Consider the following 53,801-nt stretch of genomic DNA (forward strand, 5'->3'; position numbering starts at 1 on the left):
CTCGATCCGCTCGACCCCGCTCATGAACTCGGGGAACGTCTCGAACTGCGTCCACTGGTTGTAGGCGGTCCGTACGGGGACCTCGACCTCGACGGACTCCTCGATCTGGGTCATCGGTCGCCTCCTCACATCGGTTTGCGTTGCCGTCGCGGCCGAGTCGCCCCGGCCGCGTCCCGGCGCGAGTACCCAGGACCCCGGCGGATCAACGTCCTCAGGCCGCGTCGAACGTGTAGTGCGGGGTGTGGTCCAGCAGCGCCGCCGGGGTCGTGTCGTCCCACGGCTTCATCGTCTCGTTCAGGTCCACCACGTTCGGCGTCCCGGCGGCCGGCAGGTACGCCGAGTTCGGGTGCAGCCGCTGCCAGTCGGCCCACAGCTTGTCGATGAACGCGTGGTGCAGCCAGAACACCGGGTCGTTGGGGGAGACCCCGGTGCCCATCTGGCCGCCCACCCAGACGTGCACCCGGTTGTGGAGGTTGACGCCCCGCCACCCCTCCAGGTGATTGCGGAACCCGTCCGAGGCGCTGTTCCAGGGCGCCATGTCGTACGTGGACATGGCGAGCACGGAGTCCACCTCGGCCCGGGTCGGCAGCTGCCGCACCGCGGTCCCGAGGGCGCGGCGCAGATAGGTGCGGCCGTCGATGCGCACGTTGATCGGCCAGTTCCCGGTGGACGCCGCGAACGGGCCGTCCATCACCCGTCCGTCGCGGCTGCGTCCGGTGCCGCCCAGGAAGTCGGGGGCCCAGAGGGAGGAGCGGGCCGTGCGGTCGGCCGTCCAGTCCCAGTAGGGCAGGGCGACGGTGGAGTCCACGGACTGCAGGGCCCGCTCGAACTCCAGCAGGAATCTGCGGTGCCAGGGCAGGAAGGACGGCGAACGGTGGCCGGTGCGTTCGCCGTTGTCCGTGTCGCCGAGGATGAACGCGTTGTGCGTCGTGACGAACTCGTCGTAGCGGCCGGACCGCTTCAGCGCGATCAGCGCGTCGACGAAGCGCCGCTTCTCGTCGGTGGTCAGGGTCGCCTGGTTCTTGCGGGTGGTCATGGTTCTGCGGCTCCTTGCGGTGTTTCCGATGGTGCGTGTGCGGCGGCGCGGGTCAGTTGAAGGGGACGAGGCGGGCGCCCTGGAGCTCGTCGACGGCCGCGCGGGCGGCCGCGCGCGGGGTCGGTACGGGGGAGTAGTGGCTGACGACGCTGATCCAGCTGCCGTCGGCGTTCCGCATCACGTGCAGCTCCGCCCCGTCGACGAACACCGCGTATCCGGTGCCGTGGTGGTGACCGCCGCCCTCGGTGGCGTGGCCCTGTATCCGGCGGCCCCGGTAGACCTCGTCGAAGGGCTGGAGCGGCTGATGGCCGTCGTGGTCCTCGTGGCCGCCATGCCCGCCGTGGTCCTCGTGGCCGGTGCGGTCGTCCGCGGCCGCCGCGGTGAGCGGGGCTCCCACGGTCACGGTGAGGGCGGCCGCGGCCCCGAGAGCGTGGCGCCGGGTGATGTCGGGCATGCGAAAACCTCCTGGGAAAGGGGGGATTGATGACCCGTCATACCTATCGACCCGCTGTGGGGCGGGAGAAATCCCAGGAAACCGGTTGGCTGCGATCAGGACAATCACGTATATGTCGTGCAAGGTTGAACAAAGATGATCTTGCTGTGCCGACCTCGCGGGCGAGGGTGGAGGGAGATATTCCGCCCGGCGGCGGCACCGGCGCCGATGATCTTGCGGTACGGGTGCGGAGCGCGTGGCCGGCGTCACGCGGGCAAAGTGGCGTGAATCCGGACCGCACGCGCACTGCTACTCTTCGTGGTCAATTGATCGCTTTGCGCAGCGAAATGGGAGTGTGCGTGAAGATCGCGTGCGTCGGCGGCGGACCCGCAAGCCTGTACTTCTCGATCCTGATGAAGCGGCAGGACCCGTCCCACGACATCACCGTCCATGAACGGAACCCGGCCGGGTCGACCTACGGCTGGGGCGTCACCTACTGGTCCGAACTGCTGGACAAGCTCCGCGAGAAGGACCCCGAGACGGCCCTCGCCATCAGCGAGAACTCCGTCACCTGGAACAGCGGGGTGGCGTACGTCCGCGACCGCAGCACCGTCCAGCCCGGCGACGACGGCTTCGGCATCGGCAGGCGCCGCCTGCTCGAACTGCTGGCCGACCGAGCCCGCGCCCTGGGCGTCCGGGTGGAGTACGAGGACGAGATCACGGCCGACGCCCTGCCGGACGCCGACCTCGTCGTCGCGGGCGACGGAGTCAACAGCACGGTGCGCGAGAGGCACGCGGACCGCTTCGGCAGCGACATCACGCTCGGTCGCAACGCCTACATCTGGCTGGGCACGACCAAGGTCCACGACGCCTTCACGTTCTCCTTCCAGGAGACCGACCACGGCTGGATCTGGGCCTACGCCTATCCGTTCAGCGACGAGCAGAGCACCTGTGTCATCGAGTGCTCCCCCGAGACGCTGAGCGGTCTGGGCCTGGACCGCCTGGGCGAGGCCGACGGCCTCGCCCTGCTGGAGAAGCTCTTCGCCGACATCCTCGACGGCCATCCGCTGCTGGGCCGGGACCAGGGCGACGGCACCGCCCGGTGGCTCGCCTTCCGCACCCTGACCAACCGCGTCTGGCACCACGGCAACCTGGTCCTGCTCGGCGACGCCGCCCACACCACGCACTACTCCATCGGGGCCGGCACCACCCTCGCCCTGGAGGACGCCATGTGCCTGGCCGAGTCCCTCGGCGCCCACCCGGACACGGAGAGCGCGCTCACCGCGTACGAGCGACGGCGCAAGTCCGACCTTCTGCGGCTGCAGAGCGCCGCCCGGTACAGCGCCCAGTGGTACGAGAACATCCAGCGGTACATCGAGCTGCCGCCGGAACAGATGTTCGCGCTCCTCGGCCAACGGCACTCCCCGCTGCTGCCGTACGTGCCGCCGCAGCTCTACTACCGCCTCGACCGCGCGGCCGGCCGTCTGGAGGCACTGCGCCGGCTCAAGCGCTGGCTCGGCCCGAAGCTGGCCCGGTCCTCGCAGTCGCGGGCCCTCGCCGGACGGAAGTAGCCGGGAGCGCGCCGCGCCGCCCCGCGGCTCGCCCGCGGGAGCGTGCGCGTCGTCTCAGTACCAGACGGAGAACGTGGCGTCGGCTCTGCCGGTGGCGGTGGAGATCGGGTCGATGCGCAGTTGGTAGGCGTAGTGGCGGATGTAGCGGTCCGGGTGGCTGTGGGAGCGGAACGACGACCAGGACGGGTCGGCGAGTCCTGCGGTCCTGTGGAAGGTGGCGTCCTGGGCGAACCTCGTGGTGCCGTCGTTGGCGTCCAGCCGCAGCTGGTAGAAGGAGTGCCGCAGATAGCGGGTCGGCTGGGTGACGGACTGGAAGGAGACGCCGGAGGGGTCGGCCAGCCCCGGCACCAGCTTCCATTGCGAGTCGGTGTAGGGGTCGAACGGGTACGGGTCGATGCGGCCGAGGGAGTCGACCTGCCGCCAGTATCTGTCCGGGAAGTTGTAGGACTTCAGCCGGTTCCAGGCAGGCTTTCCCCACTTGGCGATCATGTTGTCGTACACCGTCTGGGGGATCGGCTTGATGTCGGCGTGCTTGGAGTTCAGCGGCTGGGTGTAGAGGCGCCGGTCGGTGGCGGTCCAGGTGCCGGTGGAGAGGTCGTCGGTCTGGTAGGCGTAGAAGAGCGCGTTGGCGTCGCCCCACAGGTACCAGGTGCCGGAGGCCTCGGCGAGGATCGGGCCCTCGATGCCTCCCTGCGGCGCCAGGCCCGAGGTGAACTGGGTGAAGCTGCCGGGGGCGAGCGAGGTGGACCTCGCCCCCACCAGTCTGTTGCGGCCCTTGTAGTACAGGTAGTTGACGCCGTTCACGTCCTTGACCAGGGTGCCGTCGATGATGTCGTAGCCCGGGTCGAAGAAGACCTGAGGTGCCGTCACCGTCTGGAAGTCCGTGGTGTAGTTCACCATGATCACGTTGTGTCCGCTGCTGTTGACGGCCGAGTAGATGAGGGCGTACTGGCCGCGGGTGGGGTCCCAGAAGGCTTCGGGCGCCCAGGTGTGGGTGGCCATGTCGTGCAGTTTCAGCAGACGGTAGTTGTCGAAGGAGCGCAGGTCGGCGGAGTCCCAGACGTGGATGTACGGGGTCTTCTTGGTCCAGTCGGTGCCCTTCAGGTTGGTCGCCATGACGACGTAGGTGCCGTCCTGCTTGGGCAGGATGAAGGGGTCGCGCAGACCGCCGTCGCCCGCGGTCGGGGTCACGACGGGGTTGTTCTGGTTCAGCGGCATCCATTGCAGCGCGTCGGTGCTGACCGCTAGGTGCAGGCCGTAGTCCGTGCCGAGGTTTCTCGGTGACTGTGTGAAGTAGGCCATGACGAACGGGGAGGTCGTCGCGGCGCTCGCGGACCGGCTGCCGAGGGTCAGCACGCCGGTGGTGGACAGCGGCACGGCCGCGGCCATGCCGAGGAAGAGCCGGCGCGACGGGAGGGGTGTTGCACTCATCTGGTGCCTCCGGGGCGTAGGAAAGGTGCGGGCGGATCCAGAACCTGTGGGCGGCCCCGGCCTGGAGCCGCCCACAGGTTCGATCCGAGGCGCCGGCACCCCTGGCGATGCGGGTCAGTTCGTCACGCGGAAGGTGGCGTCACTGCGGGCCAGAGTGGTGGTGATGCGGTCGAGGCGGAGCTGGTAGGCGTAGTGGCGGATGTAGCGGTCGGGGTGGTTGTACGACTGGAAGGACGACCAGGTGGGGTCGGCGAGTCCGGCGACCTTGTTGAAGGTGGCGTCGGCGGCGAACTGGGCGGAGCCGTCGTTGCGGACGAGCTGGAAGTCGTAGTTCTGGTGGCGCAGGAAGTAGCCGGGGTGGTTCACCGACTCGAAGGAGACGGTGCCGGTGCCCACCAGGCCGGGCCGCGGCCGGAACTGGGAGTCCTCGACGGGGCTGACGTTGGGGTCGATGCGCACGTCGAAGTTGGTCTGGCGCACGTAGCGGTCCTGGAAGTTGTACGACTGGAGCCGCTGCGCCGGGGTGTTGGGCCAGCGTGCGAGGACGCGGCTCTCCTCGGCGGAGGTGAGGGGCATGATCGCGCCGTGGCGCTTGGCGGTGCCGCCCATGTCGTAGCTGGTCGTCGGCTGCAGCCGGTAGGTGCTGACGTCGAACGGGTTGGTCGTCAGGATCGGCCTGTACTCGCGTACGCCCTGCGCGTTGTTGTGGTCGATGTAGAGGGCCCACTCGTCGCGGTCCCTGAACTTCATCCAGACCGGGCCTTCGACCATGTTGCCGGTGAGGCCGATGCTGGAGAGGTTGCCGAGATTGGTCCAGGTTCCGAGGATCGAGTTGCTGCCCTCGATGTTGTTCTGGCCGTCGCCGGAGGCGCGCAGGTAGCGGTAGGGGCCGGTACCTGAGGGCACCTCGGTCATCTGGGTGTCGACGACCGGGGTGCTGCCGGGCGGGTCGATCCAGATCTGCGGGGTGGTGATGGTGCGGAAGTCCTTGGTGCGGGCGGCGTAGATGCGGTACTTGAAGATGCCGTTGACCGTGGCGTTCGTCGACCAGTACAGGACGTAGTCGTTGGTCTCGGGGTTCCAGATCGCCTCCGGCGCCCACGCGTTCTTTCCGCCGGGGACCAGTGAGGCGGCGGGGAGCAGCCACGGGTCCGACCAGTTCACCAGGTCGGTCGACTCCCACACCACGAAGTTGGGGCTGCCGTTGGCGTACGTCGAGCCGCAGCGGATGCACAGATCGGTCGCGATGATCCAGTACTTGCTGCCGTCCTGGGAGCGCACCAGTGCGGGGTCGCGCACGCCCTTCGTACCGATCTTCGAGTTGAGGACCGGCTGTCCGCCGTTGAGGTCGTTCCAGTGCAGGCCGTCCGCGCTGTGCGCGACGTACAGCATCTGACCGGTCGCGGAGTCGTTGAGGAAGTGCACCATCAGGTAGCCGGGTTCGGCGGCGGCCGCCCGCTGGGGTGTGGTGAGGGCTTGGCCCGTGAAGAGGAGGCAGACGGCGAGCAATATCACCGTCAGCCGGGCGCGGAGCGCAGACATCGGATCTCCTGTTCGTGTGCGGGTGCCGCCGCCGGGCGAAGGGGGGGAACTTGGTCTCGGAGCGGGCGGGACAGGACCCGGACACCGCGCGGGCCGGACGGGGGGACCGAACGTCGGTGTTTCACCGCTTCGCCCAGGGAGCCGTGGTGACGGCGGGTCAGGGCGCGTGAGCGCGTGCGCTCGCCCAGGTGGGGCGGTTGCTGGACGGGCCGGGTGTCTGCGCTTCCCAGTGCCCGTGGAGGCGTTTCGGGTGGGCGGCGCTTCGACCGGAAGCCTTCGTCGTCAACTCACTGTCCAATCAGGCACGTTGATCGGAATATCGAACACTGTTCGCGAAATCGGGCAGAGGCTAAATCCGGAAAAGAGAGCGCGTCAATACATCCGACCCATCCGGTCAGCCGAACGAACAAATGAGCGATCCGGCACCTTCCCGGCGACCACCGATGACCGTGCGCATCGAGAGACTCGTCCAGCCGCTCGACGACGCGACTCCCCGCAGTTCGAGCCGGTCCTGGAAGCCGTCCAGGTTTTCCACCTGGGCATCGGTAGCCCACGCAAGCGCCTGGATCGGGTCCGGGTCGACAGGGCGTGCGACTTGTCGTGGCGCGTGGCCTGGGCGTGTGTGTGGCGGTAGCGGGTGGTCGGCGGCGTTCGGGATGTCGGTTTCGTGCTACCCATTGACGGCGTCCCTGAGCCGCCTTTACGTTTCGTCCGCAGTTCCGCACGTTGTTCGCGTTTTCGAACGCGGCTCGGCGAGGTCCACCTCGGCGGCGACTCCCCCCCGTACCGTCAACGCCTCCACCGGCAAGGCCATGGACGTCGCCAACCGTGGCACGCCAACCGTGTCCGACGTGCGCCGGTGGAGCTGGCTCAGCACCGACTGTCGGCCGTGGCAGCTCGTCCCCACGACCGTCTGATCCCGAAGGGCCGCAACAGAAACATGAGACACCTCGCCAGGCGGGTCCTGGTGGCCGCGACGGCCGCGCTCGCCGTGCTCACCACCGTGACCAGCCCCGCCCAGGCCGCCGCGCCCGCGTCCCCGGCCGTCACCTTCACCAACCCGATAGCCGAGCAGCGGGCCGACCCGCACATCTTCAAGCACACCGACGGCTTCTATTACTTCACCGCCACGGTCCCCGCGTACGACAGGATCGTCATGCGCCGGTCCACCTCCCTCCAGGGTCTCGCCACGGCCCCGGAGACCACGATCTGGACCAAGCACGCCAGCGGTGAGATGGGCGCCCACATCTGGGCCCCGGAGATCCACTTCATCGACGGCAAGTGGTACATCTACTTCACGGCCGGCTGGTCCAACGACATCTGGCGGATCCGCCCGTACGTCCTGGAGACCAGTGCCGCCAACCCGATCACCGGTACCTGGACCGAGAAGGGCCGGATCGCGCTGCCGCTGGACACGTTCTCGCTGGACGCCACCACCTTCACGCACAACGGCACCCGCTACATGAGCTGGGCCCAGGAGGACCCGGCGCTCGGCCGCGGCACCAACCTGTACCTGGCGAAGATGGCCAACCCCTGGACCATCACCGGCAGCCCGGTCATGATCTCCAAGCCCGAGTACGCCTGGGAGATGGTCGGCCCCCGCGTGAACGAGGGCCCGGCCGTCATCCAGAAGAACGGCAAGGTCTTCATGACCTACTCGGCCAGCGCCACCGACGCCAACTACTGCCTCGGCCTGCTCACCGCCGACGCCGGCGCCGACCTGATGAACCCGGCCTCCTGGAGCAAGACCCCCACGCCGGTCTTCAAGAGCAACGACAAGACCAGCCAGTACGGCCCCGGCCACAACTCCTTCACGGTCTCCGAGGACGGCAAGTCGGACATCCTCGTCTACCACGACCGCAACTACAAGGACATCGTCGGCGACGCGCTCAAGGACCCCAACCGCCGCACCCGCTACCAGAAGATCTACTGGAACGCCGACGGCACCCCCAACTTCGGCATCCCCGTCGCCGACGGTGTCACCCCCGTCCGCTTCTCCTCGTACAACTACCCGGACCGGTTCATCCGGCACTGGGAGTTCCGGGCCAGGACCGAGGCCAACGTCACGGAACTCGCCGACTCGCAGTTCCGCGTCGTCCCCGGCCTGGCCGGCAACGGCACCGTCTCCCTCGAATCGGCCAACAACCCCGGCTACTACCTGCGCCACAAGAAGAACGAGGTGTGGGTGGAGAAGGACGACGGCACCACCCTGTTCGACAACGACGCCTCGTTCCACGAGCGGGCCGGTCTCGCCGACTCGGCGGCCGGTGTGTCGTACGAGTCGTTCAACTTCCCCGGCCGGTACATCCGGCACTACAACCACCTGCTCTACACCCAGCCGGTGACCACCACGCTCGGCCGACAGGACGCCACCTTCTACAAGGAGTAGGACCGGCCGGACGCAGCGCGCCGCGGTGCCTCGCGCGCCTGATCCGAGCCGAGCCACGACCCGGATTCGGCAAGGACTGCGGGTCGGCAGTTGTCGCTCTGCGGCTGGCTAGCCGACGCCGCGCGGCCGGAACTGGATGCTGATGCGCGGCCCCACCGCCCGCGTCGACTTGGGTACCGCGTGGTCCCAGGTGCGCTGGCAGGAGCCGCCCATCACGATCAGGTCGCCGTGCCCCTGCGGGAAGCGCAGGGTCGGCCCACCGCCGCCGTGCGGGCGCAGGGCCAGATCGCGGGGGTCGCCCACGGACAGGATGGCCACCATCGTGTTCTCCCGGGCGCCCCGGCCGATCCGGTCGCCGTGCCAGGCCACACTGTCCCGGCCGTCGCGGTAGAAGCAGAGCCCAGCCGTGGTGAACGGCTCGCCGAGCTCGGGGCCGTAGTGCGCGGACAGCGCCTCCCGGGCCTCGTCCAGGACGGGGTGGGGCAAGGTGTCCTCGGGGCCGTAGTAGGCGAGCAGGCGGGGTACGTCCACCACCTGCTCGTACATCTGCCGTCGCTCCGCCTTCCACGGCACCTCCTCGGCGAGCCGCGCGAACAGCGCGTCGGCGCCGGTCAGCCACCCGGGCAGCACGTCGACCCAGGCCCCGGCGCCCAGCTCCCGCCGACGCACCCCGTCGAGGGGGCCGAGGCGGACGTCGTCGGACTGGTCGAAGAGGGAGCCCTGGAGGTGCGCGGCCATACCTGCAGCGTACTCCCAGATTCGAAAATCTGTTCGCTCGGGCTCCCCGCCGTCCGCCGGCTCAGTGCTGCTGCGCCTGCGGAGTCACCTCGCTCGGCCGAACCACCACGAAGCCCTCGCCCTCCAGCTTCAGCTGCACGGCCTCCCCGGAACCGCCGCGGATCATCGAACCGAAGGACTGGGAGCGGTGCAGCGAGGTGGTGAGGTGGGCCGTCCAGCCCACCACCGCGTCCGTGTCGACGAACACGGGCAGCTGCGGCGAGACCGGGATGACCAGCGGATTGCCGTCACAGATGAGACCCAGCTTCCCCTGTCCCGTGAAGACGCTGTTGAACAGGCCGCCACCGGTCATGCCGGCGCCCTTCACCGTCTTGATCTCGTACGACAGCGACGCGTCGAAACAGAGCACGTTGCGGCCGTTGACGGTGAACACGTCGCCGGGCTCGATGTCGACGATGAAACAGTTCTGCGCCTCGTGCGCGAACCAGGCCTCGCCCTGACCGCGCACCGCCATCAGTGCCAGCCCCTCGCCGGTGACCGCGCGCTTGAGCATGCCGCCCACGCCCTGGCCCTTGCGTTCGAACTGCAGATTCCCCCGGAAGGCGATCATCGCGCCCTGCCGGGCGAGCATCTCGCCGTTCACCGCGTACTTGATCGACTTGGCGTTCTGGACGCTCATCCCCGGCGCGTAGGCCGGCTGCACCATGTTCTCGTTGGAGAAAAGATCGCTCTTCATACGGGCATGCTGTCCCGGACCGCCCGATTCCGCCAAGCGACGCGCGCGGCAAGCGAATTGAGGTGCCTGACAACATCTCGACCGGAATGGTAGAAGCGGACGCATGACCAACAAGACCGTCGGAGTAGACCTCCCGGACCGCCGGGGCCGCACCGGGCTCGACCGCACCGGCCGGGACCTGACCGGCAACCCGCGCGTCAAGGTGCGGGACGTGCGCCTGCTGTCCAGCCACTGGTACGTGGAGCGCACGACGACCTTCGACTTCCAGCACACCGACGGCACCTGGAGCACCCAGGAGCGCGAGACGCACGACCGGGGCAACGGCGCCACCGTCCTGCTCTACGACACCGAACGCGAAACCGTGCTGCTCACCCGGCAGTTCCGCTACCCGGTGTACGTCAACGGCCACCCCGACGGGATGCTCGTCGAGACGCCGGGCGGTCTGCTCGACGAGGAGGACGAGCACCCCGAGGTCGCCGTGCGGCGCGAGGTCGTCGAGGAGACCGGTCACACCATCGGCGAGATCCGGCACGTCTTCGACATCTACATGAGCCCCGGTTCCGTCACCGAACGCGTCAGCTTCTACGCCGCCCCCTACGGCCCGTCCACCCGTACCCACGAGGGCGGCGGCCTCGGTGAGGAGGGTGAGGACATCGAACTCGTCGAACTGCCCTTCCGCCGGGCGCTGGAGATGATCCGCAGCGGGGAGATCGCCGACGCCAAGACCATCATGCTGCTCCAGTGGGCGGCGCTGGACGGTCCGTTCGGTACCGGTCGCGACGCCTGAGGGGAGGAGCGCAGCCCGAGGGCGGGCGTGCCGCTCAGGGATCGAGCGTCTCGGCGGCCTCCGCGGCGACCGCCTCCGCCACCGCCGTCAGCGCGGGGGAGTCGAGCTTCCACTGCTGCCAGAACAGCGGGGCGTCCATGGTCCGTTCCGGAGCCAGGTCGACGAGCCGGCCGCTGTCGAGGAGTCGCTCGGCCTGGGCGGCGGGCACCATGCCCCAGCCCATGCCGGCGGCCACGGCGTCCACGAACCCCTCCGAGGTCGGTACGTAGTGCCGACGGGGACTGGCCGGGCGGCCCCGCGTCAGCCGTCGGACAAAGGCGTCCTGGAACTCGTCGCGCCGGTCGAAGAACACCACCGGCGCGTCGACGATCAGTTCCTTCAGCGGCGTGCCCGAACCGAGGCCCAGCCACCGCTCCGCGAAGGCGGGCGTGGCGCAGGGCCGGTAGCGCATCCGGCCGAGCGGCCGGACCGAGCAGCCGGCCACGGCGTCCGGTGCCGAGGTGACCGCGGCCATCACGAGCCCCTCGCGCAACAGCCGGGCCGTGTGCTGCTCGTCCTCCCGGAGCAGTTCGTAACAGGGGCGCAGCTCCTCGGGCACCCGGGTCAGGGCGGGCAGGAACCAGGTGGCCAGCGAGTCGGCGTTCACCGCGATCGACACCCGCGTGGTCTCCCCGGCGCCCGTCATCCCGAGTGCGGTGTGCGCGTCGTGTTCGAGACGGGCCAGCTGGCGCGCGAACCGGACGATCACCTCGCCGGACTCCGTCGGCCGCACCGGCTTCTCCCGGATCAGCAGGACCCGGCCGACCCGCTGCTCCAGCGCCTTGACCCGCTGGCTGACCGCCGACGGTGTCACGTGCAGGGCACCGGCCGCCGCGTCGAAGGTGCCCTCGTCCACCACGGCCAGCAGGGTGCGCACCAGGTCGAGGGGCAGCTGAGACATCACGAACGCTAATGATACGTAAGAATCTTTAGCTGTACGCAAGGCGGTGCGTTTCCTAACGTCGTGGCTGTGTTCAGTGAAATGACAGCTCTCGCGGCCGGATTCGGCACCGGCCTCTCCCTCATCGTCGCCATCGGAGCCCAGAACGCCTTCGTCCTCCGCCAGGGCCTGCACCGCGACTCCGTGCTCCCGGTCGTGGCCATCTGCGCCCTCTCCGACGCGCTGTTGATCGCCCTCGGCGTCGCCGGGGTCGGCGCGGTGGTCGTCGCCTGGCCCGGAGCGCTGACGGCGGTCGCCCTGATCGGTGGCGCGTTTCTCCTGGTCTACGGCGCCCTGGCCGCCCGCCGCGCCCTGCGGCCCGGCGACGACGCGCTGCGCGCGGAGAGCGGGTCGGCGGGCTCCCGGCGCCGGGCCGTCCTCACCTGTCTGGCGCTGACCTGGCTCAACCCGCACGTCTACCTGGACACCGTGTTCCTGCTCGGCTCCATCGCCTCCGACCGGGGCCCCCTGCGCTGGACCTTCGGCCTCGGCGCCGGCCTCGCCAGCCTGTGCTGGTTCGCCGCTCTGGGCTTCGGCGCCCGGCTGCTCAGCCGGTACCTGGCCCGCCCGTCCGCCTGGCGGGTCCTCGACGGCCTGGTCGCGGTCACGATGCTCGTCCTCGGCGGGATGCTGATCGCCGGAGCCTGAGCCATGCGGAGACAGCATGTGAGACGGCGGCGAAATCGCCTGTCCCGACGGTGGTGATCTCCGCGATAGTGGTGCCCGTATCGAAAGATGTATCGAGCATCAGGATGCCCGTGGACACCACCCAGAGCAGCGCCGACGACGACACCGCACCGGAGGACGACACCGCACCGCAGGACGATCCGGCGGCGCCACCCCGCGAGGGCTGGCGCCGCTGGGCGATGGACACCCGGCCGCTGCGCCGCCCCGCCTACCGGCGTCTGTGGTCCTCGACCATCGTCACCGCCGTCGGCAGCCAGCTGACCGCCGTCGCCGTCCCCAAACAGATCTACGACATCACCGGCTCCTCGGCCTGGGTCGGCTACGCCAGCCTCGCCGGCCTGCTGCCCCTGGTGGTCTTCGCGCTCTGGGGCGGCGCGGTCGCCGACAGCGTCGACCGCCGCACGCTGCTGCTCGTCACCAACACCGGCATCGCCGTCACCTCGGTGCTGTTCTGGGTGCAGGCCGTCACCGGCCTCGAATCCGTGTGGGCGCTGATGGCCCTGCTCGCCCTCCAACAGGCGTTCTTCGGCCTCAACTCGCCCGCCCGCAACGCCTCCGTGGCCCGGCTGGTCCCCGCCGAGGAACTGCCGGCGGCCGCCGCGCTCGGCTCGACCGTGATGCAACTCGGCCTGGTGGCCGGACCGTTGCTCGCGGGCGCCCTCATCCCGGTGATCGGCCTGGCCGAGCTGTACCTCATCGACGCACTGGCCCTCTGCATCACCCTCTGGGCCGTGTACCGGCTGCCCTCCCTGCCGCCCCTGGACAACACCACGGCGAAGCGGGCCGGCCTGCGGGAGGTGGTCGCGGGCTTCCGTTACATCGCCCTGCACAAGGTGCTCCTGCTGTCCTTCCTCGCCGACATCATCGCCATGGTCCTGGGCATGCCCCGCGCCCTCTTCCCACAGCTGGCCGCCACCACGTACGCCCCCTACGGCGAAGGATTCGCCCTCGGTCTGCTGTTCGCCGCGATCCCCATCGGGGCCGTCGTCGGTGGCCTGATGTCGGGCACCTTCTCCCGCTCCCACCGGCACGGACTCATGGTCCTCGCGGCCGTCATGGCCTGGGGAGCGGCCATCACGGGCTTCGGGCTGAGCACCAGCCTGTGGCTCGCCGTGGCGTTCCTCGTGGCCGCCGGAGTCGCCGACATGGTCTCGATGGTCTTCCGCGGCGCCATCCTGCTCTCCGCCGCGACCGACGAGATGCGCGGCCGGATGCAGGGCGTGTTCACCGTGGTCGTGGCCGGCGGCCCCCGTCTCGCCGACGTCCTGCACGGCACGGCGGGCGCCGCCTTCGGCACCCGCACGGCCGTCGCCGGCGGAGGCCTGCTGGTCATGATCGCCGTGCTGCTCCTGGCGACGGCCACACCGGCACTGCGGCGGTACCGGATCTGACTGATCGGCACACCACCTTTTTTCGTACGCTTGTCAGCCCACCCCTCACAGGCAGGAGTTGCAACGATGCAGTACGTGAAGCTCGGCTCGACGGGTCTGGACGTGTCCCGGATCTGTGTGGGATGCATGAGTTTCGGCCTCCCCGACCGAGGCACGCACGAATGGACCCTGGACGAGGAGGCGTCACGCCCGCTGATCCGGCAGGCGCTGGACGCGGGGATCAACTTCTTCGACACGGCGAACGTCTACTCCGACGGCACCAGCGAGGAGATCGTCGGCCGCGCGCTCGGCCAGTACGCGCGGCGGGAGGAGGTCGTCGTCGCGACCAAGGTCAACGGCGCCATGCACCAGGGCCCCAACGCCTGGGGCCTGTCCCGCAAGGCGATCATGACGGAGATCGACAACAGCCTGCGGCGCCTCGGCACCGACTACGTCGACCTCTACCAGATCCACCGCTTCGACCCCCACACCCCGGTCGAAGAGACGATGGAGGCCCTGCACGACGTGGTGAAGGCCGGCAAGGCCCGTTACCTCGGGGCGAGTTCGATGTACGCCTGGCAGTTCGCGAAGATGCAGCACACCGCCCGGCTGCACGGCTGGACCCGGTTCGTGTCCATGCAGAACCACTACAACCTCCTCTACCGCGAGGAGGAGCGCGAGATGCTCCCGCTGTGCGAGGACCAGAGCGTCGCCACGCTGCCCTGGAGCCCGCTCGCGCGCGGCCGCCTCACCCGGGACTGGGGCTCCGTGACCGCACGCACCGAGACCGACAACTTCGGCAGGACGCTCTACCAGGAGGGCGACCGGGAGATCGTCGACGCCGTCACCCGGATCGCCGGTGAGCGCGGGGTGCCGCGCGCTCAGGTCGCCCTGGCCTGGCTGCTGAGCCGGCCCACGGTCACCGCCCCCATCGTCGGCGCCACCAAGCCCCACCACCTCGCCGACGCCGTGGCCTCCCTCGACGTCACCCTGTCGGAGAAGGAGACCGAGGAACTGGAACGGCCCTACACCCCGCGCGCGATCAGCGGTCACTGAGCGGCCGCAGGCCTCACAGGCGGGAGTACTCCAGACGCACGGTCGTGGCGAGACGGGCCAGGGCCTCCTCGGCGCCCTCGCGGTCGGTCTTGTCGAGGAGCGCCAGCGCGTCCGCCGCGGCCAGGCGCACCCGCTGGGGTACCTCGTCGAGGGCGGCCATGCGGTAGGCGATGGTGCGGCGGGCCTCGCGCTCCTCGGCGCTGACGCCGCCCGGCCCGGTGCGGGGGAAGACGGCGGCCTCGTAGGCGGTCACGTGGATGAGCACGCCGTGCGCGATGCCCTCGGCGTAACCCCGCTGCCCGGCCTGCCGCTGGGCCATGGCGAAGTGCGCCATGGCCCGCCGCCGCACGATCAGCGAGCCCACCATGCCGACCAGACCGGCGCACACCGCCGCCCCCAGGGCGACGGGCCCGCCGCCGATCAGCGCGCCGATGAGGGCGCCGCCCGCCATCAGCAGACAGGTCAGCCCGGTGGTCAGCATCAGCAGGGCGCGCGCGGGAGTGAAGGAGGCCATGACGTGCAGTGTCTCAGCCTCGCCCGGGTGCCGGAGCGGTGGGCTGGTGGGGAGGGAGCGACCTGGCCCGTCCCGGACGGTCGGGCGGCGCCCTTGTCGGCGGGCCGCCCGCCCCCGAGGGGCGGGTCGATCGAGCCGGGAGCCGCACGCGGCGAGCACCGTTTCGAGTGACCCGCCCGCGGCCTGCGAACGGATATCGGGGACGGAGGGCCGACACCGCCCGCTGCCGTACTCGTCCTCCGGGGAAGCCCCCGTCGTGCCGTGCCCGAGGGGTTCCGGCCGGGGCAACTACCCACCCCGGTACGAAGATCAGGTGACTGCATAGGGTGGGGCCCGTGAGAAGCAGCGACACCGGTGCGGCAGTCGCGTGTCCGAACGCGACCGAGGGGGAGACCACCGTCCGATGAACCAGATCCTGTACGCCGGGGCCATCGGCCTGTTCCTGACGTTGATCGGCACACCGCTGCTGATCAAGCTGCTGGCCCGCAAGGGATACGGCCAGTTCATCCGCGACGACGGGCCGCGCGGCCACGCGGGCAAGCGCGGTACGCCCACCATGGGTGGCATCGCCTTCATCCTGGCCACCCTCGTCGCCTACCTCGCGACCAAGGTCATCACCGGTGAGAGCCCGACCTATCCCGGTTTCCTGGTGCTGTTCCTCATGGCGGGCATGGGCGTGGTCGGGTTCCTGGACGACTACATCAAGATCGTCAAGCGGCGGTCGCTGGGACTGCGGGCCGGGGCCAAGATGGCCGGCCAGCTGATCGTCGGCATCGTCTTCGCCCTGCTCGCCATCCGGTTCGCGGACGACCGGGGCCAGACACCGGCCTCCCTGAAGCTGTCGTTCGTCACCGACTTCGGCTGGACCATCGGTCCCGTGCTGTTCGTCGTCTGGGCCCTGTTCATGATCCTTGCCATGTCGAACGGGGTGAACCTCACCGACGGTCTGGACGGCCTCGCCACCGGCGCGTCGGTCATGGTCTTCGGCGGCTACACCTTCATCGGCCTGTGGCAGTTCCAGAACTCCTGCGCCAACGCCCTCGAACTCACCGACCCCGCCTCCTGCATAGAGGTGCGCGACCCGCTCGACCTCGCCGTGGTCGCGGCCGCGCTGATGGGTGCCTGCTTCGGGTTCCTCTGGTGGAACACCTCGCCGGCCAAGATCTTCATGGGCGACACCGGTTCGCTGGCGCTCGGCGGCGCGCTCGCGGGCCTGGCCATCTGCTCCCGCACCGAACTGCTCCTGGCCGTCCTCGGCGGGCTGTTCGTCCTCATCACCATGTCGGTGGTGATCCAGGTCGGGTCGTTCAAACTGACCGGCAAACGCGTCTTCCGGATGGCACCGCTCCAGCACCACTTCGAACTCAAGGGCTGGTCCGAGGTCCTGGTCGTGGTCCGCTTCTGGACCATCCAGGGCATCTGCGTGATCGCCGGCCTCGGCCTGTTCTACGCGGGGTGGGCCGCGAGCTGACCGCCGGCGCGCGACGCCCGACACGCGGTCCTCAGGCGGTGCCGGGCGTCAGCCGGAACACCACGCCGCGGCGCAGCGGGCCCTCCGGCATCGAGAGGTCGTCGAAGTCGTCGCTCGGGTCACGGGTCATGCCGAGGCGGCGCATCACGGCCTGGGAGCGGAGGTTGCCGGCGGTGGTCACCGCGAGAATCTCCGGGAGCCGGAGCTGCTCGAAGCCGAAGTCCAGGACCGCCCGCGCGGCCTCGGTGGCGTAGCCGTGGCCCCACGCCGTACGCGCGAGTCGCCAGCCGGCCTCCACTCCGCAGAACGGCATGTCCTCGTCCACCGGATCCAGCCCCGTGAAACCGATGAACCGCCCCGTGGACCGTACCTCCAGGGCCCACCACCCCCAGCCCCGCCGGCCGAGGTCGTCCTGGAAGCGGGCGGCGGACGCTTCGCTCTGCTCCCTCGTGAGGACACCCGGAAAGTACGCGCGCACCTCCGGGTCGGCGTTCATGGCCGCCCAGGGGGCCAGGTCGGACTCCCGCCAGTCGCGCAGGAGGAGGCGTCGGGTTCGCAGGTCGGGCATCGGGTGACGGTAGCGCGATCACGGGGCGGGGGCGATCGCGTTTCCGGGCCACGATCGCCGTCCGCCTCCGGCGAACACCGCGCGGGCCTCGATGGACACACGGGTGTTCACAGCCCCCCGCTCGCCCCCAGGTCGACGCGTACCGCCCGTAGATGGTCGGTCAGGGGGCCGAGGCCCACGTCCTGGCGGCGTTCGTCGACGGACTCGGGGTGGCGGATGGGGTACGGGAAGAGGGTGCCGGGGTCGATGCGGGTGCCGTAGAACTGGGGCTGGTTCAGGGCGACGGCGCAGTGGTCGGCGATGTACGCGTGGTGCACCGCGGGGCAGCGGCCGTCCGCGACCGCCTCGGCGATCAGGTCGCGGCACGTGAGCTGGAAGCCCAGGTCGGGGGAGTGCAGCAGGAGCATGAGGGCCGCCGTCGAGGCGGGTTCGCCGACCGACTCGGCGGTGGGCCACCCGTGCCGGGCGACGATCGCGCGCAGGGCCTCGCCGTTGCCGGTGTGGCACGCGGCGATGCGGTCCCGGGCCCGAGCGGTGGGCGCGGACCGGGCCTCCCGGGCCAGCCGCCGTTCGTCCTCGGCCCGGCGGATCAGCTCGGCGGCGAGCACCCGCCCAAGGGGCGGACCGGTGCCGGGCGCGGGTCGCGACGTGGGTTCCATGGCCGGGGCGCCCTTCACGCCGGCTCCCGCACGGCGAGCGAGAACCACACCCTCTTGCCCGCGTCCCCCGGCTCCGGCGGCTCGGTGCCCCAGTCGTCGGCCAGCGCGGACACGATGGACAGCCCCCGCCCGGACTCGGCGGACGCGGGCACGGTGCGAGGCCGGGGCGGCACGGGAGAGGGGTCGGCGAGGGTGACGCGCAGTTCGCGCCCGGAGCACTCGAGGACCACGGCGATGGTGTCGGCGGGATCGGCGCTCGCGTGCCGGACCGCGTTGGCGAAGAGTTCGTCGGTGGCGAGGACCGCGTCGTCGAGGATCGCGGACAGCTCCCAGCGGGCCAGCTGCGCCGCCACCGTGCGCCGTACTCCGGCGGCGCGCGAGGGGTGCGCGGGTACCGTCATCCGGACGAGGCGGGACCTCTCCAGGGAGATCAAGGCAGCCTCACCGCGCCCGGCGGTCGACCCACCCCGCCCGACGGGGCGTCATGGACGCTCCACCCGGGGTCGTGTGCTGCCACGGCAGGGATCCGTCGGCGGGACGTGCCGACACTGACCGCCGTCATCGAGTTCCTCCACATCCTCGAAGGTGGTTTCCGGGGGTGCTGTTTCTGGGGGTGCTGTTGTCGAAGACAACAGCACCCGGCACACAAAACGCCAGGTGGTGGAGGGGTTGTGCAGTTGCGGGCGGGTAGTGGCGCCCGCTGGATAGGTTCCCCACCATGGTGAACGTCGACGAGGGCCCGTCCCCGCGGGAGCGCTGCGTCCCCGCCGGGTGGCCCGGTATGCGGGGCAAGCGGGTGGTGGTCACCGGGGGCACCCGGGGCCTGGGCGAGGGCGTCGTACGCCTGCTGCTCGCCGAGGGCGCCCACGTGGCGACCTGTGCGCGCCGGACGGCCGGACTGACGGCGCTGGGTGACTCCCTGGCCGGGGAGGAGCGGGCCCGGCTGTTCACCGAGGCGCTCGACGTCACCGAGCCCGGACGCCTGGAGGACTTCGTCACGACTGCGGCGAAGGGTTTCGGCGTGCCAGGGGGCACCGCGAGGCCGGACGGCGGGGGCGGCTCCGACGGCATGGACGGTGCCGACGACTTCGACGGCATGGACAGGGCCCACGGCATCGACGGCCTCGTGGCCTGTGTCGGCGGTTCCCGGGGCGGCACGTTCGAGCAGGCGAGCGGCGCCGACTGGGTGGCCACCTGGGAACTGAACGTCGGACACGCCGCACGTCTCGTCCGCGCCGCGCTGCCGCACCTGCGCGCCGCCGGCGGCGGCTCGGTCGTGCTGATCGGCTCCGTCTCGGGCTGGAAGCCCGGGCCGCCCGCCCAGTACGGGGTGGCGAAGAGCGCCCTGATCCATCTGGCGGCCTCCCTGGCCCGGGAGTTGGGCCCGGACCGCATCCGCGTCAACGTCGTCTCGCCCGGTTCCATGCTGATCCCGGGCCGCCGCTGGGACCGGATGCGCCGGGAGGAGCCACGGGCGTACGAGGCGTTCGTCGACAGGGAGCTGCCGACCGGTGCGCCCGTCACCCCGCACGAGGTGGCACGCACGGTGGTGTTCCTGCTCTCCGACTGGGCGACGGGTGTCTCCGGCGCCCACCTGCCGGTGGACCGGGCCCAGAACGCGCCCTCGCCGGAGGGCTACTGAGGCGGGTGTCCGTGACGCGCCCACTCAGGCGGCCGCCCCCAGCACCACCCGCGACCGGCGTTCGAAGTCCTGGACGAGCGGCTCGTGGCGGCGGGACGCCAGGCGGCCCCGGAAGTCGCGGAGCGCCTGGATGGATCGCTCGCTGTGCACACCGCTGAGCGCTTCGAGCGCGTCCGTGGCCGTGGCGACGGCCTCGTCGAGACGGTTCTGCTGGAGATGGGCCGTGGCGAGCACGGAACGGCTGATGGCCTGGCGTCGGCGACGGTCGGCGTGGGCGCGCACCGACGCGCTCGCCGTGTGCTCGGCCTGCGCGGCCAGACCCAGGTCGCGGAAGCAGAGCGCGGACTCGGCCTGGAGGTAGTGGTGATCGAGGAAGCGCACCCAGGGCGACTCCTCGGCGGCACCCCGGCTCGCGTCGAGCTGCTTCTCGGCGGCCCGCAGCGCCTCGGCGGTCTCACGGGGCCGGCCCAGTGCCGCGTGGCCGCGCGCGGACATGGCGTGCAGCCGCATCAGGCCCAGCGGGCTGCCGGAGTCCTTGGCGGTGGCGACTCCGGCCCGGGCCAGGGCCACACCCTCGTCGGGGCGGCCCAGACTGGTCGCCAGATGGGACAGCCCCGCCAGGATCTGCCCGCCCAGCACATGGTCGCGGCCCTCCGCGCAGAGCCTGAGCCCCTGGGTCATGTATCGCTGGGCCAGGCCGTACTCCCCGGCGTCGTAGGAGCTCCAGCCCGCCATGGCGGCCAGCCGGGCGGCGGCCGCGAACAGCTCCCGGCGGTGGTGCGGGGTCACACCGCGCTGCTGGAGCAGGGGGATCACCTCGGTGGTCAGGTACTGCACGATGCTCGTGCGGATCCCGCCGCCCCCGTAGTGGTTGTCCATCTCGTCGAACATGCGGAGCATCGCGTGGACCTGCTCCACCGGCCCGCCACCCGACACCGGCGCGAGCCGGGGCGCGTCACGGCTCTCGACCAGCCAGAGCAGCCAGGCCCGCTGGGGGTTCGTCAGGGCACCCGGCACGAACGGCACCGCGCCGAGCAGGCTGCGCCGCGCGATGTCGGTGGTGCCCAGCTCGGCCAGGGTGTGCAGGGTCTCCGCCACGTTCTCGACGTACATCAGCGCCCGTCCCGTCACCGGTCGTCCGCGGTCCAGCGGAAAACCGAGGTCGGCCGGAGTGAGCGCGCGGCCCAGCCGTTCGCCGAGCACCGCGGCGATCAACTCCGGTGTGTTCCCCCGTGGTTGCTGGCCCTGGAGCCAGCGGGTGACGGAGGCCTTGTCGTAGTTGGTCTCCGCGCCCTGACAGCGGCCCAGTTCATTGACCCGCAGGGCGAGGGACGCGTACGAGCAGCCCGCCTCCTTCAGGGCTGTCGCCAGCGGCTTGTTGGGCCCGCCGGTCCCCTTGACCGGGCTCCTTGGTAATCCGTTCGTCACGGCGGCCATCCAGGTGTCGCATCGTGTCGGCGCACGGCTTGACCCCTGCCCGCCGTGGCGCCAACTCCTGGGCGGGCCGGAGGAGTTCGAGGGACGCTGCGCAGCGTGTGCGGCAGGTCACTCGATCACTATGGTGGCCGAACGACTCAGCCCGCAACCTGCGTTCTGATAATTTCAAAATGAACCGCGCCGACCTGTCCGTGTCAACGGATCGCGTGGCACACTGCACGCTGTGAATCCCGCCCCGGGAGGTTGCACGTGAGTGAGACCCGCTCAGGAGGGAGTGCTCCTGCGGCGCCCACGGTCCTGCGCATGGTCCTCGGTAAACGGCTCCGCCAGCTGCGGGAGCGGGCCGGAGTCTCCTTCGACGACGCGGCCCGCGCCATCGAGGTCACCGCCCTGACGGTCCGCCGTATGGAGAAGGCCGAGGTCGGCCTCCGCATCCCCTACGTGAAGGAGTTGCTGCGCACCTACGGGGTCTCCGGCACGGAGATCGAGGACTTCCTCTCCCTCGCCCGCGAGGCCAACCAGCCCGGCTGGTGGCACAAGTTCCGCGACGTGCTGCCCGAGTGGTTCAGCGCGTACGTGAGCCTGGAGAGCGAAGCCGCCGTCATCCGCCTCTACGAACCCCAGTACGTCCCCGGCCTGTTGCAGACCCACGACTACGCGGCCGCCCTCATCCGGGTCGGCTTCCCCAACGCGAGCCCCGAGGGGGTCGAACGGCACGTCGCCCTGCGCCTCAGGCGCCAGGACCTGCTGGTCAAACCCGAGGCGCCGGCCGTCTGGGCCATCCTCGACGAGACCGTGCTGCGCCGTCCGGTGGGCGGCCCGCAGGTGATGCGGGAGCAGATCGACCGGCTCGTCGAGGCCACGGAACGGCCCAAGATCAGGATTCAGATCATGCGGTTCGCGGCCGGGCCGCACCCCGGCGCGTACGGCCCTTTCCACTACTTCCGGTTCGGCTTCTCCGAACTCCCCGACATCGTCTACACCGAGGGTCTCGCGGGCGCCCAGTACGTCGACCAGCCCGTGGACGTCGTGACCTATCTGGAGGTCCTCGACCGGATGTCCGTGCAGGCGGAACCGGTGGCTCGGACCAGGGACATCCTGGCGGCACTACGCAAGGAGTTGTGACACATGGCAAGGACACCCGACGGCCCTGTCCACAGCGGTATGCCCGCGCCCGAACTCGGCGCGGAGGGCTGGCGCAAGCCCTGGAGCGGTACGAACGGCGGTTCCTGTGTGGAGGTCAAGCGGCTGCCCGACGGCCGGGTCGCGTTCCGGCAGTCCACCGATCCGGAGGGGCCGGCCCTCGTCTACTCGCGGGAGGAGATGGTGGCGTTCCTGGAGGGCGCGAAGGCGGGGGAGGCCGACTTCCTCATCGCCTGAGGGGGGCTCGGGTGCGGCCGCGTGGGGCTTCTCACGCGTTCCCCGAGCCCCTGGAAGCCGGGGCTCCGCCCCGCGTTCCCACTACGCCCGCACAACCGGACAACCCGCACGCGCACTCCCGGCACCTCCCGGCCCCGCCCAGACTGGGGGCACCTCCGGGCCGTGCACGGGCCCGGGAGGACGACGACCGCCGCGCACCACCCGAAGGGAGCGGCATGCGCACGCCGCCACGTGCCCCGGGCCGCTCCCGAGGGGTGGGGACGACCCCGCCGTCCCTTCCCGCGCTGACCCCGTACCGCACCCTGATCGTCGAGGGGCACGAAGGACGCGGCCGGGCCCGGCTCGTCGCCGAGCTGGCGCGCCTCGGGTTCGAGGTCCGGCGGCTGCCCTCTGCCCTGCACCACCTGGACCCCGCCCTGCCCTGCCGTGAACTCCTCGCCGGCCCCGGACGGCTGGCCGTCGACGGCAACCTGATCGCGGAACTCGTCCACGGCCCGCTGCGCCGGGGCCGCTCCCGGGTCACCTGGATGCAGGTCCTGGACCTCGCCGACGCCGTGGCCGAGCGCGACGGGGCCATGCTCCACCTGACCACGCCCGAGGTCTCGGAGGCGGCCACCGCGTACGCCCGGGTGTTCCGCACTCTCGCCCAGCACGTACCGGTGGTGACCCTCGATGTCGGCGAGCCCGGCGGCCCGTCCGGGCACTGGCCGCTCGCTCGCACCAACTCTGGCGTGAAGCAGTGCAGTTGACGATAGGTTGGCGACGACCACGCGATGTGAGGCAGGAGAGTCCCATGGCAGAAGGCCACCCCACTCCCGACCAGGAAGCGCTGTCGAAGATCGACACCACGGTGCCCCACTCGGCCCGTATCTGGAACTACTGGATGGGCGGCAAGGACAACTACGAGGTCGACCGTGAGGCGGGCGACGCCTACCGGGAGATCGCCCCGAACATCGAGACGATGGCCCGCGCCTCCCGCGTCTACCTCATCCGCACGGTCACCTTCGTGGCCCGCGAGCGCGGCATCCGCCAGTTCCTGGACATCGGCACCGGCCTTCCGACGTACGACAACACCCATCAGGTCGCCCAGAAGGTCGCCCCCGAGTCACGCATCGTCTACGTCGACAACGACCCGCTCGTACTGCGGCACGCTCAGGCACTGCTCACCAGCACCCCCGAAGGGGTCACCGACTACGTCGACGCGGACCTGCACGACCCGGACACCATCCTGGAGGCCGCCGGGAAGATCCTCGACTTCGACAAGCCGGTGGCGCTGATGCTGATGGGCATCCTCGGCCACATCCAGGACTACGAGGAGGCCAAGGAGATCGTCCGCCGCCTCCAGGCCGCCCTGCCGTCCGGCAGCTACTTCGTCCACTACGACAGCACGGACACCGACGCCGAACTCAAGCGCGCGCAGGAGGGCTACGACGACACCGGCGCCGTCCCCTACGTCCTGCGCAGCCCCCGGCAGCTGCACGCCTACTACGAGGGCCTGGAACTGCTGGAACCCGGCATCGTCTCCTGCCCGCTGTGGCGCCCGGAACCGGGCACCACCCCGCAGCCGACGGACGTGTACGGGGGAGTGGCCTACAAGGCGTAGCACCGCGGGCCCAGGCGCGGAGGACTCGGGCGCTGCGTCCCCCGGGAGCCCGGTCCGGGGCCCGCGGGGGAGCCGGCCAGGACGGCCGTGTACTCGCGGGCACTTCGGGTAGGCCCCCCGCATGACCGGACCCGCCGACATCGACCGGCAGGTTCTCGACGCCGTGGAGAACCTGGTACCGCTCTGGTTCTCGGCAGTGGAGGAGGTCACCCCGCGACTGTCCCCGAGACAGATCCTGGCGCTCCGCGCGGTGCGCGGGCGCCCCGAGCTGAACCTGACCGGGCTCGCGGAGCGGCTCGGCGTCGGGCTGCCCACGGCCAGCCGGCTCTGCGACCGCCTCGAAGCGGCCGACCTGCTCCAGCGCTGCGTCGGGCTCGACGACCGGCGCGAGGTGCACCTGGTGGTGACCGAACTCGGGCGGCGGTTCCTCGCGGAGATCTCCGAGCGCCTGTCGGCGCGGCTCACAGACGCCCTGGCGGCGCTGCCGCCGGCGGAACGCGTCCGGGTGGAGCAGGTGCTGCGCGCCCTGGGGGGAAGCGTCAGTTGAGCTGTGCCGTGACCCGCCCGGCGGCACTGTGCACATGGCAGAGCAGCAGGCAGACGTCGTCCTCGTGCTCCTCGTCCAGCAAGGGGGCGAGCAGCTGGTCGGCCGACTCCTGGAGGTTCTCGTCCAGCGTCGTGGACGGCAGCCCGCCGAGCGTCGCCGCGAGCTGTTCGATGCCCGGGTCGATGCCCAGGGCACGCCGTTCCACCAGCCCGTCGGTGTAGAGCGCCAGCGTCGAGCCGGGCGGCAGCGGCACGGTGTGGTCGGCGATCTCCTGGTGCAGGGGGATGCCGAGCATCGCGCCCGGCTTGGCGTCCAGGATCCGCACAGTCCCGTCGGGCGAGCGCAGCACCGGCGGCGGATGGCCGGCCGCGGCCCAGGTGAGCGTGGGTTCGTGCGGGTGGAACCGGGCGATGACGGCCGTGGCGTACAGGTCGGGCTGGAGATGGTGCAGGAACAGATGGAGATGGGTGAGCAGCTGCCCGGGGCTCTTGCCGTCGACCGCGTACGCGCGCAGCGCCGTCCGCAGCTGGCTCATCATCACCGCCGCGTGCAGACCGTGTCCGGTGACGTCACCGATCACGGTGATCAGGCTGCCGTCGGGCTGCCGGAAGGCGTCGTACCAGTCACCGCCGATGTTCAGGCCCCGGGTGGCCGGCAGATAGCGCGCGGCCAGCCGCAGCCCCGGCGTGGTGGGCAGTTCGGTGAGCAGAGCCCGTTGCAGGGTCTCGGCGATGTCGCGGTTGTGCTCGAAGCGCCGGGCGTTCTCCAGCGCGACCCCCGCCCGCCGGGCCAGCTCGATCAGCATGAAGGCGTCGTCGGCGTCCCACCGCTCGTCGTCGGGCGGCGACAGCGTCAGCACGCCCAGGGGCGCGCCCCGGGTCATCAGGGGCACGCACAGCAGTGGCCGGGTGGGGTCGATCGCCGAGGGCGGCTGGTCGTCGACACCGGGCAGCTCGCCGGGATGGTCGGCGGCGTACTGGGGGCGGCCGCGGCGCGCCGCGACGACGGCGGCGGCCGGACGCGGACCGCCACCGGCCGTCTCGCCCTCCCCGTCGAACAGCCACACGTCGGCGCTGCGGGCGTACCGGGGCACCAGCAGGGACGGCAGCAGCCGCACGATCGCGTCGGGGTTGAGGGACGCGGTCAGGGCGGCGCTGGCGTCGGCGAGGAGGGTGAGCCGGCCGCGTGCGTTCTCTGCCTCCCTGCGGGCCTTCTGCTCGGCGTCGAACAGCTTGCGCTGCGCCCGCCCGGCCGCGTCCAGCTCGGCGTGCAGGGCGAGGACGCCCTGGTTGGTCTGGTGCAGTTCCTCGCGGTGGAAGGCGACCAGCGCCTCCTTCTCGTCGAGCTTCTCCAGCAGCAGCGCCGCGTCCTCGTCCGCTCCGAACAGCGCCTCCGCAAGAGTGGTCGGGTCACCGGCCACGTACTCGCTGTCCGGCGGTCGCACCTCCTCCGTGCAGGCGACCGTCAGCCGCCACGGCTGCCGGTACTCGCCCGGTCTCCGGTTGGCCGACGTCACCTCGACCAGGAACCGGCAGCCGGCCGGCCGCGCCGTGACGGCCCGCGCAGTCAGCAGCCACGCGCCGCCCTTGGTCAGACACTGGCGCAGCTGCGCCGAGAGCGCGGACACCAGCCGCGCCCGGTCGGTCGGCGACACACCGTGGGCGGTGGCCAGCCGCGCGGTGGCGATACGCGCCCGGGCGGCGTCGGTCACGGAACGGACGGTCCAGGTACGGGTCATGGGAGGTGATCCGGCAGGGAGGGGCTCAGTACGGCGACGGTGGTGTCGTCGCGGACCGGCCGGGCGGGGCTGCTCGCGTCGCGCACGATCACGGCGGCGATCACAGCGGGGTCGAGTGACGGGCTGTGGGCGGCGGGACCCGGGCTCCAGCGGCTGGGCAGACCGTCGCTGTGCAGGACGAGCAGACGGTCGTCCCCCCAGGCCACCTCGTGCTGCGGAAGATGGGCGGCCCGGTGGGCGCCGACTATGCCGGGCCGGGACAGCAGCGGCTGCCACTCCGCTCCGGTGCGCAGCCGGGCCCCGATGTTGCCGATCCCTGCGAAGAGCAACCGACCGGCGGAGAGGTCGAGTTGGGCGACGGCGACGGCCGCGCCCCGGGTGTCGCGCAGCGCGCCCTCCAGCCGCCGCAGCAGCTGTGCGGGAGGCAGCTCGGGCGCGCGGTACAGCTGCTGCACGGCCGCCGAGGACGCCTTGGCCGCCGCCAGGCCGTGGCCCAGCCCGTCGGCCAGCATCAGCGTGGTCAGGTCGCCGGATCGGACCCAGGCCCAGGCGTCGCCGGAGAACTCCGCGCCGGCGAAGGGGACGTTGACACCGCCGGCCCGCACGGCCGGGGCGGGGGAGGCCCGCTTCGCCCGGCGACCCGTCCGGGCGCCGAGCCGGGCCAGGGCGATCGTGCCCCGGCCGACCGTGCTGTGCAGGTCGAAGTCGTCGGCGACCCGGCGGCAGGTGCCGAGGCCCGCGCCGAGCGACGACGTCGTCGAGAAACCGTCGCGCAGCGCGCCCGCGATGTCGCGCACCCCCGGTCCGTGGTCGATCGCCACGATCTGCACCATGGGGGCCGCGCCGTCGGCCCGGTCCGGGTCGGGGCGGGAGACGACGTCCAGCAGTATCAGCCCGCCCCCGGCGTGCTTGAGCAGATTGGTCGCCAGCTCGGTGGCCACCAGGGCGCAGCCGGCGGCGCGGCCCTCGTCCAGCCCGGCCCGTGCCGCGGCCGCCTCGGCGGCCACCCGGGCGTCGCGCACCCGGGTCGAGTCGTGCACCGGGACTTCCCAGACGCGTGGCATCACCGCTCCTCGCGCGGGCGCGGCGCACCCGCGAGCCAGGACGTCACCGTCACCGTGGTGCCCGACCCGGGCCGGCTGTCGATCGCGAAGTCGTGGACGAGCCGCCGGGCGCCGCCCAGTCCCATCCCCAGCCCCTCGCCGGAGGTGTAGCCGTCGAGGAGGGCCTGGTCGAGGTCGGCGATGCCGGGCCCCTCGTCCTTGAACGTCAGCCGCAGCCCTCGTGTGCCGCCCTTGTCCACGGGAGCGCACTCCATCTGGCCCCCGCCGCCGTGGACCAGGGTGTTGCGGGCCAGCTCGCTGGCCGCGGTGACCAGTTTGGTCTGGTCGACCAGACCGAAGCCGAGCTGGGCGGCCGCCTGCCGCACATGCTGACGTACCCACACCAGATCGAGATCCGAGTGGATCGGCAGGCAGGCGGAGATGCCGCCGGCGGTCTGCATCACGGACTCTCCTGGCGGGCTTGGACGCGGCGGGGGAAGGTCGGGTCCGGTTCGCCGAGGAGGCGCAGGGCGTCCTCGGTGGTGAGCGCGGTGCGCAGCCCCGGCAGGGTCAGGCCGAGCTCCACCAGGGTGATCGCCACGGCCGGACGCATGCCGGCCACGACCGTCCCGGCGGCCAGCAGACTCGTCTGGGCGGCGATGTCGCCGAGCACCCGGCCGAGGAAGGAGTCGACCATCTCCACACCGGAGAGGTCGATCACCACACCCGTGGCACCGCTGCGCGCGACCGTGTCGCTGATGTCCTGCTGGAGCTGCTCCGCCGCGCCGTCGTGCAGATCGCCCTGGAGCGACACCAGGAGCACCTGGCCGAGTTTGAGTACGGGGACGGGCGCCCCGTACGAGGACGGGCCGCCGTGCGCGGCGAACAGATCGCCACTCACCCGTGCCCCGAACCGGCGCGGTCGCGGGCGACGATGTCCGTGCCCAGCTGCCGGAGCGCGTAGGCGAGGGCGTCCGCGAGGCTCGTGCGGGTCAGCACCGAGCTGAGGTCGATGCCCAGGTGGACGATGGTCTGCGCGATCGGCGGCCGAATGCCGGAGACGATGCACTCGGCTCCCATCAGCCGGGCGGCCGCGACGGTCTTCATCAGGTGCTGGGCCACCAGCGAGTCCACGGTCGGCACCCCGGTGATGTCCAGGATGGCGAACCGGGCGTGCTGCTCGACGATGGAGTCGAGGAGCCGCTCCATAACGACCTGGCTGCGCGCGCTGTCCAGCGTGCCGATCAGGGGGACGGCGACGATGCCCTCCCAGAGCTTGATGACCGGCGTGGCGACCTCCATCAGCTGCAGCCGCTGCCGGTGGATGAGCTCCTCGCCCTCGCTGAGCGCGGTCTCCAGCACCACCAGGCGCAGGGTGCCCATGAGCACGGTCAGGGTGGTGGTGCACTCCCGCAGATGCGCGGCCGGCGCGTTGGCGAACTCGGCCAGCAGCAGATCGGTCGCGGGTGGCCGCAGCGCGTCCACCTCGGCGGAGATCTGGGTGACCGTGGAGCCGGCCCGCGCCCGGGCGGCGGCCGTCCGCGCCAGCTGTTCACGGACGACCTGGAAGCCGCCGGCGTCCGCGTCCTCCACGCTGTCCGCGGCGGCCACGGCGGCGAGCGCGTCCACGACGGCCCTGCCCGCCTCCACCGCCTCGTCCCGGGAGTGGGTGAAGACGGTGCGGAACAGCGCGGCGTCGGCCCAGCGCTGGGCGATCTGTTCCTGGCGGTCGCGCAGGAACCGCGCCACCTCCTGCGTCGGTGTCAACTGATGGTCTGCCGTGTCCTGTTCCGGCACGGGTCTCTCCTCACGTGCTGTAGTGCCTCCCCGCTCCGGGGAACGACTGCCGGGCTGGTTCATCGGTCGGGCCGGCCGGCACCCCCTCGGCCGAACCAGTCGAGACAGACCACGAGCGCGTCGTCGTCCGCCACGGGTGTGCCGCGGTGTCCGGAGAGTTCCCTGAGCACCGCGCCGGGGACGTCGGCGGCGGGCAGCAGCCGGGTGGCGTTGATCGCCCGGGTCAGCGCCCGGTCCCCGTACGCCTCCCCGCCGGGTGTGGCGACGGAGTAGACCCCGTCGCTGACGAAGACCAGCCGGTCGCCCGGTTCGAGCCGCAACTCCTGTGCGGTGTACTCGGTCTCCTCGAACATGCCCAGCGGCAGCTGTGCCTCCAGAGCGACGGCGGTGACGCTCCGGTCGCGCAGCAGCAGCATCCGGGGCGAGCCCGCGTCGACGATCTCCAGGTGTCCGGTGGCCAGGTCCAGGTCCAGCAGGAGCACCGACAGGTGCTGGGCACCGCCGTACTGGGCGTGCACCGCCTGGTCGGCGAGGGCCGCCTGGTCGGCGATGGAGACGCCGGCCCGGCGGGCGTTGCGCAGCGCGTTGATCCCCAGCTGGGTCAGCAGGGAGGCCTCGATGCCCTCGCCCATGCCGTTGGTGATGTACAGCATCAGGTGGTCGGCGTCGGCGGACCAGTCGAAGTTGTCGCCGAAGATGGCGTAGGCGGGCTCCAGCTGGCCGCCGAGCGCGTACTCGGGCCGGGTGGAGGAAAGGCCCGGCAGCAGCTGCCACTGCATCTCGGCGGCCAGGGTCAGCCTGCTGGAGCGGCGCGCCCGGAGGTACACGTCGGTGTCCCGTTCCGCGACGACCAGTTCATGGCCCAGCACCTGGGCGAGCTCGGTCAGTTCGGCGAGACCCTCCTCGGTGTTCGCGGCGGACGGCAGCGTCAGCCGCAGCACGCCCAGCCGGTCACCGCGCACGGTGACCGGCAGATGCACCCGCACCCGGTCGTCGCCGCGCTTCTCCACGTGCGGCTCCTGCGCCCCGAACGCGCGGCCGGCCGGGCCGTCGTGCATGGGCAGGGGATCCGCCGGGTCCGGGCGGGCGGACGCGGGTCGGAGCGCGGTGAGCGAGTAGTCGGCCAGGTAGAGCTCGACGTCCCGCGCCGACCAGCCCTCGCCCAGTACGTCGCGGAGAGCGTCCACCAGGTGGTGCGGAGCAGCGGAGCGAAGTGCTCGTTCGGCTGCCACGAATCTGTTCACGATGTCGGATACGCCATTCTTTCCACAGCTGACAGTGTTCGAGATGCCTGGAAGAGTGGGTGCGTGACTTCCTCCTCCCATCCGCGGCCGGACGAGGTGGCGCGTGTGACCTCCGAGGCGGCAGAGCTGCTGGAGGTCGTGTGGGGACGCGCCTCGACGGCACCCGTGTCCGCCTCGCAGCTCCGCGTGCTGTTCATCCTGGAGCACAACGACGGGATCAACCTGCGGATGCTCGCCGACGCCCTCGGCTCGACGCCGCCCTCCACCAGCCGGCTGTGCGACCGGCTGGAGGCGGTGGGCTTCGTCGAGCGGCACGCCAGTACGGCCAGCAGGCGCGAGCTGTGTCTGCGGCTGAGCCGGCGCGGGCGGTCGTACCTCGTGGACCTGCGCGCCCGGCGCGAACACGCCCTGCGGTCCGTGCTGGAGCAGATGCCGGCCGCGAAACGGACCGCGCTGGTGGAGGGGTTGGAGGCGTTCTGCGCCGCCGCGGCGGCACAGATCCATGAGGGCGACGCCACCGACGCGCGGAGCGCCTGACCGCCGCCGGCCCGTTCCCGGTTCGACAGCCTCATCCCAACCCTTCCCACTCTCGGCCCCCGGCTCACTCTGTTGCCTTCCGGCCATAGTTGTCAAACGACAACCATTGGCCATGGGTGTGTGCCACCACGCCGACGGGCAGCGGGCTCATTCCTGAGCCGGCGGCTCGTCCGGATGCGGGGCGACCTGCCCGGAGTCCACGGCGGCCAGCGCCTCGTCCACGCTGTCCACCGTGGACACGGTGAGACTGACACCGGTGAGATCGAGTATGCGTCGCACGGCCGGAGCCGGGGCGATCACATACATCCCGCCCGGGATCCGGCGCACCTCTTGATACGTGCGCAGAATGATGTTCATGCCGGACGAGTCCATGAAGGGAACGGCCGACACGTCCAGCAGGAAGTGCCGTCGACCGTGCCGCAGTTGGTTCGCCAGATGATGCTGCAGCTCGGTCGCCGTGTCGATGTCCAGTTCCCCTTCGATCGTGAGCAGCACGGCGTCGTCCCGGGGCAGGTCGACCTTGATCGACAGGGGGTTGTGGGCAACGGACACGAGAGCCTCCAAGGCGTTGACCGATCGGGACGGTTGCCCCGATTCACGGATTCGACGCATCGCCCGGCGATGCGCCCGTGCGCATACCCTCGAATCGTGCGGGCACACGGGCCCCGATCAGGCGACTCCGGGTTCCAGCAGCCCCGCGCGCAGCCGCTTGATGATGCGGCTGATCAGCCGGGACACATGCATCTGCGACACCCCGAGCTGCTCGGCGATCTGTGACTGGGTCTGCTCCTCCACGAACCGCAGATGCAGGATCCGCCGCTCACGGTCGTCGAGTTCGGCGATCAGCGGAGCCAGCGAGTGGAAGTCCTCGACGAGCTGCAGGGAGTGGTCCTCCTCGCCGATGAGGTCACCCAGCACGGTGTCACTGTCCTCGCCGCCGTCGGCGGTGAGCGCCGCGTCGAGCGAGGAGGTGTTGTAGCCGTTGGACGCCTTGCGCGCCTCGATGACCTCCTCCTCGGACAGCGACATCAGCTCCGACAGCTCACGCGTGGTCGGCATCCGGCCCAGCCGGGACTGCAACTCGTCCGTCGCGCGGGCCAGCTCCACCCGCGCCTCCTGCAACCGCCGCGGCACATGCACGGCCCAGCTGGTGTCCCGGAAGAATCGCTTGATCTCGCCGACGATGTACGGCACGGCGAAGGTGGTGAACTCCACCTCCCGGGACAGCTCGAACCGGTCGATGGCCTTGATCAGCCCGATGGTCCCGACCTGGACGATGTCCTCCAGGGAGTCCTCACGCCCGCGGAAGCGCGAGGCCGCGTACCGCACGAGCGAGAGGTTCATCTCGATGAGCGTGTTGCGTACGTATTGATAGGTGTGCGTGCCCTCGTCCAACATGGCCAGCCGGTCGAAGAACTGCCGGGACATCTCCCGCGCGTCCTTGGGCCTCACCTGCGACGGGTCCTCGATCAGGGGCAGGTCCACCCCGTCCGTCATGACCCTCCCCCGTGCCGTGGCCGTAGTGCGTGCCGTCACGGCTGCCATGCTGTCCACCCCTCTCGCCCGAAGCCTTGTTGCCATCCCACGCTTGCCCCGCGAAGCGCATCTCAGTCCCCCTGATTCGGTAAAGGGGCAGTGGCGCTCCCCACTCTGGCCAGAAGTCGCCGCCGACCCGAGTGACACCCATCGACGGCTCTGGCGATCCGTCACCAAGAACGCGCGGACCGTTGTTTGCCTCCCGGGTCGTGGGGCAATCGGAGTTCCACGCCTCCGTACGGGAGGCACGCCGGCGGAAGCGGTGTTCCGCGCACGGGCCTCGGCCGCCCGCCACCGTTCCCCGCCGCGAAGTCCCTGAAAGCGTCGTTCAGGAGCGATTTCCCATGCTGGTCAATGTGTCCGCAAACGGATCAGGTACATCCATTCGTCCCGGTACCCCCGACAGGAGGACGCACGACGACGCCCCCGACACCGCCAACGACTTCGCCCGGCTCGCGGCGATGGACGAGGGGCCCGAACGCGACCAGGTCCGCGACGAACTCGTCCGGGTCTGGCTTCCCATGGCCCACCGCATCGCCGGCCGCTTCCGCAACCGCGGCGAGTCGCTGGAGGACCTGCGCCAGGTCGCCGCGATGGGCCTGGTCAAGGCGGTGGACCGCTACGAGCCCGACCGGGGGGCGTTCGAGAGCTACGCCGTGCCCACCATCACCGGGGAGATCAAGAGGCACTTCCGCGACCGGATGTGGACGCTGCGCGTCCCCCGGCGGGTGCAGGACCTCCGCAACAAGGTGCGCGTGGCGCGGCGCGAACTCAGCCAGACCTCCGGCGGTGCTGCCGAGCCCTCCGTCGCCGACATCGCCGCGCTCGCCGGGCTCACCGAGGAAGAGGTCCACGCCGGGATGGAGGCGCTCGACAGCTTCAGCGCGCTCTCCCTGGACGCCGAGATGGCCTCCGGCGACGACGGCTACAGCCTCGCCGACACCCTCGGCGCCCCCGACACGGCGTACGACACCGTCGTGGACCGCGAGTCGGTCAAGGAAGGGCTGCGCCGGCTGCCCGAACGCGAGCGGGCCATCCTCTACATGCGCTTCTTCGAGGACATGACCCAGAACCGCATCGCCGACCGTCTCGGCATCTCCCAGATGCACGTCTCCCGCCTCATCAGCCGCAGCTGCGCGCGCGTCCGTGAAGAGGCCCTCGGTCGCACCACGCCCACCGTCTGACAACCCCCAGGAGCGACACAGATGCTGATGCCCCATCCCGCGACCCTGCGTCGGCTCGTCGAGGAGTACGAGTCGGTCCTCGCCCACGAGGGCGAGCGTGGCGATCCGCAGAGCGCTCGCCGCGCGCAGGACCTGGCGTACACGTTGTGCGTGTCCACGGGCACCCGCGACGTCCGCCGGGCTCTGGACGCGGCGCGCGCGCAGCTCGCCGCCGCGCAGGCGACCGCGACCGTGGAGCTGTGCGGGAACGGGACGACACTCCCGGGAGATCTCGGCAGCCATGGTCCGGGTGGGAGCGGGTATGCGGCGCTTCATGAACAGTGATGGACCCAATTGCCCCGAGTCGTCGACCCCGTACCTGCCATGACATCGATGGGACGCCGCCCGCTCGTGCACCACGACCCCGCCCCCGCGGAAGCGACAGGCCGCGACGCCCGGTCGCCGCGGCCGCCGGTCGCGATCACCACCGCCGCGGCGGCCCGCCGTCACGTGCGGGCGTTCGTGGGGGAGCGGTGGCGTTCCCCGACGGGACCACCGACCGAGCAGTCGATGATCGACCTCATTCTGGTCGTCTCCGAACTGGTCACCAACGCGGTCCGGCACGGCGGCGGTATCGCCGGGTTCGACGTCGCCCTCACCCCTGAGGGCGTGCGGCTCAGCGTCCGCGACTACAGCGCCGCCGTGCCCGTGGGTCTCCACGGGCCCGGCGCGCTGCCCCGCGCCCACGAGGGCAACGGCTATGGCTGGCCGCTGATCAACCGCCTCTCCAGCAGGGTCGACGTCGAGCGCTGCGCGGCCGGCGGCAAGACCATCAGCGTGCTGGTGCCGCTGACCTGAGGCCTCACCGGGCTTTCACCGGGTGCCGTCGGCGGGGCCGGCCCCGGGGCCTTCACCAGGGCAGGAAGACGTGGACGTCCTTGCCGTGGTCGTGCACCACCACGCTCACCTCGTCGCACAGCGTCTGGATCAGATACCAGCCGATGCCGCCGCCGCCCTTGCTGGGGCTGAAGGGGCGGGGCGCGGGCGACGTCGTGCTCGTGTCCCCCAGCGTCACATGCACCCCGTCGAGGGTGCGCCGCATCGTCAGCTCGAACCGCCCCGGGGCGTACTGCACCGCGTTGGCGGCCAGTTCCGTGACCACCAGCAGGATGTCGTCCCAGTGCTCGACAGCGGCCGGCGGCGACGTGCGCGAGAGGACGCCCAGGAACCCCTCCGCGGCCGCACGCGCCCCCGTCACGTCGCCGAGTTCTCCGTCGAAGGCGGCGTGGCTGTCGTAAATCTCCTCGGCAGGCAGTTTGTCGTCCCTACGTGGTTCTGTTGACATCTCGTCGTCCCCGGCTCGGCTGCTTGAGGCGGACGCGATGGCGCGTTCCCCTCCGACGCTCGTGTTTCCCGTGCGGAGAGCTGCTACGCGTGCGAAAGCGTAGGGATGTGTGGGGCCTTGGGGAAGACCGTGGCCTTCCGGAGCCCCCGGCCCGCGTCGGCGCTCTACCGGTCACCCGCCTCACCGTCCTCGGCCGGTGTCCGGAAGACCAGCAGGGCGACGTCGTCGTCGTTGTCGACGGGACGCGCGCGCTCCAGCAGCAGGTCGCAGAAGACGTGCAGGGGCCGGTGGACGAGGGCCGCCGCGTGCTGGCGCAGGCGGGCCAGGCCCCGGTCGAGCATGTGTCCGGGGGACTCGATCAGACCGTCCGTGTACAGCACCAGCGTGGACTTCGGCGGCAGCGGGGTGAGGGTGTCGGTGCGAGCCCGGGACAGTCCCGTACCGAGCAGGTGGTCGTGCTCCTCGTCCAGGAACCGGGACCTGCCGTCGTGGGTGATCAGCAGCGGCGGCGGGTGCCCCGCGTTGGTCCACCGCAGGGCCCACGCGTCGTCGTCCCGCTCGACCCGGCCGAAGATCAGCGTCGCCATGGACGCCTCGGTCACGTTCACCACGGCCTGGTCCAGCCGCTCCACGATCGCGCTCGGCGGCTCCTCCATCGCCCACGCGTAGGCCCGGAGCATGTTGCGGACCTGGGCCATCCCGGCCGCCGCGTCGATGTTGTGTCCGACGACGTCCCCGATCGCCACCGCCGTGGCCCCGTCGGCCAGCGTGAACGCGTCGTACCAGTCGCCGCCGACCTGTGAGGACTTCGACGCCGACTCGTAGCGGGCGGCCATCCGCAGCCCCGGCACCTCCGGCATCTGGGGCAGCAGATGGCGCTGCATGGTCTCCGCGATGTGCCGCTGCCGCTGGTACAGGCGCGCGTTCTCCAGCGCCAGCCCGGCCCGGCGGGCGATGTCGTCCAGCAGGGACAGCTCGGCGTCGGTGAAGGCCCCCGGCCGCTCGCTCAGACCGAGCGTGAGGGCGCCGAGCACGGCGCGCGGCCCCCGGATGGGCGCGATGGCCGCCGAGCGCAGCCCCGTCTCCTTGAACAGCCTCTGCTGGGCGACCGTGATCCCCGAGTCCGCCGGCCCCTGGTAGGTCTCCGGCCCGGCCAGGGTCGACGCCGCCCCGCGCAGCGCTCGGGACAGCGGCATGAGCGACTCCTCGTGCACGGGCGGGAGCGGTCCCTCCAGCTCCTCGTGCCGCACCACCACGCCGTCGCGGTGGGTCGCCACCGTGGTCCGCCAGACGTCGTCGCTCTCGGTGATCAGGTCCACGACGGCCCAGTCCGCCAGCCTCGGCACCACCAGCCGCACCAGGCGGGCGACCGCCTCCTCGGCGTCCAGGGTCGAGCTCAGCCGGGTCGTCGTCTCGGCGAGCAGAGCCAGCCGGTCCAGCTGCGACAGCGTCGGCGGCTCGCCGTCCGGGACGACGACGTCGCTCTCCGGGGCGCACTCGTGGAAGAGCACTACCGCGCCGGTCGCGGACCCGTCGAGCCGGCACGGGGTGACCAGCCACGTCACCGGCAGCAGCGTGCCGTCGCCGCGCAGGAACCACTCGCGGTCCCCGCCGACGGTGCGGCCACCGAGGAACGCGCGCATCATCGAGCACGCCGCCCGCGGCACGGTGTGCCCCAGCTGGTCCCGGTGCAGCAGCTCGTGGGCGTCCCGGCCGACGAGTCCGTCGGCCGGGCGGCGGAGCAACTCCTCGGCCCGGGAATTCACCGCGACGACGACGCCGTTGTCGTCCACCGCGTACATGCCGGCGTGCACGAGATCGGGCAGCCCGGCCGGTGAGCGCACCGCCGGGTCCGGCGGACGCCGTTCGGGGTGATCCGGGCTCCACGCGCTCATGTTCGGGCTCCTCCGGCTCCGCTCGCGGACGGCACGGTCGTAGACGTCGACGGACGGTTCGCCGTGTGTGCTGCACGCATTACCCCGTCCTGGACGACCTACGCGCACGAGGTCCTCGACCGCAGGTGGGAGCGGGCCGGCGCGCTCCGGGCACCGCCGGAACGGACGGGGCCGCCGGGGTCAGGCCTGGGTGTGCCGTACGCAGGCCGCGACGACCTCGCGCAGGCTGCCCGTCCGGGCCATCACCTCGCGCTGCACCCGGGCTCCGTTGCCGCGTCGCGTCAGCTCGGCGACGGCGTCCCGTGCCAGGTCGGTGTCCCCGTGGTCGGCGAGGGCGTCCGCGACGTGGTCGAGCAGCGAGCGGATCACCTCGACGGCGGGCCGGGGCCGCATCGTGACGGGATCCAGGAGGTTCTCGGAGATCCCGGAGCGGGCCGCCCGCCAGGTGGCCAGCCGCAGCAGCCCCGCGCTGTGCCCGAGCGGCTCCACACCGGCCCGCCACTCACGGGCCGCGGTCTCCACGAGCCCCCGGGCGAGGGCGGCGACGAGGACCGCGGTGTCGGGGTGCAGACAGACGTCCGCGACCCGGATCTCGACGGTCGGGTACCGCCGGGACAGCCGCGCGTCGAAGTAGATCATGCCCTCGTCGCGTACGACCCCCGTGGCGATCAGGTCCGTGACGCACTGGTGGTACCGCTCCGCCGAGCCGAAGACGTCCGTGGGCCCGGCCATCGGCCACATGTCCCAGACCTGGCTGCGATAGCTCGCGTAGCGACTGTCGTGGCCCTGCCAAAAGGGTGAGTTCGCGCTCAGGGCCCTCAGCACGGACAGCCACGGCCGCATCCGGTCCAGGACGGCCACGCCCTCGTCGTCGGACTCGACGGACACATGCACATGGCAGCCGCAGACCAGCTGCACCTGCGTGTCCAGGCCGAACTCGCGCGCCATCCAGCGGTACCGGCTGTTCACGGTGATCGTCGGACTCACCGGCAGCGGCGACGTCGCCAGCGCCACGACCGCGCTGCCGAGCCCCTCGGCATGACGGGCCGCGTCCTTGCGGCAGCGGACGATCTCCGCCCCCAGATCGGCCATCGACGACTGCGGGTGGGTCGCGAACTCCACCTGCTCGTCGTGCAGCTCCTTCTCGAACACGTCCTGGCCCGTGCCCTCCAGCGCGACCCGCGCGAGCACCGCCGCGGCCCGCGCCTGCGGCTCGCCGGTCTCCGGATCGACCAGCAGGAGTTCCTCTTCCACACCGACGGTACGCACGTCATCCGGCCCTTCTGCCCTAGGTGGTGAGAGCCGTGTGCCCTCGGACGCCGCCGGGACACCTCACCGGACGGCTCGCGGGCCGGGGCCGTGTACGCGGCAGCGGCCCGGGTACCCGTGCGGCGCTTCGGGAGCCGCGCCGAACGCGCGTGGGCCCCCTGTCCACGAAACGGAGGAGGAGAACGTGACCAGCACCGCCGAGACGGGCCGCGTGACCGGTACCGCCGACAAGGACTACAACCTGATCTGGTACGTGGAGGCCTGCCTGAGCAACGCGCTGCGCCTCGAGTCGTACATCCAGGACGCGGAGCGGGAGAAGGACACCGAGGTCGTCGAGCTGTTCCGCAAGGCACAGGCCGACAGTCGCAAGGGCGCCGACCTCGGCAAGGAACTCCTGCGGCGTCGTCTGAGCGACTGACGGTGCTCCCGGGCCGCGTGCGGTCCGGGAGAACATCGCACGCTCCGTTCCCGGCACAGCGCCATTGTGGGCACGCCCCGGGCCGTCACGCGAACCGGAGGAGAACGACAAAGGCCGAACCGGAGAACGACAAAGGCAAGGAGGTCCAGTCCTCCTTGCCTGTCTCAACGTATAGCGCACCCGGGGGCTTGCGGCAAGACCCTCCCGGTGCCGCAGAATCGCCGACCGAAGCGAGAAGCGACGGCACATCTGCGCACATGGGGGTTGAGATGATCGACGTCATCGTCGTCGGGGGCGGACCGACCGGGTTGATGCTGGCGAGCGAACTACGGCTGGCCGGCGTGGAGACGGTCGTGCTGGAGCGGCTGACCGCGCCGACCGGGGAGTCCCGGGGGCAGGGCCTGCACGCGCGCAGTGTCGAGGTGATGGACCAGCGCGGCCTGTTGGAGAGGTTCCTCGCGGTCAGTGAGAAGTTCCGGGTCGGCGGACTCTTCGGCGGCATCATGAAGCCTTGGCCGGAGAGCCTGGACACGGCACACGCGTACGGCGTCGCCACCCCGCAGCCGGTCACCGAGCGCATCCTTCAGGAACGCGCGCTGGAACTCGGCACCGACCTCCGGCGCGGCGGCGAACTGGTCGGCCTCGACCAGGACGAGGACGGGGTGACCGCGGAACTGGCCGACGGCACCCGGCTGCGCGCCCGCTACCTCGTCGGCTGCGACGGGGGCCGCAGCACGGTGCGCAGGCTGCTCGGCGTCGGCTTCCCCGGCGAGCCCGCCACGGTCGAGACACTGCTGGGCGAGGTGCGGGCGACCGAGGACCCGGCGACGATCACCGAGATCGTCGAGAAGGTGCGCAGGACCGAACTGCGGTTCGGCCTCGCTCCGCTGGAGAACGGCGCGTACCGCGTGCTGGTACCCGCCGACGGGGTGTCCGAGGACCGTACGACCCCGCCCACCCTGGACGAGTTCAAGCAGCGGCTGCGGGACTTCGCGGGCACCGACTTCGGCGTCCACTCACCGCGCTGGCTCTCCCGGTTCGGCGACGCCACCCGGCAGGCCGAGCGCTACCGGGTCGGCCGGGTGCTGCTGGCCGGTGACGCGGCGCACATCCATCCGCCCACCGGCGGCCAGGGACTCAACCTCGGTGTGCAGGACGCCTTCAACCTGGGCTGGAAGCTGGCCGCCGAGGTCAACGGCTGGGCGCCGGAAGGGCTGTTGGACACCTACCACGCCGAGCGACACCCGGTCGCCGCCCGCGTGCTGGTCAACACCCGCGCGCAGATCACCCTGCTGGGGTCCGCGCCGGGGCCGACCGCGCTGCGGGAACTGCTGTCGAAGCTGATGGACTTCGAGGAGGTCAACCGGTACGTGACCGGGATGATCACCGGGGTCGACGTGCGCTACGACCTCGGCGACGGTCACGAACTGCTCGGTCGCCGGATGCGGGACCTGCGGCTGAAGCGGGGACGGCTGTACGAGCTGATGCACGACGGCCGCGGTCTGCTGCTCGACACCGGCGGCACGCTCTCGGCGGAGGGCTGGGCGGACCGCGTCGACCACGTGGTCGACTCCGCCGAGGACCTGGACGCACCCGCGGTCCTCCTGCGACCCGACGGCCACGTGGCGTGGGCCGGCGAGGACCAGCGGGACCTGCTCGACGCGCTCGCCCGGTGGTTCGGAGCCGCGAACACGCGCTGAGGAGGCGGTCGGACGGGCGGAGCCCGGCGCACGGGGAAGCGCGAGTGGCGTCAACAGCCACCGTGGCCCGGGCGGTTGTGGGGGGCGGGCGATACCACGCAGGATGCTGCGATGACCCCGCCTCCCGCAGTCCGCCCGTACCGGCCCGAGGACCTCGACGCCGTCCACGACATCTGCGTCCGCACCGCCCACAACGGCGGCGACAGCCGGCCCGTCCACGCGGACCCCGACGTCTTCCCGGCGACCTTCGCCACCCCGTACACCCACCTGGAACCTGAGCTGGCCTTCGTCCTCGACGACGGCGACGGCCGAGCGGTCGGCTACATCCTCGGCACCGCGGACACCCCCGCCTTCGTCGCGGACTTCCGTGCGAAGTGGCTGCCCCTGGTGGCGGAGCGCTTCCCGGTACCCGCCGACCGGGCGGACACCCCCGACGCGGCGATCGTCCGGCTCCTGCACGACCCCGAGCGCATGATCCTGCCCGAACTCCTCCCGTACCCCGCCCACCTGCACATCGACATCCTTCCCGCCTGGCAGGGCCGGGGCCACGGCCGGGCCCTCATGCACACCTTCCTCCGAGCGCTGCGCGACCGAGGGGTCCCGGCCGTCCACCTCACCATGGTCACCGCCAACACACCGGCGCGCGCCTTCTACGACCGCCTGGGCTTCCACGAGATCGAGGTGCCGGACCCCGGCCCGGTGACCCATCTCGGCCGCACGACACACGACTGACGGGCCGTTCGAGCCGGCGCCGACCTCACAGGGCGACACGGCTACGGCTTCGCCCGCACCAGACCCGCGTCGTAAGCCATGATCACGGCCTGGACGCGGTCCCGGGCACCGATCTTGGCGAGGACGCGGCCGACGTGCTTCTTCACGGTGGACTCGGTGAGCACGAGACGTTCGGCGATCTCCGTGTTGGTCCACCCCTGGCCGATGGCGACGAGCACCTCGTGCTCGCGTTCGCTCAGGCTCCGCAGCCGGGGGTCGGGGGGCAGGGGCGTGCCGGTCGGGGCGAGGACCTGGTGGGCGTAGGCGTCCAGGAGCCGGCGGGTGAGGCTGGGGGCGACGACGGCGTCCCCGGTGGCGACCGCGTGGATGCCGGCGACGAGTTCCTCGGGGCGGGCGTCCTTGAGGAGGAAACCGCTGGCGCCGGCCCGCAGCCCGTCGTACGCGTACTCGTCGAGGTCGAAGGTGGTCACGATCAGGACGCGGGTGCGGCCACCGGCGGCGACGATCCGGCGGGTCGCCTCCAGGCCGTCCATACCGGGCATACGGATGTCCATGAGGACCACGTCGGGACGGAGCTCCGCGGCGAGGCGGACGGCCTCGGCGCCGTGCTCGGCCTCCCCGACCGGGGTGAGGCCGGGCGTGCCCTGCAGGAGCATGCGGAAACCGAGCCGCTGCAGGGGCTGGTCGTCGGCGATCAGCACGGTGGTCATGGCAGATGATCTCCCGCCGCCGACAGGGTGGGTGGCGCGGGGGGCACGTCCAGCAGGACGTCCACGATCCAGCCGTGGCCGGTCTCGTGCGGGCCGATGGTGACGGCACCGCCGTACAGGGCGGCCCGCTGCCGGATGCCGACCAGTCCGTGCCCCGGCTCCTCGGCCGCCCCCGCCCGCCCCCGCTCCGCGAGGCCGGGGCTCCCCGCCGGTGGGCCGGTGTCGACGACCCGGACGCGTACGGTGCCGGCCCCGGCGGTCACCCCGACCTCGGCCGAGGACCCCGTACCGGCGTGCTTCAGGGTGTTGGTCAGGGCCTCCTGCACGATCCGGTACACGGTGAGCTGCACGCCGCTGCCCAGCGCGTCGAGATCGCCCACGGTCCGGTAGGTCACGGGCAGCCCCGCCGCGCGGACCCGAGCCAGCAGGGGGTCCAGGTCGGCGATGCCCGGCTGCGGGCCGAGCAGCCGCTCGTCGTCCTGGTCCTCGCGCAGGACGTCCAGCACCCGGCGCAGTTCGCCCATGGCCTGGCGGCCGGTGTCGCCGAGGATGCGCAGGGCCTCGGCGGACCGCTCGCCCCGGCCGGCGGCGAGGACCGCGGCGCCGTCGGCGACGCCGACCATGACCGAGAGGTTGTGACCGAGGATGTCGTGCATCTCCCGGGCCACCCGGGACCGCTCGGCGGCGGCGGTGAGCCGGACGCGCTGGTCGCGTTCGATCTCCAGCCGGGCGGCGCGGTCCTCCAGCGTTGCCAGGTACATCCGGCGGATCCGGAGGGTGAGGCCGAGGGTGACGGCCGCCGTGGCCGTGCCCAGCAGGAAGAAGAGCCCGAGCAGCGGATGCTCGACCTGCCCCAGGAGCCAGACGGCGAGGGCCAGTTCACCGGCGGTCACGGCGACCGCCCAGCCCAGCGTCCGCAGAGAACCGTGCAGGGCCAGGCTGTACAGGGCGACGAGCATGCTGAGCCCGGCCTGCTGCCACACGTCCAGCGACCACTGGGCCAGTGAGACCGCCGCGATCACGAAGAACGTCACGCCCGGCGCCCGGCGCCGCCACCACAACGGCGCGACCAGCGCGGCCGCGAAGAGGAACGGGACGGCCGCCGGCAGGTCGGTGCGGTACTGCCGCTCCCCGAAGGGGCCGCCGTCACCGGCGTGGTCGAGAAGGAGGTCCGGCAGGCTGAGCAGCGCCACGACCAGCACCACCGCCGTGTCGAGCAGCCAGGGGTGCCGCCGGTCCAGCAGCTGCCGCCGGCGCTGACCGTGCAGCATCCGGCCCAGGACCGGGTGCCAGGCGGCGTCGAACGCCGGTGACTGCGGGAGCGCGGTCCCCGGGGCGGTCTCCGCCGCGGGTGTCGCGCGGTGCGGACTCATGGTCCTCATTGTCCTCGGTTCTCTGAGGGGTTCTCTGAGGCGGGCGTCCGCCCTCCCGGCGGCGCGGGTGCCGGTCCCCGGCAGGTCAGGCGTCCCGGCGGACCAGTCGGTGGGCGGCCCCGGCGAGGGCCAGCGCCACCCAGCCGGCGAAGACCGCGAGCCCCTGCCCCGGTGAGAGGGCATCGGCGGACCCGGTGAGCGCGTAGATCGCCGATCCCGCGTTGCTGGGGAGGTACGGGGTGATCGTGTCGTACCAGGAGTCCGGCAGCAGCGTGGCGAGCCCGGGAAGGATGAGCAGGATGCCGACCAGGGCCGCGATGGCTCCGGCGGAGGACCGCAGCAGCACCCCCAGGGCCACCCCGGCCACGGCGACCAGACCGAGGTAGACACCGGCTCCGGACAGGGCGCGCAACACGCCGTCGTCGCCCGGCGAGAGCGAGATCCTCTCGCCGTCCAGGCCGGGAACGCCCGACTGGAACGCGACCAGCGCGCCGACGGTGCCGAGGACGAGCGCGATCACCCCGATCACGGCGCCCTTCGCCCACAGCACCGGCAGCCGGCGCGGTACCGCGGCGAGCGTGGAGCGGATCATGCCGGTGCTGTACTCGCCCGCCGACAGCAGCACCCCGAGGACACCCACCGCCAGCGACGCGAAGGTCACCCCGGTCAGCGCCAGGGAGACCGCGTCGCCCGCTCCGGAGGGCTGCCCGGGGGGACCGTCGTCGACGACACCGGGACTGTAGGTGTAGGCGGCGATCGTCCCGAAGAGGATCAGCAGCACCAGGGCCACCCCGAGGGTGATCCAACTGGAGCGCAGCGACCAGAACTTGGCCCACTCCGAGCGCAGCACCCGGCGGCCGGTCACCTTGTGCACCCGCGTACGGGCCGGGACCACGGACAGATCGGTGGCGGTCATCAGGCGGCCTTTCGCGCGGGCTCGGCGGGAGCGCTCTGGTATTCGACGGCGTCGGCGGTGAGTTGCATGAAGGCCTCCTCCAAGGAGACGGCCTGCGGGGTGAGTTCGTACAGGGGCACCCCGTGCTGGGCGGCGATCGCCCCGATCTCCCGGGCGTCTAGGCCGCCGACGAGCAACTCCTCGCTGGTGGAGGAGCTGATCGTGACGTCCGGGCCGGCCAGCAGCGAGCGCAGCTTCAACGGCTCGGTGGTGGCGACCTTCACGCCTCCGCCGCCCGCGTCCCGCACGAAGTCGTCCACGGTGGTGTCCGCGAGCAGCCGCCCCCGCCCGATGATCACCAGATGGTCGGCGATCAGCGCGGTCTCGCTCATCAGGTGCGAGGAGAGCATCACGGCCCGCCCCTCGTCGGCGAGTCGGCGCAACAGGGTGCGCACCCACAGCACGCCCTCCGGGTCGAGGCCGTTGACCGGCTCGTCGAGCATCACCACCGCCGGATCGCTGAGCAGGGCGGCGGCGATCCCCAGCCGCTGCCCCATCCCGAGCGAGAAGGCCCCCACCCGCTTGCCCGCCACACTGGTCAGCCCGGCCAGCTCGATCACCTCGTCCACCCGGCCGCGCCCGATGCCATGGGTGTGGGCCAGCGCCATCAGATGGTTGACCGCGGTCCGGCCGGGGTGGACCGACTTGGCCTCCAGCAGCGAACCGATCTCGTGCAGCGGCGCCGCGTGCCGGGCGTAGGACCGTCCGTTGACGGTGACCGTGCCCCCGGTGGGGGAGTCCAGTCCGATGATCATGCGCATGGTCGTGGACTTGCCCGCGCCGTTGGGCCCCAGGAACCCGGTCACCTCACCGGCCTTGACAGTGAAGCTCAGACGGTCGACCACCGTCTTGTCCCCGTACCGCTTCGTCAGCTCACGCGCTTCGATCATGGCAGTGGGCCTTCCTGCTCGCCTCGGAAGGGGCCGCGATTCCGTCCGCGGCCTCTGCCTTTGAACCTACGAGCGAGGCCGACCGCGCCCCTGGGACCGCAGGGGACACTTCGGCTCTCCACTGGTACCGGGGTACCACCGGCACGTCATACCTCGTACGTACCGGGCCGACGACCGACGACCGACGACCGACGGCCGACGGCTGCGGGAGCGGTGCCTCAGGGGTGCCTCAGATGTGTTTCAGATGTGCCTCAGGCGTCGGAAGCGTCGCTGCCGCGCTCCTCGCGGGCTCGTCGGCGAGCGCCCAGCAGCACCCGCAGGGTGCCCGCCACCGGCGGGGACGCGGAGCCGCGCGACAGCCGGGCACCACGGGCGGACGCCGCGTCGGCGGTCAGCAGCTCGATCCTGACGACCGCGTCCAGGAGCACTCCACCGGGCCCTTCCCGGAGCGCGGGCAGTCCGGCGGCGGTGCGCAGACAGACGCGGGCCGCCTCGATCTGGTCCGCGACCAACTCCCGTACGCCCGCCGACTCCCGGCCCGCGACCAGATCCTCGACCGTGACCGAGAAGCGGGCCAGCGTCTCGGCCGGGATGCCCAGACGGCCCTCCGGCAGGTCCTCGGCCAGGTCGTTGACGAAGTCCAGCCGCTGGCTGCCCTCCATGAGCGTCCGGCACGCCGCCCGGAACCGCCCGTCGTCGGCCTCCGGGCCCAGCAGCGACGCGACCAGCATGAACGCGGGCAGCGAGTAGGCGTCCACGTAGGCCTGGTAGTCCGCCTCGGTGGCGAAGCCGGTGAACTCCAAGTCGGTGGTGGCGGTGGACAGATACTCCTCGACCGTCCCCCGCAGCCGCGGATACTCGGCCGTGGTGTGCAGCAAGGCACGGATCAGCGGATCGTCGCTCGTCCCAGTGTCCAGCGCCTTGCGCACCTCCTGCTCCCACGACGCCCACGCCGCGACCCGCCGGGGCTTCGGGCCGGTGTCCAGCAGGTCGTCGCCGTGGTGCATCACGGCCGTCGCCGCCACGGCGTGGGGCAACATCCGCCGTGGCAGCAGCAGTCGAGCCGCGAGATACGACGTGCGCCGGGCACGCGCCACCAGGTCCCGCTGTTGGCCGTAGTCCTTGCGCACCCCCGGCTCTCGGATGCCCGCCGCGTCCAGACTCCGCTTCCACACACTCATGCGTTGATCGTAGAGAAGGACATCGATGTCGCGACGGCTCCCCGGGGTGCCTGTGCGCTGTGCGCCGCGTGCTGGCGTTACTTCTGCTTCCAGGCCCAGTGCAGCCGGTCCAGGCCGCTCTGGTTGTTGACCTTCAGGCTGAGGCGGGTGCCGGTGCCCTGGAGGGTGGTGAGGGAGTAGGTGTCACCGTTGCGCAGACCGGGCCAGTAGACCGAACCGAGGCCCAGCTCCCGGATGATGTCGGTCGCGGCCTGGATGTAGGCGACCTCGTTGGAGCCGTTGACCGGGCCGTTGTAGTCCAGGCCGGTGGTCATGGAGGCGCCGAACTCGTCGAGGACGGTGCGCGAGGCGCAGGTGCCGATGCGCTCCTTGAAGTCCGCCTTCCACTGGTCGACGCTGGTCCAGTCGGTGTGCCAGAAGCCGTAGTTGTGCAGGGCGATCCGGGTGCCGTTCAGCCTGCTGTCGGCGCAGATCGGCTTGACGTCCTCGCTGTACTTGAAGCCCCCGATGAGGACCCGGTCGCGGGGGACGGCGCGGTGCGTGGCCAGCCAGCGCGCGGCGACGTCTCGCCACTCCTCGGAGGTGTAGCCGAACGGCTCGTTCATCGGCTCGAAGTACACCTTGCCGTCGCGGCCGTACGCGGAGGTGATCCGCGCCCACATGCGGTCCCAGGCGGCCTGGTCGTCGATCTTGCCGTCCTTGGCGTTGTCGGCCTCCCAGTAGCCCAGGATGACCTTGAAGCCCTTGGCGGTGGCGGCGTCGATCGCGGCCCGGTACGACTTCCAGAAGGGGCCGTTCACGGAGGTGGGGTTGACCGGCAGGCGGACCGTGTTGGCGCCGAGCTTGGCGAAGCCCCCGATGATCGCCCGGGACTTGGCGTACGTGGTGCCGTAGTCGTCGCCGGTGGACAGGCCCGAGGGGACGACCGCGTCGTCGGCGTAGTTGTCGCGCGGGTCGGCCCAGTTGACGCCGCGGAAGTCACTGACCGGCGGCGGTGAGGCGTGGCGGGAGGAGGCGGACGCGGGGGAGGCGAGGACTCCGCCGAATGCCGTGATGCCGGCCAGCGATGCCGCGAGGCAGGCTGTCCCGCGATGGTTCTTTCGTGGCACCAGATCCCTTTCTGGACAGTTGCGTCCGCGAAACCCGGCCGTGCGGGTCGGCGGCTCTGTGGCTCCCGCAACGTAGAAGAGATCTCGAACAGAGGTCAACACATCTGCACACCAAATTTCATCAAGAAACACAGAATCACTGGCCACCGAAGGCCAGTTGCGACCCGGTGAGCCGGACCCGGATACCGTCCTCCTCCACGCGTACGTCGCGCAGCCGCACGTGCCCGCGCTCCGGCTCCGGCAGTTCGAAGGAGAGGGACAGCCGGTCGGCGAGCGCGGGCCGGGTGAGCCGGGACAGGGCGTCGAGGAGGTCGGGATCGAGGCCGAGACGCCGCAGTACGTCGGGGTTGTCCAGGGCCAGGTCGATGAGGTTCAGGTTCTGGGCCTGACGGGCGAAACGCGGGGACCCGGTCAGTTCGGTGAGCTTGCCCTCGTCGGCGAGGGCGGCGCGGGCCGTGGCGTCCGACATCCCCAGCCGCCGTACGATCGCCGGCACCGACAGCAGCACCTTCGCCCTTCGGGTCTCCCGCGCGAGGTCGGCGGAGGCCTTCGGGGTCAGGTGCAGACCGTCCGAGGCCCGTGTGCCGGGACGGAACGTGGCCAGGTCCCCGATGTCCAGGCGCATGCCGCCGATCTCCGTGGCGATGCCCCGCTCGCCCTGCCGCTGGATCGTGGCCTCGGCCCGCAGCCGCAGATCACGCCCGGCGACCGGCAGGGTGCCCCGCGCCCGGACCCGGTCGCGGCCCTCGCCGGTGAACGTCACCTGGGACGCGCCGAGTTCGCGGTTGAGATCGGCGAAGGACAGCAGCACGTCGCCGTCGAGCCGCGGGACCTGGGCGCCGCGCACGGAGGCGAAGCCCTCGGCGTCCAGCCGCACGTCATGGGCCGTCGCCGACACCTTCGCCAACGACACCCGGTCGGCGGCGACGTCCGGCACGGTCAGCCGTACCGACTCCAGCCGCTTGCCGACGAGTTGGGTGAGAAAGGGGAAGCCGCCGATCTCCACCTCGGGAGCCGCGGCCAGGTCCAGCCGGTCCTCCAGGGCGTCCGCGGCCCGGTGCTCCGCGTACAGCAGCGCCCACCGGTCCGCGAGGCCGGCGAACGCGGCGAGGACCACCAGTCCCACGACACCCTTCACCGCGAGCGGCAGCCCGGCGAACCGTCCCCGGCGCCGCCGTCCGCCCCGCCGGTGCACGGGCGGGGACCACGGCGGCTCCTGCTCCTCCTCGTCACCGCGTCCGGTGGTGTCCTCGTCGAAGAACTCCTCCAGGGAGGTCACTTCCAGGGGGCCGTCGTCGAGGGAGCCGAGTTCCTCGTAGGGGTCGCGCGGCGCGTCGGAGCGGTCGTCGGAGAACTGATGCGGATCTGTGCGGTGGGGGGAGCGCATCGCCTCATCCGAACATGTCCACCACCCCCGCCCGCAACCTGAACCCCGCGTATGCGATGTAGTTCACGATCGCGACGACGGGTCGTGGTGACGGTTCCCCCGGGGGCACGAACGGGTGCTGACCGACTGTCACCGAAGGTGCCCGTTCCCGTACAGTCCGTGCTGCGAGCAGTCGAGCAGGGGGAAGACACATGGACACCGAAGCCGGGCCCGGCTCCCTTCCGCACGTGCCCGGAGGGGCACCGCCCGTCCCCGAGGCCGAACCGGAGCTGGTGGCCCGGTGGCGGTCGGACGGCGGAGAGCTGATCGACCTGCTGACGCAGGTGCGGCAACGCCTCGGCGGGGTCGCGGCGTTCCGCATGGGGCCGACGCCCACCGTCCTCGTCACCGACCCGCAGGCGGTCCGGCACGTTCTCGTCCTGCGGCCGGAGCGCTACGTCAAACGCTCGCACCGCGCCCGGCTGCTGATCGGCGACGGCCTCCTGGCCGCCGACGGCGCGGCGTGGAAACGGCAACGCCGTTTGCTGCAGTCCCAGTTCACCGGCCCCGGGATGCGCCGCTACGAACAGCGCATCACCGCCGCCGCCCGTACCACCGCCGCCCGCTGGGACGCCTGCGCCCGTACGGGGCAGACCTTCGACCTCGGCCAGGAGATGCGCCGGTTCGCCCTGGACACCATCTGGCGCTCCCTCACCGGCCACCCCCTCGACGACGACACCCGCGAACTGGCGGCCGTGGAAGCCGTGGGGGCCGCGCTGCCGGCCCTGCCCGCCGACGCCGACAAGGCCCGGGAGGCGGTCGCCGCCGACCTCGCACGCATCGACGCGGTCGCCCGGCACGCCATCGACGCCGCCCGCGACGGCGAGGCGGGCCCTCACGGTCCGGGGCTGCTGCATGTGCTGACCGATGCGTCCACCGAGCACCCCGAGTACACCGACCAGCTGATCCGCGACGAGTTCGTCACCCTGCTGGCGGCCGGACACGAAACCACGGCCACCACGCTGACCTGGCTGTACCTGCTCCTCGACCGGCACCCCGAAGCCCGCGAACAGGCACTCGCCGTCGGCGACGAGGACTCGCCGGAGCGCCGACAGGCCGTCCAGGCCCTGATCCACGAGACGCTCCGCTTCTACCCGTCGGCCTGGATCCTGGCCCGCCACGCCGCCGAGGACGACGTCCTCGGCGGTCACACCGTCGAAGCGGGCTCCGACCTCCTCATCTGCCCCTACCTCACCCATCGCGATCCCGCCCTGTGGCCGGACCCCGAGCGCTTCGACCCGCGGCGCTTCACCTCCCCGGGCGGCCGCCCCACCCATCCGGGCGCGTACTTCCCCTTCGGCATCGGGCCGCGCGCCTGCCTCGGTCTCCAGTTCGCGCTGCGCGAGTCGACCGTCCTCCTCGAACACCTGCTGCCGGCCCACCTCCCGGTCTTCCACTCCGAGCCCCCGAAGGCCGTCCACGGCATCACCGTCCGCCCCGACGGCCCCACTCCCGTCAGCCTGAAACCGCCGCGGGACTGAGGAGGCGCTCGCCGGCCCGGCTGGTCCCGCCGGTGTGAGGCGCCGCGTACCTCGGCAGGGGCCTGATGCGCGAATTCGGCACGGACTCGCCCTCGGCCTCGGCCCGTGTCGCGGGTCGACGGCGTAGCCTGCGGCGGGCCGACGCCTGACGAGGAGCCGCTCGTGACCACCCCTGAAGCGACGAGACCCCACCCGCGCAACTCGGGCCTGCGGGTGGACCTCAACCCGGCCGCCGCCGTCGCGCGCAACGCCCGCGACCAGGGCGCGTCCGTCGTCATCCGCTACCCGGGCGGCGACCTCACCTACGCCGAACTCGACGACAGGTCCGCCCGCCTGGCCACGGTCCTGGCCCACGGCGGCGTCCGCGACGGGGACCGGGTCGCCCATCTCGGTCTCAACAGCAGTTCGTTCCTGGTCACCCTGCTGGCCGCCCACCGGCTGGGCGCCGTCTTCGTCCCGGTCAACTTCCGCTTGGCGGTGGCCGAGTTGGAGGCCGTCCTCGTCCGCAGCGGTGCCACCGCCCTCGTCTGCGAGGAGGGGCACCGGGACAGCGTCGACGAGATCCGCGACCGGACCGCCCTCGCTCGGTTCCTCCTGGTGGACGACGACCCCGAGGCACCGACCGGGGGCGCGGCGGGCTGGGAGTCCTGGGCGGGCCTCCTCGCCGACGCCCCGCCCGCGACCTCCGTGGCCGCGAAGTCCGCCGACGACCCGGCGATCCTGATGTTCACCTCCGGCACCACCGGCACGCCCAAGGGCGTCCTGCTCACCCACGGAAACGTCTGGTGGAACGGCGTGAACGTCGACCTCCGACTCGACACCCGCCGCGGCGACGTCACCTACGCCGCCGCCCCGCTCTTCCACATCGGCACCCTGAACAGCTTCGTGATCCGGACCCTGGTGCGCGGGGGCACGGTGGTCGTCAGTCGCGGGTTCGACCCGCGGACGTGCTTCGACGACCTGGTCACCCACCGGGTCAACTCCATGTTCGCCGTTCCCCAGATGTTCGCCGCCCTCGCGAGAGAACCCGGTCTGTTCGACCGGGACCTCGGTCATCTGCGGTCGATCGTGGTCGCGGGCGCCCCGGTACCGCCCTCGCTCATCGAGCTCTACGCCCGGCACGGCGTACTGCTCCAGCAGGCCTGGGGCCTGACCGAGACCGCCCCGTTCGCCACGCACCTGCCGGTGGAGCGCACCCGGGAGAAGATCGGCTCGGCGGGCATCCCCATGCCGTTCACCGAGGTCCGGGTCGTCGACGTGGCCAGCAACACCCCCCTGGGGCCGGGCGAACCGGGGGAGATCGTCGTACGCGGCCCCAACGTCACCCCCGGCTACTGGAACGACCCCGAGGCCACCCGCGCCGCCTTCGACGAGGAGGGCTGGTTCCACTCGGGCGACGTCGGCCACCTGGACGAGGACGGCTGCCTGTACATCGTCGACCGGCTCAAGGACATGATCATCAGCGGCGGCGAGAACATCTACCCGGCCGAGGTCGAGCGGGTCCTGGCGGCCATGCCGGGGGTCGTGGACGTCGCCGTGGTCGGCGTCCCCGACGAAGAGTGGGGCGAGAGCGTGCAGGCCGTCGTGAGCGTGGACGGCACGGCGGAGATCACCCTGGAGGCCGTCCACACCTACGCGGCGGACCGGCTGGCCCGGTACAAGCTGCCCGAGCGCCTGACCGTCGTGCCGTCCGTCCCGAGGAACGCCTCCGGGAAGCTGGACAAGGCCGGCGTCCGGCGCCTGGTCGAAGGCGCGGACTGAGGACGCACCCGGTCCCGGAGGCCGGGAACCGGGAGCGGGAGGCCGGCACCGTGCGCACGGTGGGCCGCGCGCACGGTGCCGGTCGGGCGGCTCCCGCCGTCCTCCTGGTCACCCGTCAGAAGTCGTCCGGTGTCCTGACGCGCTCACGGATCCAGACGCCCGCGGGCTTGAGGGAGGACGTGCCGGTCCACGGACCGTTGCCGGCGCAGGTGCCCTGCTTGAAGACGGCGCCGCTGCGCTGGTCGTCGGAGTAGTTCCAGTTGACCCAGCTGATCTTCTTGGCCGCGAGGAGATCGAGGTAGCGCTGCGACATGGCGAAGTCGTTCGCGCCCTCGCCCGCATAGTTCTGGGTGCCGAACTCGGTGACGAAGACGGGGATGCGGTCGGCCGCGCGGGAGAGGGTCCGCAGGTACTCGTCCCGGTGCGAGTACGCGTAGAAGTGGAAGGTGTACATGATGTTGGTGGCGTTCACCGGGTTGCCGACCACCTCGGACTCGTCCGCGCCCTCCGACACACCGAGCGAGGACCAGGCACGGGTGCCGACCAGGATCGGGGTGTCCGGGTCCTTGGCCCTGATGACGGGGATGAGCTGCTCGGCGTAGCTCTTGATGCGGGACCAGCTCACGCCGCTGGGCTCATTGGCTATCTCGTACAGCAGGTTGTTCTTGTCGCGGTGGCGCTGTGCGATCTCGGCGAAGAAGGTCTTGGCACGGGCGAGGTTGTGATGGGGGTCGCCCGGGTCGAGCATGTGCCAGTCGACGATGACATACATGCCACGGGCCGTGGCCTGCTCGACGGCCGAGTGGACCAGGTCGGTGAAGCGGCGTGGATCGGTCTCGTACCCGTCCTCCTGGATGTACATGGAGACGCGCAGGACGTCCGCGTTCCAGTCGGTGGCGAGGGCGTTGAGCGAGCCGTTGGTGACGCACTGGCTGTACCACTGCAGCCCGTGGGTGCTCATCCCGCGGAGCTGGATCGTTTTTCCTCGCTGGTTGCAGAGCTTGGTGCCGCAGACCCTGAGCTGCCCGTTGGCGGCGACGGGGGTGGCCGCGGCCGCGTTCGGGGCCGTCGGGGCCGTGCGGGTGCCGGGGGCGGTGGGGGCGGACTGCGCGGTCGCGGGGGTGAGGACGAGGCCGAGGAGCAGCAGCGCGGCGACGAGCAGAACGGATCGTGCCGGTCTCATGGGGGACTCCTGCCAACTGGTAGGAAACTTTCCTAACAGAAAAGGGATTAGCAGTTGGTCCGGACCTTTGCAAGGGATGGTGCGGAACCGCCCCGGAGCGACTTCCGGGGCGGGCGAGGTACGTCAGGGTGGTGTGCGGCTAGTCGGAGGGGGCGTCGAGGCCGTTCACCAGGCCGCGCAGGACGGGCCCGTACTCCGGGTGGGCCAGCGCGAAGGCCATCTGGGCGACCAGGTAGTCGGCCGGGTTGCCGGTGTCGTACCAGCGGCCCTTGATGACCTGCCCGTACACCGCGCGCGTCGCGGCGTAGGCGTTGATGGCGTCGGTCAGGTAGACCTCGCCCGTCCGGTGCTCGTACCAGCGGCGGGTCTGCTCGCGCAGTTCGTCGATGATGCCGGGGGTGACGACATAGCCGCCGATGGCCGCGAACGCCGAGGGCGCGGCGGCGGGTTGGGGCTTCTCCACCAGGCCGGTGATGCGCAGCTGGCCGTCGCCGAGGTCCTCCTTGACGATGGGCACGCCGTAGCGCTGGGACTCGGTGGGGTCCATCGGCAGGAGGGCCAGCACCGGGCAGCCGGTCTGCTCGTAGGCGCGGATGAGTTGCTGGGCGCGCGGGACCTCGGCCACGAAGACGTCGTCGGGCCAGAGCACGAGCACGGGTTCGTCGCCGAAGGCGCGGGCGGCGTTCAGCACCGGCGTGCCGTTGCCGTACGGGCCGTACTGGTCGAGATAGGTGATGTG

General features: G+C 71.5%; 56 protein-coding genes (2 of these 56 cut by a window edge). 22 read left to right on the plus strand and 34 right to left on the minus strand.

What is annotated here, in order from left to right; translation table 11 throughout:
- The 3 genes from ACZ9QC_RS40835 to melC1 form a co-directional block, all read right to left on the minus strand.
- Window positions 1-114: the start of an SRPBCC family protein gene (locus ACZ9QC_RS40835; RefSeq protein ID WP_472917737.1), read on the minus strand. 339 nt of this gene lie to the left of the window's left edge; only the first 114 of its 453 coding nucleotides appear in the window; the start codon lies at window positions 112-114; its stop codon lies beyond the left edge, outside the window.
- Window positions 115-211: 97 nt separating this feature from the next.
- Window positions 212-1,036: a tyrosinase MelC2 gene (gene melC2, locus ACZ9QC_RS40840; protein ID WP_472917738.1), complete on the minus strand. Its 825-nt coding sequence runs from the start codon at window positions 1,034-1,036 to the stop codon at window positions 212-214.
- 52 nt (window positions 1,037-1,088) lie between these two features.
- A complete protein-coding gene (gene melC1, locus ACZ9QC_RS40845; RefSeq protein WP_472917739.1) occupies window positions 1,089-1,490 on the minus strand; it encodes an apotyrosinase chaperone MelC1 in 402 nt (133 codons plus the stop codon).
- Between the two features lie 338 nt (window positions 1,491-1,828).
- On the opposite strand from melC1, the gene ACZ9QC_RS40850 reads away from it, so the two are divergent.
- Window positions 1,829-3,040, plus strand: a complete 1,212-nt coding sequence (locus tag ACZ9QC_RS40850; protein ID WP_472917740.1) for an FAD-dependent monooxygenase — start codon at window positions 1,829-1,831, stop codon at window positions 3,038-3,040.
- 54 nt (window positions 3,041-3,094) lie between these two features.
- Here the strand turns inward: ACZ9QC_RS40850 and ACZ9QC_RS40855 are convergent, their stop codons facing one another.
- The 3 genes from ACZ9QC_RS40855 to ACZ9QC_RS40865 all read right to left on the minus strand — a co-directional run bounded on the left by ACZ9QC_RS40855 (window position 3,095) and on the right by ACZ9QC_RS40865 (window position 6,548).
- On the minus strand, window positions 3,095-4,471 hold the full coding sequence (locus ACZ9QC_RS40855; RefSeq protein ID WP_472917741.1) for a glycoside hydrolase family 43 protein: 1,377 nt from the start codon (window positions 4,469-4,471) through the stop codon (window positions 3,095-3,097).
- 114 nt (window positions 4,472-4,585) lie between these two features.
- On the minus strand, window positions 4,586-6,013 hold the full coding sequence (locus ACZ9QC_RS40860; protein WP_472917742.1) for a glycoside hydrolase family 43 protein: 1,428 nt from the start codon (window positions 6,011-6,013) through the stop codon (window positions 4,586-4,588).
- A 394-nt stretch (window positions 6,014-6,407) separates the two neighbouring features.
- On the minus strand, window positions 6,408-6,548 hold the full coding sequence (locus ACZ9QC_RS40865; RefSeq protein ID WP_472917743.1) for a hypothetical protein: 141 nt from the start codon (window positions 6,546-6,548) through the stop codon (window positions 6,408-6,410).
- Between the two features lie 405 nt (window positions 6,549-6,953).
- On the opposite strand from ACZ9QC_RS40865, the gene ACZ9QC_RS40870 reads away from it, so the two are divergent.
- Window positions 6,954-8,402, plus strand: coding sequence for a family 43 glycosylhydrolase (locus tag ACZ9QC_RS40870; RefSeq protein ID WP_472917744.1), 1,449 nt, complete (start codon window positions 6,954-6,956; stop codon window positions 8,400-8,402).
- Window positions 8,403-8,510: 108 nt separating this feature from the next.
- On the opposite strand, the gene ACZ9QC_RS40875 is transcribed toward ACZ9QC_RS40870, so the two are convergent.
- A complete protein-coding gene (locus tag ACZ9QC_RS40875) occupies window positions 8,511-9,140 on the minus strand; it encodes an alpha-ketoglutarate-dependent dioxygenase AlkB (protein WP_472917745.1) in 630 nt (209 codons plus the stop codon).
- A gap of 61 nt (window positions 9,141-9,201) precedes the next feature.
- Complete coding sequence (locus ACZ9QC_RS40880) at window positions 9,202-9,876, minus strand: AIM24 family protein (RefSeq protein ID WP_215452338.1); 675 nt, start codon at window positions 9,874-9,876, stop codon at window positions 9,202-9,204.
- A 103-nt stretch (window positions 9,877-9,979) separates the two neighbouring features.
- On the opposite strand from ACZ9QC_RS40880, the gene ACZ9QC_RS40885 reads away from it, so the two are divergent.
- On the plus strand, window positions 9,980-10,663 hold the full coding sequence (locus tag ACZ9QC_RS40885) for an NUDIX domain-containing protein (protein ID WP_472917746.1): 684 nt from the start codon (window positions 9,980-9,982) through the stop codon (window positions 10,661-10,663).
- A gap of 34 nt (window positions 10,664-10,697) precedes the next feature.
- On the opposite strand, the gene ACZ9QC_RS40890 is transcribed toward ACZ9QC_RS40885, so the two are convergent.
- Complete coding sequence (locus tag ACZ9QC_RS40890) at window positions 10,698-11,606, minus strand: LysR family transcriptional regulator ArgP (protein WP_472917747.1); 909 nt, start codon at window positions 11,604-11,606, stop codon at window positions 10,698-10,700.
- Between the two features lie 78 nt (window positions 11,607-11,684).
- Between ACZ9QC_RS40890 and ACZ9QC_RS40895 the strand changes: the two genes are divergently transcribed.
- The 3 genes from ACZ9QC_RS40895 (at window position 11,685) to ACZ9QC_RS40905 (ending at window position 14,755) form a co-directional block, all read left to right on the plus strand.
- Entirely contained in the window at window positions 11,685-12,290 is a 606-nt protein-coding gene (locus ACZ9QC_RS40895; protein ID WP_472917748.1) for a LysE/ArgO family amino acid transporter, read from the plus strand.
- A gap of 110 nt (window positions 12,291-12,400) precedes the next feature.
- A complete protein-coding gene (locus ACZ9QC_RS40900; RefSeq protein ID WP_472917749.1) occupies window positions 12,401-13,720 on the plus strand; it encodes an MFS transporter in 1,320 nt (439 codons plus the stop codon).
- A gap of 66 nt (window positions 13,721-13,786) precedes the next feature.
- Window positions 13,787-14,755: an aldo/keto reductase gene (locus ACZ9QC_RS40905; RefSeq protein WP_472917750.1), complete on the plus strand. Its 969-nt coding sequence runs from the start codon at window positions 13,787-13,789 to the stop codon at window positions 14,753-14,755.
- Window positions 14,756-14,768: 13 nt separating this feature from the next.
- Here ACZ9QC_RS40905 and ACZ9QC_RS40910 read toward each other — a convergent pair whose 3' ends face one another.
- A complete protein-coding gene (locus ACZ9QC_RS40910) occupies window positions 14,769-15,269 on the minus strand; it encodes a hypothetical protein (RefSeq protein WP_316731278.1) in 501 nt (166 codons plus the stop codon).
- 403 nt (window positions 15,270-15,672) lie between these two features.
- On the opposite strand from ACZ9QC_RS40910, the gene mraY reads away from it, so the two are divergent.
- A complete protein-coding gene (gene mraY, locus ACZ9QC_RS40915; RefSeq protein ID WP_230217649.1) occupies window positions 15,673-16,740 on the plus strand; it encodes a phospho-N-acetylmuramoyl-pentapeptide-transferase in 1,068 nt (355 codons plus the stop codon).
- Window positions 16,741-16,771: 31 nt separating this feature from the next.
- Here the strand turns inward: mraY and ACZ9QC_RS40920 are convergent, their stop codons facing one another.
- From ACZ9QC_RS40920 to ACZ9QC_RS40930, 3 genes are all read right to left on the minus strand, one after another.
- Window positions 16,772-17,308: a GNAT family N-acetyltransferase gene (locus ACZ9QC_RS40920; protein WP_472917751.1), complete on the minus strand. Its 537-nt coding sequence runs from the start codon at window positions 17,306-17,308 to the stop codon at window positions 16,772-16,774.
- Between the two features lie 107 nt (window positions 17,309-17,415).
- Window positions 17,416-17,967 (minus strand): DUF6624 domain-containing protein, encoded by a 552-nt coding sequence (locus ACZ9QC_RS40925; protein ID WP_472917752.1) that lies wholly within the window; start codon window positions 17,965-17,967, stop codon window positions 17,416-17,418.
- A 14-nt stretch (window positions 17,968-17,981) separates the two neighbouring features.
- Window positions 17,982-18,368: an ATP-binding protein gene (locus tag ACZ9QC_RS40930; protein WP_472917753.1), complete on the minus strand. Its 387-nt coding sequence runs from the start codon at window positions 18,366-18,368 to the stop codon at window positions 17,982-17,984.
- A 317-nt stretch (window positions 18,369-18,685) separates the two neighbouring features.
- On the opposite strand from ACZ9QC_RS40930, the gene ACZ9QC_RS40935 reads away from it, so the two are divergent.
- Window positions 18,686-19,609 (plus strand): SDR family NAD(P)-dependent oxidoreductase, encoded by a 924-nt coding sequence (locus ACZ9QC_RS40935; protein WP_472917754.1) that lies wholly within the window; start codon window positions 18,686-18,688, stop codon window positions 19,607-19,609.
- A 24-nt stretch (window positions 19,610-19,633) separates the two neighbouring features.
- On the opposite strand, the gene ACZ9QC_RS40940 is transcribed toward ACZ9QC_RS40935, so the two are convergent.
- The gene (locus ACZ9QC_RS40940) at window positions 19,634-21,046 is read right to left on the minus strand and encodes a hypothetical protein (RefSeq protein WP_472917755.1); all 1,413 of its coding nucleotides are present in this window, start codon (window positions 21,044-21,046) and stop codon (window positions 19,634-19,636) included.
- A gap of 303 nt (window positions 21,047-21,349) precedes the next feature.
- Between ACZ9QC_RS40940 and ACZ9QC_RS40945 the strand changes: the two genes are divergently transcribed.
- The 5 genes from ACZ9QC_RS40945 (at window position 21,350) to ACZ9QC_RS40965 (ending at window position 24,576) form a co-directional block, all read left to right on the plus strand.
- Window positions 21,350-22,171 (plus strand): helix-turn-helix domain-containing protein, encoded by an 822-nt coding sequence (locus ACZ9QC_RS40945; protein ID WP_472917756.1) that lies wholly within the window; start codon window positions 21,350-21,352, stop codon window positions 22,169-22,171.
- Between the two features lie 3 nt (window positions 22,172-22,174).
- Window positions 22,175-22,426 carry a DUF397 domain-containing protein gene (locus ACZ9QC_RS40950; protein ID WP_472917757.1) on the plus strand — a complete coding sequence of 84 codons (252 nt, stop codon included), beginning with the start codon at window positions 22,175-22,177 and terminating at the stop codon, window positions 22,424-22,426.
- A 215-nt stretch (window positions 22,427-22,641) separates the two neighbouring features.
- A complete protein-coding gene (locus tag ACZ9QC_RS40955; RefSeq protein WP_472917758.1) occupies window positions 22,642-23,175 on the plus strand; it encodes a hypothetical protein in 534 nt (177 codons plus the stop codon).
- Between the two features lie 44 nt (window positions 23,176-23,219).
- Entirely contained in the window at window positions 23,220-24,029 is an 810-nt protein-coding gene (locus tag ACZ9QC_RS40960) for an SAM-dependent methyltransferase (RefSeq protein ID WP_472917759.1), read from the plus strand.
- 121 nt (window positions 24,030-24,150) lie between these two features.
- Window positions 24,151-24,576 carry a MarR family winged helix-turn-helix transcriptional regulator gene (locus ACZ9QC_RS40965; RefSeq protein ID WP_472917760.1) on the plus strand — a complete coding sequence of 142 codons (426 nt, stop codon included), beginning with the start codon at window positions 24,151-24,153 and terminating at the stop codon, window positions 24,574-24,576.
- On the opposite strand, the gene ACZ9QC_RS40970 is transcribed toward ACZ9QC_RS40965, so the two are convergent.
- The 6 genes from ACZ9QC_RS40970 to ACZ9QC_RS40995 are packed head-to-tail and all read right to left on the minus strand — an operon-like array spanning window position 24,569 to window position 30,398.
- Window positions 24,569-26,314 (minus strand): PP2C family protein-serine/threonine phosphatase, encoded by a 1,746-nt coding sequence (locus ACZ9QC_RS40970; protein WP_472917761.1) that lies wholly within the window; start codon window positions 26,312-26,314, stop codon window positions 24,569-24,571. The two genes, ACZ9QC_RS40965 and ACZ9QC_RS40970, sit on opposite strands and share 8 nt — an antisense overlap.
- Complete coding sequence (locus ACZ9QC_RS40975; protein WP_472917762.1) at window positions 26,311-27,378, minus strand: SpoIIE family protein phosphatase; 1,068 nt, start codon at window positions 27,376-27,378, stop codon at window positions 26,311-26,313. The genes ACZ9QC_RS40970 and ACZ9QC_RS40975 overlap by 4 nt, the downstream gene beginning before the upstream one ends.
- Window positions 27,378-27,818 carry an anti-sigma regulatory factor gene (locus ACZ9QC_RS40980; protein WP_472921952.1) on the minus strand — a complete coding sequence of 147 codons (441 nt, stop codon included), beginning with the start codon at window positions 27,816-27,818 and terminating at the stop codon, window positions 27,378-27,380. Before ACZ9QC_RS40980 ends, ACZ9QC_RS40975 begins: the two co-directional genes overlap by 1 nt.
- A complete protein-coding gene (locus ACZ9QC_RS40985; protein WP_472917763.1) occupies window positions 27,818-28,258 on the minus strand; it encodes an STAS domain-containing protein in 441 nt (146 codons plus the stop codon). Before ACZ9QC_RS40985 ends, ACZ9QC_RS40980 begins: the two co-directional genes overlap by 1 nt.
- The gene (locus ACZ9QC_RS40990) at window positions 28,255-29,154 is read right to left on the minus strand and encodes an STAS domain-containing protein (protein WP_472917764.1); all 900 of its coding nucleotides are present in this window, start codon (window positions 29,152-29,154) and stop codon (window positions 28,255-28,257) included. Before ACZ9QC_RS40990 ends, ACZ9QC_RS40985 begins: the two co-directional genes overlap by 4 nt.
- 59 nt (window positions 29,155-29,213) lie before the next feature.
- Entirely contained in the window at window positions 29,214-30,398 is a 1,185-nt protein-coding gene (locus ACZ9QC_RS40995) for a PP2C family protein-serine/threonine phosphatase (RefSeq protein ID WP_472917765.1), read from the minus strand.
- A 63-nt stretch (window positions 30,399-30,461) separates the two neighbouring features.
- Here ACZ9QC_RS40995 and ACZ9QC_RS41000 point away from each other — a divergent pair, with 63 nt between their 5' ends.
- Window positions 30,462-30,935 carry a MarR family winged helix-turn-helix transcriptional regulator gene (locus tag ACZ9QC_RS41000; protein WP_472917766.1) on the plus strand — a complete coding sequence of 158 codons (474 nt, stop codon included), beginning with the start codon at window positions 30,462-30,464 and terminating at the stop codon, window positions 30,933-30,935.
- 147 nt (window positions 30,936-31,082) lie between these two features.
- On the opposite strand, the gene ACZ9QC_RS41005 is transcribed toward ACZ9QC_RS41000, so the two are convergent.
- Complete coding sequence (locus ACZ9QC_RS41005) at window positions 31,083-31,487, minus strand: STAS domain-containing protein (protein ID WP_472917767.1); 405 nt, start codon at window positions 31,485-31,487, stop codon at window positions 31,083-31,085.
- A 117-nt stretch (window positions 31,488-31,604) separates the two neighbouring features.
- Window positions 31,605-32,432, minus strand: coding sequence for an RNA polymerase sigma factor SigF (locus tag ACZ9QC_RS41010; RefSeq protein ID WP_472921953.1), 828 nt, complete (start codon window positions 32,430-32,432; stop codon window positions 31,605-31,607).
- A gap of 383 nt (window positions 32,433-32,815) precedes the next feature.
- On the opposite strand from ACZ9QC_RS41010, the gene ACZ9QC_RS41015 reads away from it, so the two are divergent.
- Genes ACZ9QC_RS41015 through ACZ9QC_RS41025 form a run of 3 tightly spaced genes read left to right on the plus strand, consistent with a single transcriptional unit; the run spans window position 32,816 to window position 34,492 of the window.
- Entirely contained in the window at window positions 32,816-33,655 is an 840-nt protein-coding gene (locus tag ACZ9QC_RS41015; protein ID WP_472917768.1) for a SigB/SigF/SigG family RNA polymerase sigma factor, read from the plus strand.
- 21 nt (window positions 33,656-33,676) lie between these two features.
- Window positions 33,677-33,979, plus strand: coding sequence for a DUF5133 domain-containing protein (locus ACZ9QC_RS41020; protein WP_472917769.1), 303 nt, complete (start codon window positions 33,677-33,679; stop codon window positions 33,977-33,979).
- A 39-nt stretch (window positions 33,980-34,018) separates the two neighbouring features.
- The gene (locus ACZ9QC_RS41025) at window positions 34,019-34,492 is read left to right on the plus strand and encodes an ATP-binding protein (protein ID WP_472917770.1); all 474 of its coding nucleotides are present in this window, start codon (window positions 34,019-34,021) and stop codon (window positions 34,490-34,492) included.
- A 52-nt stretch (window positions 34,493-34,544) separates the two neighbouring features.
- Here ACZ9QC_RS41025 and ACZ9QC_RS41030 read toward each other — a convergent pair whose 3' ends face one another.
- From ACZ9QC_RS41030 to ACZ9QC_RS41040, 3 genes are all read right to left on the minus strand, one after another.
- Window positions 34,545-34,979, minus strand: a complete 435-nt coding sequence (locus ACZ9QC_RS41030; protein ID WP_472917771.1) for an ATP-binding protein — start codon at window positions 34,977-34,979, stop codon at window positions 34,545-34,547.
- A gap of 164 nt (window positions 34,980-35,143) precedes the next feature.
- Window positions 35,144-36,874 carry a PP2C family protein-serine/threonine phosphatase gene (locus ACZ9QC_RS41035; RefSeq protein WP_472917772.1) on the minus strand — a complete coding sequence of 577 codons (1,731 nt, stop codon included), beginning with the start codon at window positions 36,872-36,874 and terminating at the stop codon, window positions 35,144-35,146.
- Window positions 36,875-37,054: 180 nt separating this feature from the next.
- Window positions 37,055-38,143, minus strand: a complete 1,089-nt coding sequence (locus ACZ9QC_RS41040) for a glutamate--cysteine ligase 2 (protein ID WP_472917773.1) — start codon at window positions 38,141-38,143, stop codon at window positions 37,055-37,057.
- 184 nt (window positions 38,144-38,327) lie between these two features.
- Between ACZ9QC_RS41040 and ACZ9QC_RS41045 the strand changes: the two genes are divergently transcribed.
- From ACZ9QC_RS41045 to ACZ9QC_RS41055, 3 genes are all read left to right on the plus strand, one after another.
- A complete protein-coding gene (locus ACZ9QC_RS41045) occupies window positions 38,328-38,561 on the plus strand; it encodes a hypothetical protein (protein WP_217179048.1) in 234 nt (77 codons plus the stop codon).
- A 269-nt stretch (window positions 38,562-38,830) separates the two neighbouring features.
- Window positions 38,831-40,261, plus strand: a complete 1,431-nt coding sequence (rox, locus tag ACZ9QC_RS41050) for a rifampin monooxygenase (RefSeq protein WP_472921954.1) — start codon at window positions 38,831-38,833, stop codon at window positions 40,259-40,261.
- A 111-nt stretch (window positions 40,262-40,372) separates the two neighbouring features.
- Window positions 40,373-40,993: a GNAT family N-acetyltransferase gene (locus ACZ9QC_RS41055; protein WP_472917774.1), complete on the plus strand. Its 621-nt coding sequence runs from the start codon at window positions 40,373-40,375 to the stop codon at window positions 40,991-40,993.
- A 41-nt stretch (window positions 40,994-41,034) separates the two neighbouring features.
- Here ACZ9QC_RS41055 and ACZ9QC_RS41060 read toward each other — a convergent pair whose 3' ends face one another.
- The 7 genes from ACZ9QC_RS41060 to ACZ9QC_RS41090 all read right to left on the minus strand — a co-directional run bounded on the left by ACZ9QC_RS41060 (window position 41,035) and on the right by ACZ9QC_RS41090 (window position 48,598).
- Complete coding sequence (locus ACZ9QC_RS41060; protein ID WP_316731304.1) at window positions 41,035-41,703, minus strand: response regulator; 669 nt, start codon at window positions 41,701-41,703, stop codon at window positions 41,035-41,037.
- A complete protein-coding gene (locus ACZ9QC_RS41065) occupies window positions 41,700-43,076 on the minus strand; it encodes a sensor histidine kinase (protein WP_472917775.1) in 1,377 nt (458 codons plus the stop codon). Before ACZ9QC_RS41065 ends, ACZ9QC_RS41060 begins: the two co-directional genes overlap by 4 nt.
- Before the next feature lie 85 nt (window positions 43,077-43,161).
- Window positions 43,162-43,992: an ABC transporter permease gene (locus ACZ9QC_RS41070; RefSeq protein ID WP_472917776.1), complete on the minus strand. Its 831-nt coding sequence runs from the start codon at window positions 43,990-43,992 to the stop codon at window positions 43,162-43,164.
- Window positions 43,992-44,921: an ABC transporter ATP-binding protein gene (locus ACZ9QC_RS41075; RefSeq protein WP_472917777.1), complete on the minus strand. Its 930-nt coding sequence runs from the start codon at window positions 44,919-44,921 to the stop codon at window positions 43,992-43,994. The genes ACZ9QC_RS41070 and ACZ9QC_RS41075 overlap by 1 nt, the downstream gene beginning before the upstream one ends.
- Window positions 44,922-45,172: 251 nt before the next feature.
- Window positions 45,173-46,102 carry a squalene/phytoene synthase family protein gene (locus ACZ9QC_RS41080; RefSeq protein WP_472917778.1) on the minus strand — a complete coding sequence of 310 codons (930 nt, stop codon included), beginning with the start codon at window positions 46,100-46,102 and terminating at the stop codon, window positions 45,173-45,175.
- Window positions 46,103-46,179: 77 nt separating this feature from the next.
- Complete coding sequence (locus ACZ9QC_RS41085; RefSeq protein ID WP_472917779.1) at window positions 46,180-47,211, minus strand: glycoside hydrolase family 5 protein; 1,032 nt, start codon at window positions 47,209-47,211, stop codon at window positions 46,180-46,182.
- Between the two features lie 136 nt (window positions 47,212-47,347).
- Window positions 47,348-48,598, minus strand: coding sequence for an LmeA family phospholipid-binding protein (locus ACZ9QC_RS41090; RefSeq protein ID WP_472917780.1), 1,251 nt, complete (start codon window positions 48,596-48,598; stop codon window positions 47,348-47,350).
- Between the two features lie 191 nt (window positions 48,599-48,789).
- On the opposite strand from ACZ9QC_RS41090, the gene ACZ9QC_RS41095 reads away from it, so the two are divergent.
- Entirely contained in the window at window positions 48,790-50,118 is a 1,329-nt protein-coding gene (locus ACZ9QC_RS41095; RefSeq protein WP_472917781.1) for a cytochrome P450, read from the plus strand.
- Between the two features lie 162 nt (window positions 50,119-50,280).
- A complete protein-coding gene (locus ACZ9QC_RS41100; protein WP_472917782.1) occupies window positions 50,281-51,879 on the plus strand; it encodes an AMP-binding protein in 1,599 nt (532 codons plus the stop codon).
- 115 nt (window positions 51,880-51,994) lie between these two features.
- Here the strand turns inward: ACZ9QC_RS41100 and ACZ9QC_RS41105 are convergent, their stop codons facing one another.
- Both ACZ9QC_RS41105 and ACZ9QC_RS41110 read right to left on the minus strand, forming a co-directional pair.
- Window positions 51,995-53,062 (minus strand): glycoside hydrolase family 5 protein, encoded by a 1,068-nt coding sequence (locus tag ACZ9QC_RS41105; RefSeq protein ID WP_472917783.1) that lies wholly within the window; start codon window positions 53,060-53,062, stop codon window positions 51,995-51,997.
- A gap of 139 nt (window positions 53,063-53,201) precedes the next feature.
- Window positions 53,202-53,801 carry the 3' portion of a UTP--glucose-1-phosphate uridylyltransferase gene (locus tag ACZ9QC_RS41110; protein WP_472917784.1) on the minus strand. 303 nt of this gene lie beyond the right edge of the window, so the window shows 600 of its 903 coding nt (coding positions 304-903); its start codon lies beyond the right edge, outside the window; it ends in the stop codon at window positions 53,202-53,204.

The organism is Streptomyces sp. HUAS MS02 (genome assembly GCF_055702265.1).

What these genes read in the sequence shown, in the direction of transcription:
- melC2 (WP_472917738.1), bottom strand. Translation starts at nt 1,036, where the DNA reads ATGACCACCCGCAAGAACCAGGCGACCCTGACCACCGACGAGAAGCGG.
- melC1 (WP_472917739.1), bottom strand. Translation starts at nt 1,490, where the DNA reads ATGCCCGACATCACCCGGCGCCACGCTCTCGGGGCCGCGGCCGCCCTC.
- ACZ9QC_RS40855 (WP_472917741.1), bottom strand. Translation starts at nt 4,471, where the DNA reads ATGAGTGCAACACCCCTCCCGTCGCGCCGGCTCTTCCTCGGCATGGCC.
- ACZ9QC_RS40860 (WP_472917742.1), bottom strand. Translation starts at nt 6,013, where the DNA reads ATGTCTGCGCTCCGCGCCCGGCTGACGGTGATATTGCTCGCCGTCTGC.
- ACZ9QC_RS40870 (WP_472917744.1), top strand. Translation starts at nt 6,954, where the DNA reads ATGAGACACCTCGCCAGGCGGGTCCTGGTGGCCGCGACGGCCGCGCTC.
- ACZ9QC_RS40875 (WP_472917745.1), bottom strand. Translation starts at nt 9,140, where the DNA reads ATGGCCGCGCACCTCCAGGGCTCCCTCTTCGACCAGTCCGACGACGTC.
- ACZ9QC_RS40880 (WP_215452338.1), bottom strand. Translation starts at nt 9,876, where the DNA reads ATGAAGAGCGATCTTTTCTCCAACGAGAACATGGTGCAGCCGGCCTAC.
- ACZ9QC_RS40885 (WP_472917746.1), top strand. Translation starts at nt 9,980, where the DNA reads ATGACCAACAAGACCGTCGGAGTAGACCTCCCGGACCGCCGGGGCCGC.
- ACZ9QC_RS40895 (WP_472917748.1), top strand. Translation starts at nt 11,685, where the DNA reads ATGACAGCTCTCGCGGCCGGATTCGGCACCGGCCTCTCCCTCATCGTC.
- ACZ9QC_RS40905 (WP_472917750.1), top strand. Translation starts at nt 13,787, where the DNA reads ATGCAGTACGTGAAGCTCGGCTCGACGGGTCTGGACGTGTCCCGGATC.
- ACZ9QC_RS40910 (WP_316731278.1), bottom strand. Translation starts at nt 15,269, where the DNA reads ATGGCCTCCTTCACTCCCGCGCGCGCCCTGCTGATGCTGACCACCGGG.
- mraY (WP_230217649.1), top strand. Translation starts at nt 15,673, where the DNA reads ATGAACCAGATCCTGTACGCCGGGGCCATCGGCCTGTTCCTGACGTTG.
- ACZ9QC_RS40920 (WP_472917751.1), bottom strand. Translation starts at nt 17,308, where the DNA reads ATGCCCGACCTGCGAACCCGACGCCTCCTCCTGCGCGACTGGCGGGAG.
- ACZ9QC_RS40925 (WP_472917752.1), bottom strand. Translation starts at nt 17,967, where the DNA reads ATGGAACCCACGTCGCGACCCGCGCCCGGCACCGGTCCGCCCCTTGGG.
- ACZ9QC_RS40930 (WP_472917753.1), bottom strand. Translation starts at nt 18,368, where the DNA reads ATGACGGTACCCGCGCACCCCTCGCGCGCCGCCGGAGTACGGCGCACG.
- ACZ9QC_RS40935 (WP_472917754.1), top strand. Translation starts at nt 18,686, where the DNA reads ATGGTGAACGTCGACGAGGGCCCGTCCCCGCGGGAGCGCTGCGTCCCC.
- ACZ9QC_RS40940 (WP_472917755.1), bottom strand. Translation starts at nt 21,046, where the DNA reads ATGGCCGCCGTGACGAACGGATTACCAAGGAGCCCGGTCAAGGGGACC.
- ACZ9QC_RS40945 (WP_472917756.1), top strand. Translation starts at nt 21,350, where the DNA reads ATGGTCCTCGGTAAACGGCTCCGCCAGCTGCGGGAGCGGGCCGGAGTC.
- ACZ9QC_RS40950 (WP_472917757.1), top strand. Translation starts at nt 22,175, where the DNA reads ATGGCAAGGACACCCGACGGCCCTGTCCACAGCGGTATGCCCGCGCCC.
- ACZ9QC_RS40955 (WP_472917758.1), top strand. Translation starts at nt 22,642, where the DNA reads ATGCGCACGCCGCCACGTGCCCCGGGCCGCTCCCGAGGGGTGGGGACG.
- ACZ9QC_RS40960 (WP_472917759.1), top strand. Translation starts at nt 23,220, where the DNA reads ATGGCAGAAGGCCACCCCACTCCCGACCAGGAAGCGCTGTCGAAGATC.
- ACZ9QC_RS40965 (WP_472917760.1), top strand. Translation starts at nt 24,151, where the DNA reads ATGACCGGACCCGCCGACATCGACCGGCAGGTTCTCGACGCCGTGGAG.
- ACZ9QC_RS40970 (WP_472917761.1), bottom strand. Translation starts at nt 26,314, where the DNA reads ATGACCCGTACCTGGACCGTCCGTTCCGTGACCGACGCCGCCCGGGCG.
- ACZ9QC_RS40975 (WP_472917762.1), bottom strand. Translation starts at nt 27,378, where the DNA reads ATGCCACGCGTCTGGGAAGTCCCGGTGCACGACTCGACCCGGGTGCGC.
- ACZ9QC_RS40980 (WP_472921952.1), bottom strand. Translation starts at nt 27,818, where the DNA reads ATGCAGACCGCCGGCGGCATCTCCGCCTGCCTGCCGATCCACTCGGAT.
- ACZ9QC_RS41010 (WP_472921953.1), bottom strand. Translation starts at nt 32,432, where the DNA reads ATGACGGACGGGGTGGACCTGCCCCTGATCGAGGACCCGTCGCAGGTG.
- ACZ9QC_RS41015 (WP_472917768.1), top strand. Translation starts at nt 32,816, where the DNA reads ATGCTGGTCAATGTGTCCGCAAACGGATCAGGTACATCCATTCGTCCC.
- ACZ9QC_RS41020 (WP_472917769.1), top strand. Translation starts at nt 33,677, where the DNA reads ATGCTGATGCCCCATCCCGCGACCCTGCGTCGGCTCGTCGAGGAGTAC.
- ACZ9QC_RS41025 (WP_472917770.1), top strand. Translation starts at nt 34,019, where the DNA reads ATGACATCGATGGGACGCCGCCCGCTCGTGCACCACGACCCCGCCCCC.
- ACZ9QC_RS41030 (WP_472917771.1), bottom strand. Translation starts at nt 34,979, where the DNA reads ATGTCAACAGAACCACGTAGGGACGACAAACTGCCTGCCGAGGAGATT.
- ACZ9QC_RS41035 (WP_472917772.1), bottom strand. Translation starts at nt 36,874, where the DNA reads ATGAGCGCGTGGAGCCCGGATCACCCCGAACGGCGTCCGCCGGACCCG.
- rox (WP_472921954.1), top strand. Translation starts at nt 38,831, where the DNA reads ATGATCGACGTCATCGTCGTCGGGGGCGGACCGACCGGGTTGATGCTG.
- ACZ9QC_RS41055 (WP_472917774.1), top strand. Translation starts at nt 40,373, where the DNA reads ATGACCCCGCCTCCCGCAGTCCGCCCGTACCGGCCCGAGGACCTCGAC.
- ACZ9QC_RS41060 (WP_316731304.1), bottom strand. Translation starts at nt 41,703, where the DNA reads ATGACCACCGTGCTGATCGCCGACGACCAGCCCCTGCAGCGGCTCGGT.
- ACZ9QC_RS41065 (WP_472917775.1), bottom strand. Translation starts at nt 43,076, where the DNA reads ATGAGTCCGCACCGCGCGACACCCGCGGCGGAGACCGCCCCGGGGACC.
- ACZ9QC_RS41070 (WP_472917776.1), bottom strand. Translation starts at nt 43,992, where the DNA reads ATGACCGCCACCGATCTGTCCGTGGTCCCGGCCCGTACGCGGGTGCAC.
- ACZ9QC_RS41075 (WP_472917777.1), bottom strand. Translation starts at nt 44,921, where the DNA reads ATGATCGAAGCGCGTGAGCTGACGAAGCGGTACGGGGACAAGACGGTG.
- ACZ9QC_RS41080 (WP_472917778.1), bottom strand. Translation starts at nt 46,102, where the DNA reads ATGAGTGTGTGGAAGCGGAGTCTGGACGCGGCGGGCATCCGAGAGCCG.
- ACZ9QC_RS41090 (WP_472917780.1), bottom strand. Translation starts at nt 48,598, where the DNA reads ATGCGCTCCCCCCACCGCACAGATCCGCATCAGTTCTCCGACGACCGC.
- ACZ9QC_RS41095 (WP_472917781.1), top strand. Translation starts at nt 48,790, where the DNA reads ATGGACACCGAAGCCGGGCCCGGCTCCCTTCCGCACGTGCCCGGAGGG.
- ACZ9QC_RS41105 (WP_472917783.1), bottom strand. Translation starts at nt 53,062, where the DNA reads ATGAGACCGGCACGATCCGTTCTGCTCGTCGCCGCGCTGCTGCTCCTC.